At 59.8% G+C, this 57,671-nt stretch carries 41 protein-coding genes (2 of these 41 only partly in view); 11 read left to right on the plus strand and 30 right to left on the minus strand.

The features are described 5' to 3' along the window. The 4 genes in view from XH92_RS28430 to XH92_RS28445 are tightly spaced (at most 18 nt apart) and all read right to left on the minus strand, a layout consistent with a single transcriptional unit that may run on beyond the window. A protein-coding gene (locus tag XH92_RS28430; protein ID WP_194455069.1) for an ATP-dependent acyl-CoA ligase crosses the window boundary here: on the minus strand, positions 1-1,529 show its 5' portion. It extends 88 nt beyond the left edge of the window; 1,529 of the gene's 1,617 nt are visible here — the first part of the coding sequence; the start codon lies at positions 1,527-1,529; its stop codon lies off the left edge, out of view. Between the two features lie 7 nt (positions 1,530-1,536). Further along, positions 1,537-2,013, minus strand: coding sequence for an aromatic-ring-hydroxylating dioxygenase subunit beta (locus tag XH92_RS28435; RefSeq protein ID WP_194455070.1), 477 nt, complete (start codon positions 2,011-2,013; stop codon positions 1,537-1,539). Continuing rightward, complete coding sequence (locus tag XH92_RS28440) at positions 2,010-3,362, minus strand: aromatic ring-hydroxylating dioxygenase subunit alpha (protein WP_194455071.1); 1,353 nt, start codon at positions 3,360-3,362, stop codon at positions 2,010-2,012. The genes XH92_RS28435 and XH92_RS28440 overlap by 4 nt, the downstream gene beginning before the upstream one ends. Before the next feature lie 18 nt (positions 3,363-3,380). Beyond that, positions 3,381-4,331 (minus strand): PDR/VanB family oxidoreductase, encoded by a 951-nt coding sequence (locus tag XH92_RS28445; RefSeq protein ID WP_194455072.1) that lies wholly within the window; start codon positions 4,329-4,331, stop codon positions 3,381-3,383. A gap of 552 nt (positions 4,332-4,883) precedes the next feature. On the opposite strand from XH92_RS28445, the gene XH92_RS28450 reads away from it, so the two are divergent. Then, entirely contained in the window at positions 4,884-5,117 is a 234-nt protein-coding gene (locus XH92_RS28450; protein WP_194455073.1) for a hypothetical protein, read from the plus strand. A 151-nt stretch (positions 5,118-5,268) separates the two neighbouring features. Here XH92_RS28450 and XH92_RS28455 read toward each other — a convergent pair whose 3' ends face one another. The 5 genes from XH92_RS28455 to XH92_RS28475 all read right to left on the minus strand — a co-directional run bounded on the left by XH92_RS28455 (position 5,269) and on the right by XH92_RS28475 (position 11,685). Further along, positions 5,269-6,441, minus strand: a complete 1,173-nt coding sequence (locus XH92_RS28455; protein ID WP_246787685.1) for an acyl-CoA dehydrogenase family protein — start codon at positions 6,439-6,441, stop codon at positions 5,269-5,271. An 84-nt stretch (positions 6,442-6,525) separates the two neighbouring features. After that, the gene (locus XH92_RS28460; RefSeq protein ID WP_194455074.1) at positions 6,526-8,502 is read right to left on the minus strand and encodes an amino acid adenylation domain-containing protein; all 1,977 of its coding nucleotides are present in this window, start codon (positions 8,500-8,502) and stop codon (positions 6,526-6,528) included. Positions 8,503-8,544: 42 nt separating this feature from the next. After that, positions 8,545-9,546: a thioesterase domain-containing protein gene (locus XH92_RS28465; RefSeq protein WP_194455075.1), complete on the minus strand. Its 1,002-nt coding sequence runs from the start codon at positions 9,544-9,546 to the stop codon at positions 8,545-8,547. Positions 9,547-9,709: 163 nt separating this feature from the next. Then, a complete protein-coding gene (locus XH92_RS28470) occupies positions 9,710-10,549 on the minus strand; it encodes a 4'-phosphopantetheinyl transferase superfamily protein (protein WP_246787687.1) in 840 nt (279 codons plus the stop codon). A gap of 482 nt (positions 10,550-11,031) precedes the next feature. Next, positions 11,032-11,685 carry a response regulator transcription factor gene (locus XH92_RS28475; RefSeq protein WP_246787689.1) on the minus strand — a complete coding sequence of 218 codons (654 nt, stop codon included), beginning with the start codon at positions 11,683-11,685 and terminating at the stop codon, positions 11,032-11,034. Positions 11,686-12,153: 468 nt separating this feature from the next. Here XH92_RS28475 and XH92_RS28480 point away from each other — a divergent pair, with 468 nt between their 5' ends. Both XH92_RS28480 and galE read left to right on the plus strand, forming a co-directional pair. Next, a complete protein-coding gene (locus XH92_RS28480) occupies positions 12,154-13,074 on the plus strand; it encodes a response regulator transcription factor (protein WP_194455076.1) in 921 nt (306 codons plus the stop codon). 285 nt (positions 13,075-13,359) lie between these two features. Next, a complete protein-coding gene (gene galE / locus XH92_RS28485) occupies positions 13,360-14,370 on the plus strand; it encodes a UDP-glucose 4-epimerase GalE (protein WP_194455077.1) in 1,011 nt (336 codons plus the stop codon). Between the two features lie 1,036 nt (positions 14,371-15,406). Here galE and XH92_RS28490 read toward each other — a convergent pair. Continuing rightward, the gene (locus XH92_RS28490; protein ID WP_194455078.1) at positions 15,407-16,618 is read right to left on the minus strand and encodes a heparin lyase I family protein; all 1,212 of its coding nucleotides are present in this window, start codon (positions 16,616-16,618) and stop codon (positions 15,407-15,409) included. Positions 16,619-18,965: 2,347 nt separating this feature from the next. Here XH92_RS28490 and XH92_RS28495 point away from each other — a divergent pair. Together XH92_RS28495 and XH92_RS28500 are read left to right on the plus strand one after the other, a co-directional pair. Further along, positions 18,966-19,403: a hypothetical protein gene (locus XH92_RS28495; protein WP_194455079.1), complete on the plus strand. Its 438-nt coding sequence runs from the start codon at positions 18,966-18,968 to the stop codon at positions 19,401-19,403. A gap of 365 nt (positions 19,404-19,768) precedes the next feature. Further along, complete coding sequence (locus tag XH92_RS28500) at positions 19,769-20,929, plus strand: GNAT family N-acetyltransferase (protein ID WP_246787690.1); 1,161 nt, start codon at positions 19,769-19,771, stop codon at positions 20,927-20,929. Between the two features lie 14 nt (positions 20,930-20,943). Here the strand turns inward: XH92_RS28500 and asnB (XH92_RS28505) are convergent, their stop codons facing one another. The 3 genes from asnB (XH92_RS28505) to XH92_RS28515 form a co-directional block, all read right to left on the minus strand. Further along, positions 20,944-22,611, minus strand: coding sequence for an asparagine synthase B (asnB, locus tag XH92_RS28505; RefSeq protein ID WP_194455080.1), 1,668 nt, complete (start codon positions 22,609-22,611; stop codon positions 20,944-20,946). A gap of 520 nt (positions 22,612-23,131) precedes the next feature. Continuing rightward, positions 23,132-24,043 (minus strand): complex I NDUFA9 subunit family protein, encoded by a 912-nt coding sequence (locus XH92_RS28510; RefSeq protein ID WP_194455081.1) that lies wholly within the window; start codon positions 24,041-24,043, stop codon positions 23,132-23,134. A 122-nt stretch (positions 24,044-24,165) separates the two neighbouring features. After that, the gene (locus tag XH92_RS28515; RefSeq protein WP_194455082.1) at positions 24,166-24,534 is read right to left on the minus strand and encodes a VOC family protein; all 369 of its coding nucleotides are present in this window, start codon (positions 24,532-24,534) and stop codon (positions 24,166-24,168) included. A gap of 262 nt (positions 24,535-24,796) precedes the next feature. Between XH92_RS28515 and bfr the strand changes: the two genes are divergently transcribed. Then, positions 24,797-25,279: a bacterioferritin gene (bfr, locus tag XH92_RS28520; protein WP_194455083.1), complete on the plus strand. Its 483-nt coding sequence runs from the start codon at positions 24,797-24,799 to the stop codon at positions 25,277-25,279. A gap of 367 nt (positions 25,280-25,646) precedes the next feature. Here bfr and XH92_RS28525 read toward each other — a convergent pair whose 3' ends face one another. The 3 genes from XH92_RS28525 to XH92_RS28535 all read right to left on the minus strand — a co-directional run bounded on the left by XH92_RS28525 (position 25,647) and on the right by XH92_RS28535 (position 32,066). Continuing rightward, positions 25,647-27,071 carry an HlyD family type I secretion periplasmic adaptor subunit gene (locus tag XH92_RS28525; protein ID WP_194455084.1) on the minus strand — a complete coding sequence of 475 codons (1,425 nt, stop codon included), beginning with the start codon at positions 27,069-27,071 and terminating at the stop codon, positions 25,647-25,649. Then, a complete protein-coding gene (locus XH92_RS28530; protein ID WP_246788590.1) occupies positions 27,058-29,721 on the minus strand; it encodes a type I secretion system permease/ATPase in 2,664 nt (887 codons plus the stop codon). The genes XH92_RS28525 and XH92_RS28530 overlap by 14 nt, the downstream gene beginning before the upstream one ends. 581 nt (positions 29,722-30,302) lie before the next feature. Then, positions 30,303-32,066, minus strand: a complete 1,764-nt coding sequence (locus tag XH92_RS28535; RefSeq protein WP_194455086.1) for a heparin lyase I family protein — start codon at positions 32,064-32,066, stop codon at positions 30,303-30,305. A gap of 825 nt (positions 32,067-32,891) precedes the next feature. Between XH92_RS28535 and asnB (XH92_RS28540) the strand changes: the two genes are divergently transcribed. Then, positions 32,892-34,847, plus strand: a complete 1,956-nt coding sequence (gene asnB / locus XH92_RS28540) for an asparagine synthase (glutamine-hydrolyzing) (RefSeq protein WP_246787692.1) — start codon at positions 32,892-32,894, stop codon at positions 34,845-34,847. Positions 34,848-35,005: 158 nt separating this feature from the next. Here the strand turns inward: asnB (XH92_RS28540) and XH92_RS28545 are convergent, their stop codons facing one another. The 7 genes from XH92_RS28545 to XH92_RS28575 form a co-directional block, all read right to left on the minus strand. Further along, positions 35,006-36,157: a glycosyltransferase gene (locus XH92_RS28545; protein ID WP_194455087.1), complete on the minus strand. Its 1,152-nt coding sequence runs from the start codon at positions 36,155-36,157 to the stop codon at positions 35,006-35,008. 62 nt (positions 36,158-36,219) lie between these two features. Beyond that, positions 36,220-37,236, minus strand: a complete 1,017-nt coding sequence (locus XH92_RS28550) for a polysaccharide deacetylase family protein (RefSeq protein ID WP_246787694.1) — start codon at positions 37,234-37,236, stop codon at positions 36,220-36,222. Between the two features lie 91 nt (positions 37,237-37,327). After that, positions 37,328-38,305: a glycosyltransferase gene (locus tag XH92_RS28555; protein ID WP_194455088.1), complete on the minus strand. Its 978-nt coding sequence runs from the start codon at positions 38,303-38,305 to the stop codon at positions 37,328-37,330. Positions 38,306-38,307: 2 nt separating this feature from the next. Beyond that, complete coding sequence (locus XH92_RS43755; RefSeq protein ID WP_210345482.1) at positions 38,308-39,045, minus strand: acyltransferase; 738 nt, start codon at positions 39,043-39,045, stop codon at positions 38,308-38,310. 26 nt (positions 39,046-39,071) lie between these two features. Continuing rightward, positions 39,072-40,235 carry a DegT/DnrJ/EryC1/StrS aminotransferase family protein gene (locus tag XH92_RS28565; protein WP_194455090.1) on the minus strand — a complete coding sequence of 388 codons (1,164 nt, stop codon included), beginning with the start codon at positions 40,233-40,235 and terminating at the stop codon, positions 39,072-39,074. Between the two features lie 41 nt (positions 40,236-40,276). After that, positions 40,277-40,936 carry a sugar transferase gene (locus XH92_RS28570; RefSeq protein WP_194455091.1) on the minus strand — a complete coding sequence of 220 codons (660 nt, stop codon included), beginning with the start codon at positions 40,934-40,936 and terminating at the stop codon, positions 40,277-40,279. Beyond that, positions 40,923-42,080, minus strand: a complete 1,158-nt coding sequence (locus XH92_RS28575; RefSeq protein ID WP_194455092.1) for a Gfo/Idh/MocA family protein — start codon at positions 42,078-42,080, stop codon at positions 40,923-40,925. Before XH92_RS28575 ends, XH92_RS28570 begins: the two co-directional genes overlap by 14 nt. 691 nt (positions 42,081-42,771) lie before the next feature. Between XH92_RS28575 and XH92_RS28580 the strand changes: the two genes are divergently transcribed. From XH92_RS28580 to XH92_RS28590, 3 genes are all read left to right on the plus strand, one after another. Beyond that, positions 42,772-44,514, plus strand: coding sequence for a hypothetical protein (locus XH92_RS28580; protein ID WP_194455093.1), 1,743 nt, complete (start codon positions 42,772-42,774; stop codon positions 44,512-44,514). A gap of 459 nt (positions 44,515-44,973) precedes the next feature. Next, positions 44,974-46,236 (plus strand): nucleotide sugar dehydrogenase, encoded by a 1,263-nt coding sequence (locus XH92_RS28585; RefSeq protein WP_194455094.1) that lies wholly within the window; start codon positions 44,974-44,976, stop codon positions 46,234-46,236. Beyond that, positions 46,217-47,476: a glycosyltransferase family 4 protein gene (locus tag XH92_RS28590; protein WP_194455095.1), complete on the plus strand. Its 1,260-nt coding sequence runs from the start codon at positions 46,217-46,219 to the stop codon at positions 47,474-47,476. The genes XH92_RS28585 and XH92_RS28590 overlap by 20 nt, the downstream gene beginning before the upstream one ends. A gap of 243 nt (positions 47,477-47,719) precedes the next feature. On the opposite strand, the gene XH92_RS28595 is transcribed toward XH92_RS28590, so the two are convergent. The 3 genes from XH92_RS28595 to XH92_RS28605 all read right to left on the minus strand — a co-directional run bounded on the left by XH92_RS28595 (position 47,720) and on the right by XH92_RS28605 (position 51,171). Next, complete coding sequence (locus XH92_RS28595) at positions 47,720-48,586, minus strand: heparin lyase I family protein (protein WP_194455096.1); 867 nt, start codon at positions 48,584-48,586, stop codon at positions 47,720-47,722. Between the two features lie 398 nt (positions 48,587-48,984). Further along, positions 48,985-50,142 carry a glycosyltransferase family 4 protein gene (locus tag XH92_RS28600; RefSeq protein ID WP_194455097.1) on the minus strand — a complete coding sequence of 386 codons (1,158 nt, stop codon included), beginning with the start codon at positions 50,140-50,142 and terminating at the stop codon, positions 48,985-48,987. Positions 50,143-50,283: 141 nt separating this feature from the next. Continuing rightward, complete coding sequence (locus XH92_RS28605; protein ID WP_194455098.1) at positions 50,284-51,171, minus strand: hypothetical protein; 888 nt, start codon at positions 51,169-51,171, stop codon at positions 50,284-50,286. Positions 51,172-51,551: 380 nt separating this feature from the next. On the opposite strand from XH92_RS28605, the gene XH92_RS28610 reads away from it, so the two are divergent. Further along, positions 51,552-52,844: a serine hydrolase gene (locus XH92_RS28610; protein ID WP_194455099.1), complete on the plus strand. Its 1,293-nt coding sequence runs from the start codon at positions 51,552-51,554 to the stop codon at positions 52,842-52,844. A gap of 67 nt (positions 52,845-52,911) precedes the next feature. Here the strand turns inward: XH92_RS28610 and XH92_RS28615 are convergent, their stop codons facing one another. The 4 genes from XH92_RS28615 to XH92_RS28630 form a co-directional block, all read right to left on the minus strand. Further along, positions 52,912-54,366 carry a lipopolysaccharide biosynthesis protein gene (locus tag XH92_RS28615; RefSeq protein WP_194455100.1) on the minus strand — a complete coding sequence of 485 codons (1,455 nt, stop codon included), beginning with the start codon at positions 54,364-54,366 and terminating at the stop codon, positions 52,912-52,914. A gap of 279 nt (positions 54,367-54,645) precedes the next feature. Then, the gene (locus XH92_RS28620) at positions 54,646-55,920 is read right to left on the minus strand and encodes a glycosyltransferase family 4 protein (RefSeq protein WP_194455101.1); all 1,275 of its coding nucleotides are present in this window, start codon (positions 55,918-55,920) and stop codon (positions 54,646-54,648) included. A 243-nt stretch (positions 55,921-56,163) separates the two neighbouring features. After that, positions 56,164-56,928, minus strand: a complete 765-nt coding sequence (locus tag XH92_RS28625) for an FkbM family methyltransferase (RefSeq protein ID WP_194455102.1) — start codon at positions 56,926-56,928, stop codon at positions 56,164-56,166. A gap of 350 nt (positions 56,929-57,278) precedes the next feature. Next, positions 57,279-57,671, minus strand: the end of a protein-coding gene (locus tag XH92_RS28630) for an O-antigen ligase family protein (protein ID WP_194455103.1). The gene runs 1,011 nt beyond the window's last position; 393 of the gene's 1,404 nt are visible here — the last part of the coding sequence; its start codon lies off the right edge, out of view; its stop codon occupies positions 57,279-57,281.

The following is a 57,671-nucleotide window of genomic DNA, read 5'->3' on the forward strand; positions in this document are numbered from 1 at the left end:
TGGATCTTCTCGGTCGCGGTCAGCGGCAGTTTTTCGACGAAGCAGATCCAGCCTGGCGCCTTGTAATAGGCCATCTGCTCAAGACTCCAGCGCACGATGTCCTCGGCGAGCGCGCGGTCCGCCCCCGGCGTCTCGGCGATGATGACCGCCGCGACCTCGTCGCCGCGCAGCTGATCGGGCGTTGCCGCGACCGCGGCCTGCCGGATCGCGCCATGGCGGTTGAGGACGGATTCGACCTCGACCGCGGCGATGTTCTCGCCGGAGCGGCGAATCACGTTCTTCTTGCGATCGACAAAATGAAGGTCGCCATCGGCATCGCGCGACACGATATCGCCGGTATGGAGCCATCCGTCCTTCCAGGCCTCGGCAGTCGCTTCAGGGTTCTTCAGGTACTCGCTGAAGAAGCCGAAGCGGGGATCATCCCCTGCCCGCCGCACCAACAGCTCGCCCGGCGTTCCCACCGGCGCATCGTTGCCGCCATCGCCAATGATCCGAACCTCGACCTCGGGTGCCGGACGGCCGAAACAGCTGGTGCCGATCTTGCGCGGCTCGACATTGGCGGCGATCACGCCGCCGCTTCCGGTCTCGGTCATCGCCCAGGCCTCGAGCAGCGGAAAGCCGAAGCGCTGCTCGAACGGCGCGTGCAGCAGCCTGTCGACGCCGGCGCCGAAGCCGAACCGCACGGTGTGCGCGCGGTCTTCTTCCGTCGGCGGCGCGCCCATCAGCATCGAGGGCATGACGCCGAGATAATGCAGGCAGGTCGCCCGGCTGTCGCGCACCGATTGCCACCAGCTGCGCGGATGGAAGCGATCGAGCATCGTCAGGCTGCCGCCGACCGACAGCATCGCCATCAGCGACACCGCCATCGCGTTCATGTGAAACAGCGGCAGCGGCGTGATCATGCGCTCGCCGTCTTTCCGGAGATCGATCAACCCGCCGACGTCGCGATACCAGTCTCCGGAATACAGGAAGTAGGTGTTGGTCAGCACGCAGCCCTTGGGCTGGCCTGTCGTCCCCGAGGTGTAGAGCAGCGCGCATTCGCTGGCGCCGTCGCCGGGGTTCGCCGGCCGCGTGCCGCCGAACGGGGCTGGAATCTCGTCGTTCTCGGTCACCACGGGAATCGGCCGGCCGGCCTGCCGCGCCGCGGTCTCGACCTCGTCGCGTCGCTTGGCGAGCACGAACGCGGCATTCATCTCGGAATGCGCGATGATGTATTCGAGCTCGCTGACCCGCAAGTCCGGGTTGATCGGCACCACGGACACACCGAGCGCGTTCAGCGCGAACCACAGCTCGACGAACACCGGCCTGTTCTGCAGCAGCAGCCCGACCCGATGGCCACGGCCGTAACCGCGGTCTGCGAATGCCGTGCGCCAGCGCTCGACGCGTTCGCGCATGGCACGGTACGAGATCTCCCCGGCCGCGATGCCGTAGATGTCGGCCGTCTCGGGCAGCACATTGAGAAAGCCGGCTTCGCCCCGGTCGAGGGCAGTCTCGCGGAAGCGGGCGTAGACGGTGGTCGCTGTGGTCAAGGCGCACTCACATGAAGAGCTGGATATTGCCGAACGGCGCGTCGAAATTCACGAGATCGATGCGCTTGAGCTTGATCTTGAGGTCGTCGCCGATTTGAACCAGATCGTGCGACGCCCATCCCGAAAAGCGTTCCAGCGTGTCGCCGCGCGTCTCGGTGTAGATAAAGGAGGTCCGCGCCTTGAATGCGCCGGCTGCCGGATCGCAGGCCAGGATCTGCGGCGCCTGAAGCAAATGATGGCAGCGGCTCTTCGGCTTCTGGCTGAAGGTGCGTTCGCCGGCCAGCCGCTCGATGCGCACTTTCATCAAGAGCAGATCCTCGTACATCAGCGACGGCTGGAGCACCGGATCCTGCTGCTGCCATTCCAGCGGCATCCAGTAGCGCCCTTCGGGGTGGAACAGGTCGAGCCACGCCTGCCATTGCATCGTGTCGAGCAGATCGGCTTCCCGATAGACGAAATCGGTGATGGTCTTTTCGCTGATCATTCCGCGGCCTCGCCGGGCTGGTCCATGTCCTGATCCATGTCCATGGTCATGTATTTGGCCCAGGCATGAAACTGGTTGCGCATCTGGCGCTCCGACGTGCCGTTGATGACCGCGGTGACGTCATGCTCTTCGTTGCTCTCGTAGAGCCGGCGCAGGTTGACCCACTGATTGCCGTTCGTCTTCAGACCTTCCTGGGCCCGCTCATACATTTCGAGATCGTCGTGCCCGACGATCGAGGTCGGCGCGTTGATGAAGCGATTGTACATCAGCGCCCGCTCGTAGAGCTTGTCGGGCGCGCCGACCAGACGATAGACCCAGCTTTCGACCAGCGTCCGGTCGACCGCGATCGGGATGAAATTGCGCAGGATCTGCACCGCGCCCTTCACCATGATGTTCGGGAAATAGACCGTGTTGTGCCGGACTTCTCCCAGTATCTCGTGAGCCCGCTTCTCGCCATAGGCTGCGACCATCCGGCCAAGATAGCCCTCGACGTCCGAATAGTTCGAGTGGATGGAATTGGCGACGCCGGTGTGGCCATGGCCGTTCGGCCAGATCCGGATGCCGCTCTGCTCGTAGAACTCGTACGGGCTCATGAAGGGACCATAGAGCTGCACCGCCATCGGCGTCTCCTTGGAGTCGCCCTGTTCGCGTTGCCAGACCTTGATGGCGGTGCCGGCCGAGCTCTCGTGCGCCACCATGGGATGGCAGGTGTCGGTCTGGTTCTCGACCAGCATCTTCCAGTTGCAGGTGTGCATGTAGCGGATCGGCGCGGCCTCGACGGCGAGCTTCCCCTCGGGCGAGCGGTCGGCCATGTTGTCGATGGTCGAGAGGCTTTCGCCGAAATAGTCCTCGAAGCCGACGCCGGTTTCGCTGAGGCGCGCGAAGATGAAATCGCGGTAGACGACGACATTCCTGATCCGCGACAGCCCGTCGCTCGCCTGGGTGTCGGTGAATCCGGTGCCCTCGTAGCCCTTCTTCAGCGGGATCGCGAGCAGCGAGCCGTCGGTCTTGAACGACCAGGCGTGATAGGGGCAGCGGAAGAACTTTCCGGTATTGCCGCACGGCTCGGAGGCGATCTTGACGCCCTTGTGCGGACAGCGGTTGTAGAACAGGTGGATCGAGCCGTCGCTATGGCGGCTCGCCACCACCGGCTGCCGGCCGATATTGGCGGTGATGAAATCGCCTGGTTTCGACAACTGGCTGGCATGCCCGACATAGATCCAGCTGTTGGGAAACAGATGCTGCATCTCGAGCTCGAAGATCTCGGGATCGACATAGACGTCGCGATGCACCTCCGCGTCGCGCACAAGGGCGCCGATCGCGCGGGGATTCTTTCCGTATTTCGCCATGGCGCCTCTTGCCTCCTCTCAGAGATCCAACACCAGCCGGTCCGACTTCGCACGCGACACGCAGATCTGCATGACCTTGTTGGACGCCCTCTCGTCGTCGCTGAGAATGACGTCACGATGATCGGGCACGCCGGCGATCACGCCGCACTGACAGATGCCGCAATCACCGCGCTGGCAGTCATAGAGCACATCGAGCCCCGCCGCTTCCAGCGCCTGGATGATGCTCTGATCGGTCGCGACCGTGATGACCTGCCCGGTCGATCTGAGCTCGACCTCGAACGGCTGGTTCGGGGAGCCGGCCGGCTCTGCCTTGAACAGCTCGAAATGGATGCGGTCCGCCGGGATGCCCCTGGCGAGCGCCCCGGCCTTCACCGCGTCGATCATGCCGGCAGGCCCGCAGACATAGACGTGGGCGCCCGCGGGCGCCGCGCCAAGCGCCGCCGCGATATCGAGGCGGGACTCATCGCTGTCGTAGTGAACCGTCAAACCTTCCGAACAGATTGCCTGCAACTGCGGCAGGAACGCCAGCAGCCCGGGCATTCGTCCGGCATAGTGCAGGCGAAACGGCGTGCCCTGCGCCTTCAGCACCGCCGCCATCGACAGGATCGGCGTGACGCCGATGCCGCCGGCAAACAGCACCGCCGGCGCGGCACCGGCATGAAGGCCGAAATTGTTGACCGGCGCGGTCGCGCTGACGACGTCGCCGACCTGAAGGGCGTGCATGAACTGCGAGCCCCCGGCTGACGCCTCCTCGCGCAGCACCCCCAACGCCACGGCGCCCTCGGGCAGATCCGGCAACGCCATCAGGGAATACGGCCGGTCGCCTCCGCCCGGCAGCAGCACGCGAACATGCGCACCCGCTTGCCATTCCGGCACGGCACCGCCCTCCACGCCGAACACGACGCTGCGAATGACCGATGTCTCCGCAACGATCGACTGCACCTTGAGCTTGAGCGGATGCGCGTCCATTCGGGCATCTCATATTATATGAATTTGCATATTTTTATACATGTAATAATTGCCTGTCAATCGTGAGTCTGGGCGGTTGCGGATCCCGATCCTGCCGCCACGGCGCGCGGCTTGAAAAGCCGATCCGCGACCGGCGCCACGCCAGCGGCCGAGCATTGCCACCGCCATCGTCAACCCGAGCGAATTAGAGATCATCGAGGCCGAGGCGTGCGCCGCCTTTTTTCGCCGAGTGCATCGCCGGCAAGACGCCTCGCAACATCGCGATAGACCTTGCGTGCCGACGCCTCGCGGCACGTCGTGGACGGCCGCCGGCCTTGTGGTCTGGAGAATGAAAAAGGGCCATCAACGTGGAGGCCGGAGTCAATCACACCTCAAATCATCTTAAACCGGGCAGCCTGAAACCTGCTGCTCAGAAGAATTACTTAGAAAGACCCTAGGGACACCTTGAACGGAAGCCGTATTTTCCTTCCTTATCCGTGAACCCGGCCACCAACTCGCTTAGGTTGGCAGAGCCCTGTTTTCGCACCAGGGTCCAATCTCGGAGGTCGCCACATGATGCAAAACCACATCTGGTACGTCTCCTTCGTTGATCAACGCGACGCTCCACCCGATAGGCATGCGCGAAGGACAGCGACCTTCAAATCCGAACAGGAAGCAAAGCAGTTCACCAGGACGCTGGCGCAGGACCGGAGAGTCAAGAGCCTGTCGGCCGGAACAATCAACCCGCATCAGCCAAAACGGGTCGTCGGATCGAGAGAAATCGGCCAGTGGCTCGGCAACATTTAGGACCCCATGCCGCGGACGCCGCCTCGGATATCAAGGCCGAGCAATCGGCCAGACGCCCGCCGGATCTGAAGCCAAATCGTAGGCAGTGCGATCGTCGTCAATTACGGAAACCCAGCCGTCGGTCTAGATTTGTCAATCTTGTGCAGCAGGCTCACGACATCGACGCGACCACGTCCAGCATCACTTCCGTCGCGCCGCCGGCAATGGAGAGCACGCGGGCGTCGCGCGCTATCCGCTCGATCGGGCTCTCCCGCATGACGCCCATGGCGCCGTGGAACTGCACGCACGCATACGCCACCTCGTTGACGAGTTCGCCACAGATAGCCTTCAACATCGAGATCTCGCGCATGCAGTCGTCGTCCGCTGTCATGCGCCAAGCGGTGGCATACAGAAACGAGCGATTTGCTTCCACCTTCGCAGAAAGCATCGCAAGACGTTGACGGATCGCCTGCATGTCCCAAAGGACGCCCCCGAATGCGCGGCGCGTCTTCACGTAAGTGAGGGTCATATCGATCGCCGCCTCGGCCATCCCTATCGCCATGGCGGCGAGAATAAGGCGCTCGTTCTGCAAGTTGCGCATGATGGAGTAGAAGCCTTGTCCCTCCGCGCCGAGCACGTTCTCGGCAGGAATGCGGCAACCGTCGAAGACAAGTTCGGCCGTATCGGAAGAGCGCCAGCCGAGCTTGTCCAGTTCGCGAGCCACGCCGAAGCCTGGCGTGCCCTTCTCGACGAGGAACATCGTGATCCCGTTGCTCCCTGCCGCAGGATCAGTCTTGGCCGCAACACAGTAGAGATCTGCGCAGACGCCGTTAGTGATGTATAGTTTCGTACCATCGAGCACGTAGGAGTCGCCGTCTCTGCGCGCGCGCGTGCGGATAGCCTTCACGTCCGAGCCCGCATCCGGCTCCGTGATGGCGATCGCGGTGATCACTTCGCCGCTCACAATACCAGGCATCCATCGATCGCGTTGGGATTTGGTCCCGTCGTGGAAGATATAGCTGGAAGCCATCTCGGCGTGGACCAGCATTGCATCTGCGGCGCCGCCATAGGTGGAGCGCCCGAGTTCCTCTGCGAAGACCGTCGATGCGACCGCGTCCATCTCGGCGCCACCGTACTCGGCCGGATAGCGGATGCCGAAGAAGCCAAGTTCGCCCATGCGACGCAGAACCGAACGCGGAACGCTCCCCTCCTCTTCCCAGCGATCTGCACAGGGCTTGATTTCCTCCTCGACAAAGCGGCGGACCTGGTCCCGTAAGAGCTCATATTCCGCCGCAGCCCAAGGCAGCTCCGCCCCTTCTGACGCCGCCCAAGCATTGTCCATCATTCTCATCCGCTCCGCTATGAGTTCAACACTCAAGATCCAGATCGTGTCGGCGCCCTTGAGACAATTGCGGCCCCTTCCGATAGACTAAAGTTCGATTTCCTCTCGCGGTCCGCCCGAGAGCGAAGCAGTTTTGGAATCGGCCACCCAGCGCATCCCGTCGATCACTTCCGCCAGTTCGGCCACGGTCGGCCGCTCGAACAGGTTGCGAAGCTGCACGTCGACGCCGAAGACCTTTCGCATGCGCGCCACCGCTCTCACGACCAGGAGCGACTCCCCGCCCAGGTCGAAGAAGTTGTCGTGACGTCCGATCGACTTGAGCTTGAGGAGATTGCACCACAAGGCAGCCAAGGTCTTCTCGGTCTCTGTCGACGGGGCGGCGAACTCGTGTGCCGGCTGAATGCTGCCCGCCGTCGGCTCGGGAAGCGAGGCTCGGTCGATCTTGCCGTTGGACGTGAGCGGCATCCGTTCGAGGCAGACGTAGTGCGCCGGAATCATGGACTCCAGGAGTTCTTCGGCGAGGTGGGCGCGTAGCTCCGCCACGCTCAGAGGTTTCGAGGAGACATAGTATGCGACGAGCCGCGTGATAGCGCCTTCTTCAGCATTTCCGAGCGGAATGGGAATGGCCACGACCGCGCATTCCTGAACGTGGGGCTGCTTGAGAAGCCGCGCTTCGATCTCGCCCAGCTCGACACGCGTGCCACCAACCTTCACCTGATGATCGGCGCGGCCGAGAAATTCCAAGCGCCCTTCCGAGTTCCAGCGGGCCAGATCGCCCGTCTTGTACAGCCGCAGCCTCGAAAAGCCATCTCGGGGATCCGTCGCCGTGCGGAACCGCTCCTCGGTCAGGTCGGGGCGATTGAAATAACCTCTCGCAAGCCCATCGCCTGCGATGAACATCTCACCGACGACATTGGGGCCGGTCGGCTGATATTCCTTGCTGAGGACGTAAATTCCCGCATTAGCGGCCGGAACGCCAATCGGCACCGATGCGGATTGATCTTGATCTACGTCAAATCGATGAATCATGCAGCCTACCGTGGCTTCGGTTGGTCCATACTCGTTGTAGATCTCGATAGGATGGAGGATGGCTTTCGTGATGTCGCGAGCCAGTTCGGTCTTGAAGTCCTCGCCGCCCACAATGAACTTACGCAGTCTCGTGGCCTCAAGATTGCGGTCGCGGATCATCGCGAGATGCGCCGGTGTCAGTTTGATGATATCGACGGCATTGTCGTCGACCACCTTGAGCACGACCATGTTCTTCACCCCCGGATCACCAAGATAGACCACGATCCGGCCGCCCGTGATGAGTGGCGCGAAGAGCGTCGTGACGGTCAGGTCGAAGGCAAGCGATGAGAAAAGTGGCCAAGCGAGAGGCTGGCCGGAACTGTACACCCGCGCGGCCCACCAGATGTAATTCACGAGGCTGCGGTGCTCGATCTCGACGCCCTTGGGGGTGCCGGTCGAGCCCGAAGTGAAGATGATGTAGGCGACGCCGTCCGGCTTGGCGGCGGACGGTCGCGCCGAAGTCGGCTGATTCAGAATCGAGCCGAAATCGGCATCGAGCACGAAAATGTCGGCAAGGTCCGGCGGGATGACGGATTGCAGACGCGCCTGAGTGATCGCCACCGGCAAGTGCCCACCGGTCCCGTTGGAAATGTCTTTCAGGATTGTCGCAATGCGCCCTTTCGGCGTCGCCGCATCAATCGGCACATAGGCTGCGCCGGTTTTGAGAACGCCCAGGATCGCGACAACGACTTCGATGGAGTGTTCCATGAAGACAACGATGATCCGACCCGGGCCCACGCCCTTTGAGCCCAGATGCGCGGCCATCTGGTTGGAACGCTCGTCGAGTTGCCGATACGTCAGCATTGCATCGCCAAAGCGGATCGCTTCAGCATCTGGACTGAGCATCACCTGATCGGCGAAAAGATCGATGATTGTCCTTTCCGAGGGGTAGCGCGCCGCCGTGGCGTTGTACTCAACGACGAGCGCCTGATGATCGGCATTTTTCAGCGGCGGCAGCGCCACGCTCTCTGCTACGATAGGTAGGACTTCATTCATCGAATGCGCTCCCGTCCGGGACGTTAGAAAAATTGGATCGTGTCAATCTCTGAGCTTCTGGGTCGCCTGGAGATAGAGTTCTGCGATGGCAGGTGCGTCAGGCTCTTCCAGCATGGAGACTTCGTCGCAGTCCTCGGGGCCGAAATAGAATTCGGCATCGGGCGCCACGAGCCGCCATCGATGAGGTGCTGCGCCCGATCGCAGCCAGGCCTTGTTCGGAAGGAATATACACACGCGGCCCGAGTACGGACTCGGAGTGTACCGCCGAAATGCCGCCATCGCCGTGGATTTGAGCAGAGCTCTGCTGACCAGCACCGGATCTGTCGTCACAGGTTCCTTGCGGCCGAGGGTCATGAAGGCGCGCTCGCGAAGGCGACTGACGAGATATCGGAGACGAGCGCCAAATGTCGGTAACTTCGCCATCGATCTCCGGACCGATCGGATCGTCCCCCAGGCCGTGAAGTACAGCAGACGCAGCAATTCCTGATGGGTAGCGGGGTGAAGAGGACCAAAGAGAGCGACGCATGGAACGTCCGCTCCTCGTCTTGTGAGGATTTTGGCCAGTTCGAAGGCTGTTGGACCGCCGGAGCAGTATCCAGCGATGATGTACGGACCGACCGGTTGAACCTGAACGATCTGGCCAGCGAAGTACTCGGCGATATCCTCGACCCGGTCCATCGGCTCGCTCTGCCCGTCGAAGCCAGGCGGTTGAAGTGCGTAGAACGGTTGATCGGCGCCCAGGTGCTTCGACAGGTCCGAGAATGAAAAAGGTGCTCCGACATGACCTGGCACGGCGAAAATGGGTGTGCGTGTCCCTCGCGACTGCAGGGGAATGATTGCAGGCTGTTGCGTGGCCGCGGCGGTGGCCATGTTCAGAAAGGCGATGATCTCACCCTTTCTCCCCTGCAATTGATCGCGAAGCTCCGCCGTCATTGCGCCGGCCGGTGCGCTGCACCGGAGCCGATCGCCCTCGACCCAGACCTTGATGTCCTTGACCGCGAGGTCTGCGAGCAGTTCCGAAAACTGCGTCACCTGCGCTTGCATAGGCTATTCCCGTGTTCTCGACTGCGACCGCGAGGTATCTCAAACAAGCGCGGCTCGGAATGAACTTGCGTGCCTTCTAACAGACCGGCTGACCTCTCCGCTCTCCTCGCGAGTGGTTACTCGCGAATGATTACATCGCGGTAGCTTCAGTCCGGACGACCATTCATTTCCGAATAACGACGCTCCCGAGATACCCCGTTTTAGGTACGAAACTTCGGGCAACCCAATCCTTGTCATCCGAAGAGCTGAGGTACCCCAAGCCGCATCCCAGGCCCTTGGAAATAGCCTCCAGCCGGGTCCAACGCCGGAAGAAGCCTTCCACCCGCTCGTCCGGACCGAGGGCAGCATAAGACTCGTAGTCGGAGGCGGAAAAGCACAGCGCGGCGATCTCGTCCGCTTCGGGCACGGGGAGGATCGCCTCGATGTCCACTCCGACCTCTTGCCCGGTCGAGAGGGCGACCACTGCCATGTCCCCGGATCGAGAGACGCTGAAGCGCAAATCGCGAGAAGGCATGCGGTGTGAGAGCCGGGGCTTGCCCAGCTTTCCATATTCCAGTTCGACATCGGACGGCGAGATTCCGAGCCTGCAAGCGAGGATCTGGCGCAGCTGTCCACGGGAAACAATAAAGCGGCGGCGATCCCGCTCCGACTTCAACCCATCAGCGCGCCTACGTTCCGCTTCGTTGAGGAAGGCGCCTATCGCACGAATGATGTCGTGCTTCACGTCGAGCATGCATGCGAGAACCTCCAAGCAATCATCCTCGAGAACCGGCACCATGATCCCGGCCCTCAGCTCAACTGCTTTATCAAGGAGGCTCGAAAAGGACGCTGCTGGCTCGACAAGAGTCTGACTGACGTCGCATTCGGCGAACTGCAATAATCGAGGCCCCGAGCAAGCCAAGGCAACATCAAAATTCTGGCTCGAAGCCAACGCGCCAAAACCATCGCCCCCACCCGCGCCAGAAAGTCGGGTAAGGTCGAGCTCAGGCCAGTCAAGCGTCATACCTGGATTCCGATCGCAGGAGCGCTCGTGCGCACCGCAGCATTCTTTCTGGAGCAGCAGCTCCCGTTCACGCGGATTTCTTCGATTGAACAAGCACGTAAGCGCGAAAACAAGCGGTCACGATGGCTATTTAGATGTAAGGACGGCTACATCAAAAGACTTAGGCCCCTGACGTTCGTACGCTTTGGCTTCCTGCCTAATTGCCGCGCTGACGGAGTTCGCGCGTTGCCTCAATGAATGTCTGTCTTGGGCTAGTCACTGCGGAAAGACTCTATCGATCTCGACATGGCCCATTTGGGGCATGCCCGGGACAAAGCGTGCCCGCGAGGGAGCAGTTGCGATGCGATGGACATTGAATGGCGCCATCGACAGTCGAGCGCGAACCAATGCGGCGAAACGATACTTCCCGTCCCCGCTCATCCAATACCTGCGCACTCGAGCGCCAGGTCGGTTGATATCGTACTAGGCAAAAAGCTTGCGTGCTAATCGGGAGGCAAGCCGCTTTGCCCTGCGTATGAGACCGCGAGCGTAGCAAGAGCTGTCCTGTTGCCGATCTCGAGCTTGCGAAAGATGTGGTGGAGATGCACCTTGATGGTGCCGTCAGTTACCTTCAAACGACGGCCGATCTCCTTGTTTGACAATCCTTCCGATACAAGACGCATGATCTGACGCTCCCGGTCCGTCAGCACGGCAAGATGCTTCTCCAAAATCGCGGACTGCCCCGAAGAGATAGCGACCTCGCTCGAAGGCGCAGGCAGCATCCTGTGGCCGTCCGCGACTTGCCGCAATGTCTGGAGAAGAGTTTCGGGCTCCTCGTCATTCAGGATAACGCCAAAGGCGCCCACTTCTGCCAACACGGTGAGGTCACGATCCTCGACGGAGGTTGCGAGGAACACGAGTCGAACAGCAGGAGTCCGGGAATTTGCGATATCGAGCAATGCCTGCCCAAAAATGTCAGGCATCGATATGTCCAAAATGGCGATATCGGGCACGAGAGCGCGAATTGCTTTGAAGCAGCTCGCACTATCGCTGCATCGAGCAGCAACCCTGAAATCACGTTCTGTTTCCAGCAGACAGTTCAGACCCAGTAAAACAACGGGATATCTGCTAGCAATAACCACACGACTGAAATGCATTTCCGGCCAATCCTCAGTCCCTCCGGTTCAAATCGGCACCCCAATATCTCCCCCAAGCTACTTCAATTTGAGGCATTCAAGTAAAATTTGTCATCGCAGCCCGGCCGAATTCCGGCAATTTTACAATCTTAAACTGCATCATAGCATCGACGCCGCCCTAAGCGAGCGCTGCTCGACAGGTTTCCGGAGATCCCGCCCGTCAAAACACGGCGGTGATATTACGGGCGACATCCCAAGGAATGTCTATAACCAACGGTATATAGGGATATTGGGGATTAGCATCTAATGTCAGTAAATCTTTAGACGCATGCTCAGGGCTTTTTTTGCCCCGAATTTCTGTCCAAGCGACCGGAATCTGAAGGAGCAATTTTCAATGCGTCGCTGTTTTGGCTTGGCAAGCCATCCAAGAAACGAGTCGGATTAAACCGATGAGCCTGTTTCATATTTTGTAGCGTCCAGGAGAGTTCCATGAGACGACAATATTCTTTTTCCATTGTGCTTGGTGGTGAAAACAGTCTTCGGAAAGAAGGTCTCGCCAGAATTCTAAATTCCGAAAATTTTCAAGTCTTTCCTTCAATGTCCGATGCAGACGATTTGCCTGGCAAGGCCAATGTCGGAAGCGCTTCAGTCTGTCCGGCACTGTTCCTGGTTGTTCACAGTGGCGATGATTTCGGCCCTACAATCGAGCAGATCGAGTGTTTCAAGCGCCATCACGCGGATGGACGCATTGCTGTCGTTGCAGATCACTATCGACTGAGCGAGTTGACTGCTGCGATCCGAGCTGGCGTCACCGGCTATTTCATCGACGTGATGAACTGCGATGCGTTCATCAAGTCCATCGAGCTCGTCATGATGGGCGGAACGGTATTTCCGACCGACTTCCTGACGTCCGCTCTTGATATCGAAAAGCGTGACGCGGACGGTGTCCCTCCACGCTTTGATGATAGTCATGCCATGGCGAACGCGGATAGTAGGCTCGCGCAGCAGCTTTCGCCGCGAGAAATCTCTATCCTCCAGTGCCTGATCGAAGGCGATTCCAACAAGTGCATCGCACGCAAGATCGATATCGCGGAAGCTACGGTGAAGGTTCACATCAAGGCGATCCTCCGCAAGATTCGTGTTCAGAACAGAACACAGGCGGCGATCTGGGGGCTGAACCATCGACCTGCAGCTCGGCCATCAAGCGGGACAGCGTACTCGGCCGCTGACGCAACCGAACGCCTCCTCCCACCGAAGAGAGAACTTCCCAAAATGGCGAGGACAGGCCGGCCCGCGCCACTCGGTGCAATCGACCATGCGGTAAACTACTTCGAAGTGCCTCTCACAACCGGCCACGCCCGCAAGGATATCGGTTCGAAGGCCGAGGGGGCAATCCGACTGCGGAAATAGCCGAAATTGGTTCGGCCACCCATCGGGAAGCTTTCGGCCGGATATCTCGAGCTGGAGTCCGCGCCAACATCGATGGATGCGGCACCCATCGATGTGGCGATCGGCACCATTGGTGCCGGCCGCCTTGGTGTTGGCGCAAACGCTTGACGCGGGCGTTGCCGGGGCAGCTACAAATACCCGGTGATCGTGCGCGCGTCGTCTTGATTTCAGTCAATCTCCGCGGGCTGGAGTCGCAGTCGCGATCCCAGATTTCGCGGGCAGACGCGAAATGGAAGTGGAATCAGAATGATCCTGCTGACCGGAGGCGCCGGCTATATCGGGTCACATATCGCGGTCGCCCTACTCGACTCCGGGCTAGATGTCGTTGCGGTCGACAATCTCTGCAACAGCAATCGCGCATCCCTCGATCGGGTACAGGCCATCTGCGGACGATCGCTGATATTCCGGCACATCGATATCTGCGATGAGGATGCGATTTACGAGATCCTGCGCGCTCACGGCGTGACCGCGGTAATTCACCTCGCCGGGCTGAAGGCGGTCGGCGAGTCCAGCAGTCAACCCATGACGTACTACGAGAACAACGTCGTGGGGACGATGCGGCTCGTGTCGGCCATGTCGCGTGCCAACGTGAAAACGCTGGTCTTTAGCTCATCCGCAACGGTTTATGGCACACCCTCATATCTGCCGCTGGACGAGAAACACCCCGTAGAACCAATCAATCCGTACGGCCGCACAAAGTATTTCATCGAGGAGATTCTAAAGGATCTCCATGGGTCCGACGGCAATTGGCGGATTGCCATCCTGCGCTACTTCAATCCGGTTGGCGCGCACGAAAGCGGGCTCATCGGAGAAGACCCTCTCGGCGTACCCAACAATTTGTTGCCACTTGTGGCGCAGGTAGCCGTCGGGCGACGCGAGAAGCTGCAGATCTGGGGAAATGACTACGATACTCGAGATGGCACCGGTGTCCGCGATTTCATTCATGTCGTCGATCTTGCATCCGGACATCTGAGCGCCTTGAGCGAGCTAAGACAGCCCGGCGTTCTGACGGTCAATCTCGGAACGGGAAGCGGCAGCAGCGTCCTGGAGGTGGTCAAGACGTTCGAGACGGTGAGTGGCCGGCCAGTCCCGTATGTGATTGACCAACGCAGGGCGGGTGACGTCGCAACCTGCTACGCGGATCCGACGCTCGCCAGAAATCTCTTGGGCTGGACCTCAACGCGGTCACTCACACAGATGTGCACAGATCATTGGCGCTGGCAGAAGCAGAACCCGAATGGCTATCGCGGCAGCTAGAGCCTGCGAGAAGCGCCGATTCACTGCCAGCCATGATCCGAGACAGCGGTTCGGTCGGATATCGGCAGGACTGCCCTAACCTGCTCCAGCCGCGGTACAGCGGGCCGGAAGGCCGTACCTTGCTTGAGGAAACGTCGTGGTCGGTCCCGTCGAGGGACTGGCTGATCGTGCCCTTACGGAGGCAGCCAATGGCCACAAACAACGTTTCCGGGGAATTGTCCGTCCGGTGACAAAAACGAGCCAGCGACCGCCGCAGGCGCGGCTATGCCATGTCCACCTAATTCGGTGAGGCATCCACGCCATGAGGCGCGGGCCCCAACCGTGATGCGCGTCACAACCGACGATGAGGTGTAGGTTCTCCGTATGAGCGAAATCAGTCCGGCGTGCCTCGCGCAGCAGGTCGTGCGCGCGTCGAGGCCAAATGGCTCATTTTGAATTCCGGCGTGTTTCGATGAGCTCGCAAACGACGCTGCACGACCAGGCTGCGCCGGTGAAGCGGTTGATGACTATTGCAGTGCTGAGGCCTGAACTCGACACTGAATAGACGCCGCCGCTCAGAAGCCCCGCGATTACGATCGCGAGTGCGATGATAGCCAGCCGATCCACAGTCCTCTCCAGGGATGCTCCAGGTCAACAGCGAGGTTTGACCGCTTTCGGGAAGTTTTGCTGACCTAATATGCGGTACTCATTTTGGTAATCGAAGATCCGCACTGAAGGACGCCGAACAACGAGGCAGGACGGCTCGGAAAAGCGCTTCACGCGCCGCGGGTCGCCGGACCGCGCGTGCCGGGACGAGCACCGGCTCAGGCGCAGCTACCTTTGTGGCATTGCGAGTGAACAGAACAGCCGCAATCGACCTGGTGGCTCGTAGAGCGAAAGCAAGGAGAAGGGCCGAAACCACACGGATGCCGCGGATGCCAAGAAGGGCGTTCGCAGGCTGATGGAGCCTGCTCTCGAACATTCGACCGATCTGCACGAGGTGCCAACGTAGGAGAACCGGGCCTGGCGCGGATGAACCGCGCGGCCCGGCAGTCCCTTAGCTCTGAGGCTTGGTCAGGAACGAGTTCTGTGTCCAGGCAGGGCCACTCATGGCTACGGCGATCATACCGCCATTGGCCCCACCCGAGCTACCCGCCAGATACTGGTTCAGCAGCGCATAGCTGTTGCTCTGCGGAGACGCGGCGGCCGTGCCTTGATCTCCCCACCAATCGGTCGTCTGCGGCGCGCCGGTTGCCAGCGTGCCGGTGTCAAATCCGAAACGCGAATAATCCAGGCTTGGCAGGCTAGCGGCGCTTGCGCCGGCCGCTGGCGCCGACCAACCGGACGCCGATGTCGGCGCCAGGCCCATCGCTCCCATGGCGCCCAGGACGCTGGGGTCGGCCGTCGTAGCAGCTGCCGCCGGGGCGGCTATCGCGGCCGCCGGCGAAGTGGTGTCCTGTGCTACAGCCGGCGTGACAATGGTGGTCGGGCTGGTGACAGTCGTTGGCGTGGTGGTCGTGGTTGGCTGTGTCGGAGTTGACGGCGACGTGACGGTCGCCGACGATCCCGTCAACAGTGTCATGTTTCGGTAATCGACGGCGACGGTCTCGGGCGCCGTCGATCGATAGACCCCGTATTCCCAATTGGTGGCCTGCCCATAGCCCAGGGGGCCGCTGTAATTCACGACCTGTGTCCCGTTGATCGAGACCTTCAGATACCCGCCGCCGGTGTTCGAAACGTCGGCCTGTATCTGAATGTTGTTGTACACACCCGTCTGGATCGGATTGGGGTCAGTCCAGAGCGTGAGCATCTGCACATTGCCGGCCCCGTTGCTCGGATCCTGACCCGGCTGGACATATCTGGCGACAACCTGCAGATGATCGCCGACAAGCTGGATCGCAAATGGCGGCGAGGTGCCGACGCCGCTCGCATTATCATCATTGTGCATCTGTCCGACGATGAACCAGCCATCTGCGGTATTCGTAAATGACCCGTTGGGGCCATTTGCCTCCACCATGAACTGATAGTTCAAGTTGAGCGGAGTGCCGCCGGGAATGTTGGTCGCGCCTGAAACCTCGGAGCGGTCGACAGACGAGTCGTCGTACCAGGCATGATCACCCTGCTGGACTTCGAAGCGCAGGGTTTGCGAGTCGGGATTGGTCAGGCTGTAACTCGTGCTCGCATCCTGCACTCCGTAGACGTCGCCCCCGATCGAAAACCTCGTCATCGGTGTGGAAGAAAATGATGTGATTGTCCCGGTCGTATCCAATTCAGGCCTCCGTGGGTCGCAGAGATTGTTCTCTTTTGACGCTTACAAGGGAATTCCACTGCCGCGCATCACGAAGGCGCGCGACATACCACGCGCTCGCAACGCCTTGCGCCACGAGCAGATTTCCAATGTATCGCGGTGACCGCCAACACATTCTGTTGCAGCGGGATTGCCCCCCGACTGCTAAGACTTGATTTGGTTAATTAGGGAGTATGGCAAAAAAAATGAACTAGCATGGCGACAATGAGAAGCGACGGCCCATGCCTGGTTGCTGCCAAAATTCTGCGAACAGCCGGAAGGGGCGAGCATTTCCCGCGGTGGCCGGTGCCAGCACTGAAGCAAGTTAGCCGGGGCCGAAGATCATATACAGCAACATCGTGCCTACAACGGCCGTCCAGCCAATCGAAGCGGCAACGGCCCACACCTGTATCGGCATTGGACGGTCCTTGCAATTCAATGAAGTAAAAGGAAGAGGCCGCTGGCGCTGGACAGCGACCTCTTGGACCCGCTCTCAAATGAACGTCTTGGAAATAAAAACGCCGCCGAAGGTCCGCCATTATTAGACGACGAATTGGCAACGACGTGAAGTCCAGCACGCCCGATACCCAGCGAAACTATTGAGACGTTGCGAGATCGACACACCATCTGCAACGAACTCCATCGCTCGACGCACGTAGACCAGGCAGGCGCAAGTGACGGCCAAGTCTCGGCATGAAAACGACAACTCCCTGCCCGCCGGGCCATAGGGCACGCTCGAGCACCGGAGCCTGTCGGGGAGCGAATCTCGACTTCCTTCCTGAGCCTTCTGCAGAATCTGCCCCTTGCCGAGCAATTCGCAATTTGTCCCATTTGGCGCCCTCTTCGCGCCGCCTTGGCGTCTCAGAATACCTCCCGGGGACTTTTACGCGCGGTTAAGGCTTGGAATCGTACGTTCCGGGTGGACCTGACGAGGGAAAGCGCATGGGACAATTTCGCCAACGCGTGGTGCAGAGGGATACTCTCGAAACACGGCTCGCGGAGCGAGCTAGAGAGCTACGGAACGAGGCCGCGGCTCTCGCCCCCTGTGCCGCCAAGGAAGCGCTGATCAAGCTCGCCCGATACGCAGAGACAACCGCACACCTGAGCCGAAGGCCGTCCTCGCCGGAACCAGTGCCCAATTGAATGACGGAAACCAATCCGAGGGCTGCATAGCCAGGCCGCCTCATTTGGCGGCCTTCTTCATTTCGTTCCGACCGGTAGTCTACGCCGAGGCTTCATAACCTGCGTTGGTCGCGTCCACCTCAGGCTCTGACTTGGCATGACTGCTTTTGCCGAGACGCGTAGCGCTGTCGCATTCGTGACGTCGCCGCCGGCAGATTCGATCACGACTTCACGACAGGCACTCGCGGTTGCCTCGTTTCATTCAGGAACGAACGCGACACCAACCCATGTGCCCCCTCGCCAAACGCGTTGCACGAGCAAGCCTTGCTCGGTGGAAAGATGAGCGTGAAGTGGTCGGGAGGAGGTGATGGCGGATCATCCACCTTGAGCGCCGCGCCGCTCTCTGTGATGTCGCCGACGATACAGCACGGTGAAAGCCGGCTTACGCAGTGGCGCACTTTTGTTGCGCTCCTGATGGGCGGGCTACCGCCGCTCCGCCGAAAAGAAACAGCCCCGATCTGGGCGATAGACCGGGGCCGTTACCGAGGCGAGGGCTTGGAGCCTGAACTCACCCCGTCGGGGTTACACAGGGTATTGTTGTTCCAATGATGGTGCACCAATGGCCTAATCCGCTCCCGCGGGTGGCCTTACTTGGACAGCACGAGTCCGTATTTCAGCCGACGCGTTGGGGTCGTTGAAGGCGCGGCAATGCAGGGGCACCTCACTTGGCGGCCTCTTCATTGCCGCCGGCCCCCGCAGGCGTCGCCAAGGTCAAACGCGCCCCAAGGTGGAGCGGGCAGCGACCTCCGTCGCGGGGGAGTGTAGCTCAGGAGAACTGGGCTATGGGGCTTCGGAGGTTGTAGCGGTCAACCTCGACCAATGACGCTAGGTCCGTCTCTTGGATTTCGTCACCAGGAATCGCGATTGTTGCAGCGCGCTAATACCTTTGAGCCAAGAGGCGACGGGCTGTAGTTAGGACTAGTTCAGAATGGCAATTTGCCGCAGGCATTTGCCGATTTACCGTGTCCCCAGTCGTGCGGATTGGCGGACAACCACACCCCGACCAAACATATCGTGCGATAAGGGGTCGCCGCTCCGGCCTAGGGAGCGACGGTCCCGCCCAATTGCAGAGCGATCAGCTCACTCGAAAACAGGTGAAATTCGGAATAGCAACGCCACAATCGCGAAAGCAAAATTGAGGCCCGCGTTGACCAATCGAGACGGCACGCTTGAGCGACAAACCATCAAAGGCTTTCTCGGGATTGAGAGCTCCGATGACGGGCTGGCATTTAGAGTTGATGTTGACGCCGATCATGGATCGGCAATTTGGACGATTCCCTACAAGCACGCGATCTGGTTGGCCCAGGCGATACTGGAGATTTCGCCCGTCGCTGTTGGCAGGCAGACTGCCGGCGGCGCTGTGGAAGGGACTAATCTCGTCGGTGAGCGTCTCAACGTGGAGAGAACCCGCGTGCTTGTGAAGGTGCGCTCCGATCATGCTGCGATCTCCGCTCAGGGCGCTTGGTCGTCCGACAAGACACCGGGCACCACAATTCTTATGGTCGACCAGTCGATCGCCGCGGATTTGGTCGAGCAACTCGGCGCGTTCCTGGCCTCGGCTCAGGCTCTCTCTCGACCATCGTAGTCGGTCTCACAATTGCGGAAACAGCGCGCTCGAAGCACGATGGCTGCCAGAGCGTCTCGCGCCGGAGCGCCGGCGGCAGCCGAAAGCTGGCCGGTCACAGCTCCCCTCGGCACAGTCGCGCCGAAGGCACAAGTCGCAGGAGTGGGTAACCAGAAAGGGTCCGCAGATAGGTCGAATTCCAGATATAGTACTGCCATCCGCCCGGCCGAGGCGACGGTCACAGACGCCCAATGGCGTGGCCGCCAGAAGGATACGTGTGTGACCAGGCCCGCCCGATCATGGGATTATGCGCGATCATTGCAGCAGGATCCTTGTTCTCTCATCAAAGCGCGCTTGCGGCCCCCTGGCGTTGAACAAGAATGAGCATGCCCGATGCCGTCACCGATGTGAGCCTGGAGGCCTTGAAGAGCATTGCCTGGCTTGAGACTGCGTGGAAGGAGCTCGAAGCTCGGGCCGCCCACTCGTTCTTCTTGTCTTGGCTCTGGATCGGCACTTGGCTACGGCATATTCCGGATGGCACGCAACCGCACGTCCTCGTAGCACGGTCGTCAGGCAAGATCGTCGGGTTGGCGATCATTGGCCGGCGGAGAGCCTGGAGTCTTGGGCCGCATGCGCGGGCACGTTGGCTGCTCAATGAATCGGGAGATGCCCGTTTCGACCGGCTGTTCATCGAGTGCAACAGCATTCTTGCCGAGCAACCGGACACCATTATCCCGGCAGGTCTCGACGCGCTGACGTCCCATTTGCGCCGGTCGGACCAGCTGGTACTTTCCGGAATTGATACGGACCTCGAGTTGGCCGCTTGCCGCGCGGCGGGCCAGGCTGGGCTCGTTAGCGAGGAGAAACACGCCGATACCGCCTTGTGGGTTGATTTCGCGAAAGTCCGTCAGCAAAAGAAGGATTATCGCGCCACACTGGGCCGCAGCACTCGCCAGGCCGTGAGCCGGGCCATGAGGCTGTACGCCGAACGAGGCCCCCTTGAATTCCGGATCATGGAAACGACGACGGAAGCCTTGGCTGCGTTCGATCTGCTGAGCGACTTTCATCGGTCGCGATGGGGACGCAAGGGGGCTTTCGCCAATCCGGGCTTCCGTCCGTTCCACGAGGATCTCATCGCGCGCGGAATACCCACAGGAGCGGTCCGCATCTCACGGACGCTGGTTGGCGGCCAGACGATTGGGGTCGTGTACAACTTCGTGCATGACGGCCGAGTCCTGAACTACCAAAGCGGCTTTCTCTATGAAAGCGATGGCCGGCTCAAGCCCGGGCTCGTCAGCCATGTGCTGGCTATCGAGGAGAGCATCGCGCGCGGGGAACGCGGCTACGACTTCCTGGCTGGTGGCGCGGGACACAAGGCCCATCTGGCAAATAGCGAGTATGCCATGAAGTGGATCGCGATCGGCAGAGACGGTCCAGAACGCCACATCGAGGCGAAGCTCCGCGAGGCCAAACGGACGCTACGAACGATCGCCACGAACCTGCCAAAGAAGAAGCTGCGGCTCTTCGGGTCAGCAAATGCAAATTGAGGCCACCCAACTGCTCAAACGTTGTCAATGGCCTCAATATGTACTCCTTTCACCGCCCTTCCAGATGGATCATCCATGCTCGCAAATTGCTGCGACCAGAGAAACGCGGTTGGCGTCGAACACGCGATCGAGGGACCGACCGGGACGGTTAGGCAGGCTGTCGGATTCCTGAAAATGCTGTCAAAGATGGTCCTGTAGAAGTATCCCTCCTTCGAGGTCGGCGTCTGCTTCGGAAAGCGTTTGTCCGCCTCTGCGAGCATCTGCTCCGAGACTTTACCTTCGGCGTGATTCCTCAAGCACTCGATCCAGCTGTACCCCACTCCGTCTGAAAACTGTTCCTTTTGACGCCATAGGATCTCCTGCGGCAACAGGTCGGTAAAAGCTTCCCGCAATATGCCCTTCTCGATCTTCGCACCGGGGCACATTTTTTCGGCAGGGTTTATCGACATCGCGTAGTCCAGGAATTCCTTGTCCAGGAACGGTACACGCGCTTCGACCCCCCAAGCAGCGGTTGCCTTGTTCGCGCGACAGCAGTCGTACCTGCTCAGCGCAAAGAGCTTCCGAACAGTCTCCTCATGGAATTCTTCTGCTGATGGCGCCATGTGGAAGTAGAGATAGCCGCCAAATACCTCGTCAGCGCCTTCTCCAGACAGCACCATCTTGATGCCCATTGCCTTGATCTTGCGCGCCATAAGATACATCGGCGTACCGGCACGAATGGTGGTGACATCGAAGGTTTCCAGGTGCCGGATCACATCGGGCAATGCGTCCAACCCGTCTTGCACGGTGAATACAACTTCATGATGGACCGTGCCGATGTGAGCCGCCACCTTGCGCGCGTACTTCATGTCGGGCGAATTTTCCAAGCCCACGGAGAACGAGTGCAGCCTTGGCCACCAAGCCTCCTCGGTCTCCCCCGACTCGATCCGCTTGAAGCGGTGCCGTGCCGCAAGCGCTGCGATGAGCGAGGAATCGAGCCCACCAGAAATAAGTACCCCGTAAGGTACGTCGCACATCATTTGCTGTTTGACTGCGGTTTCGAGTGAAGTCCGTAGCTCGTGCAACGACGCCTTCTTGGTTGGAAACGCATGCGCCCACTCCGGATCATACCACCGGACAAATTCGCGGGCTTTGCCGCTATAGTAATGTCCCGGCGGAAACTCCTGGATCGTCTCGCACACCGGATCGAGAGCTTTCATTTCGCTGGCGACATATGTTGCGCCGTCCCCGCTCCATCCGATATAAAGCGGCACTATGCCGATGTGGTCCCGGGCGACGAAGAAATCGCCGGTACGTTCATCGAAGAGGGCAAACGCAAAAATGCCGCTCAGCATCTTGCACAGAGCTGGTCCGTACTCGTCGTAGAGATACAGGATAATTTCGCAGTCTGATTTCGTTTTCCAGTCGTGCGGCCGCTTCAGCGCGTCGCGCAGAGCGACATGGTTGTAGATCTCTCCATTCACAGCCAACGCCCGCCCCGCGACAACGTCGAGAAGGGGCTGAGCTCCGTGCTCCACATCGACGATGGAAAGGCGCTCATGCGCGAGCATCGCGCGTTCGCTGGAATAAATGCCACTCCAGTCCGGTCCACGGTGCCTGACCGTCTTCGCCATCTCCAGCGCCAGGCTGCGCGCCGATTCAAACGATTCCCTATATTCGAATATGCCGACGAATCCGCACAAGGTGTTTAGCCCCTCCGATGCCGGCTGATATGCCTCACTACAATCAGCGCTTGCCCTGAACTGAAATGCCCAAGAGTGGCATTGAATTCGCTGGCCGAACAGCGCACCATCCGAAGTAACCAAAATGCGTTGAGAGGCCGTCTGGGGCAGATGCCGTGCTGTGCCCTCAGGCCAACCGGCAGAACCGGTGTGCGACGGACGATGCGGACGGACGCCCTGGTCGAGCGAGACGATCCTTGCGTGACGGTGAGGTTGTCGGCGGCACCCCCTACCGCGGGCCGTCTCCTCATTGAGGGCCCAACTAGGGCATGGACTCGTAACGCGCGATGTTTGGTCCGCACACCACATGCTATAACCGGATATAGAGGTATGCTCCAAGGTCAGTCGACCCAGAACTACCTGCTGCTGCCTACGGCGCACAGCAATATTGCCGCCGTCGAACGGCGGATACGCCATCGCGTCCTGTAGCAGTAGGGAGCGAACCCGCCATCTGAAGCGGATTTAAAACCGACGAGCCCTCTCATCCGCACTTTGACAGCATCTTTTGGAGTATTGCCTCAACCGGCTGCGGCGAAATCCCAAGTTCGACAAGGCCAGGCGACGACACTGTATCGATCTGCATCAGCTCCACCTGATTGCGCGTGAGAATCGGGTTCGGGAGTACTTCGGAAGCCCATGCCAGGGCGTGCCAAACGGCCAGCGGGATCGGGACCAGGATGGGCGCAAGGCCAGCCTGACGCGCGACGATTGCGACCAATTCTTCGTAGGAATAAACGCGAGGGCCGCCACACTCGAAGATCGTCGGTTGCGTCTCGGCTCGCTGGATGATCCGGACAGTCGCCTCAGCCACATCTTCCACGTAGGCTGGCTGCAGTTTCATCGAGCCGCGGCCGAACATCGGATAGATCGGCAGCCGGCGGAGAAGGTTGAGGATTGTCGTAAGAAAGGCATCGTCCGGTCCGAACATGACGGCTGGTCGGATGATATGTGCGCCGGCAAACGTAGCCCTGACCACCAGTTCACCTTCGCCGCGCGCTCGGATGTACCGCGATCGAGACGCGGCATCGGCGCCGATGCCTGACAAGTGAACGAGTCTTTTGACTCCGGCCCGGTGCGCTTGGGCCGCTACCCGTTGGGCGGACTCTACATGAACGGAATGAAACGTCTCACGTCCGTGCTCGACGTAAAGGCTGACGGTGTTGACAGCGGCATAAGCGCCGGCAAGCGCATTTGCGACAGACCGTTCGTCCTGAATATCGGCCCGGACGAACAGAAGTTGGGAATCATGCGGGCCAAACTGACTGCGCCCGCGATCTGGATGCCTTGACGCGATCCGGACGGGAAACTCGTGATCGCGCAGATGCTGAACGATGCGGCGGCCGAGAAAGCCGGTTCCGCCGAATACGGTGACGGTGCGACCGTTCGTTGTCATCCTTTGATCTTGCTCGAGAGACCGCGCCATAGGCCGAGCCGAAGCTGACGTCAGGGCGATGGCCGTCTGTCGGAACAATACCCTCTGGCAGCGACGGTTGGAATGCAGGCCGCTTCGATCCGCTATTGGACGGAAGCCGGAAGTAAAGGTCGAGCGAAGCTGAGTTCGTGCCCGTCGGGGTCAGCTAGGTGGAAAAAGCGCTCACCCCATTCGGCATCGCGGGGCACAGTCGCCGGCTGGTACCCCGCCGCGAGCGCGCGTTCGTAAAGTGCGTCAACATCGGTGACGTAGAAGATGACCCGACCCCACCAGGACCAGCGTCGTTCGGCAGGTTGGTCGATGAGGTTGAGGTAGCTCAAACCTGCTCGAAAGCTGGTGAGCGGTGACCATTCGCCGCCATGCAGGACCTCAAATCCCAGGGCTCGGTAGAATGAGACAGCTCGTGGCATGTCATGGGTGCCCAGCGTGAGCGCGCTGATCCCCTCGATCATGGCCAAAACTCCCCTGTTCTATCTCCCTACGCCATTTGTAGTCGTGGCCCAGAGATTAACCTCTCATGTGTGTCGAACGGCGAGCAAGTCAACGCCGAACGCCCCTTTCCTTGCGTCGCCGCTCTAGACGAGCGGTAGATGCCCAAACTGCTCGAACCGAAAGCGCTGACGCTCTAAACTCTCCATCGCGCCGGCCAAACATCAAGTCCAGGCGCCCACACAACCAATCGATCCCAGTGGCACCCGCGAGAAGGAGCGGAGCATGAAGGGCGATAAAGACGTTATCGAATACCTCAACAAAGCGCTGCGCCACGAGCTCACCGCGGTGAACCAGTACTGGCTGCACTACCGCCTGCTCGACAATTGGGGCTACAAGGTGCTGGCCAAGGCGTGGCGCGAGGAATCGATTGAAGAGATGCAGCATGCAGACAAGCTCATCGAACGCATCATCTTCCTCGATGGATCTCCCAATATGCAGACGCTGGAATCCCTTCATATCGGGAAGACCGTGAAGGCCGTGCTCGATAGCGACTTGCAAGCCGAATTGTCGGCGCGCTCCCTCTACGCTGAAGCTGCGACCCATTGCCATCAGGTCAAAGACTACGTGACACGGGATCTGTTTGAGCAACTCATGCACGATGAGGAAGAGCATATCGATTTTCTGGAAACCCAGATCGAACTCGTCGCGAGGATCGGCCTCGAGCTATATGCCCAGCGTCATATCGGAGAGCTCGACAAGGACTAAAGTACCAACGACTGCTTTTGGCCCATCGCGACATATCGCGCTGCGGCTCCAACTTGGTCGCTATTGGAGCAAAGCGGGGGTAGTCACCAGTCACATGACGCCGCCGGGTTTATAGGTACACGGCCTAATTCAGTCATCTCGTAGATGCGACCTTGGCTCGATCGTTCGCGGACGAGAACGCCTGGTACACCGGTCCGTTCAACGGCGACCCACCCTGTTGCCTTAGGGCCGTACCACATCTGGGCGGCGATGCCCCGACCCGGATTGCGACACGATCGATCCGGGCCTTTCCAACATCCGCTCTTGGACTTGCCTGGCCGCGGCTTCGCTCCGGCGGGACGATGGCCCGCCGGAGCAAAACGACTTCTCACCGTTCCCGCAACGCTTCCTGCTTGTACCTCGCCAGCGGCGAGAGCAGGTAGCTGATGATCCTGCGCGTACCGGTCTTGATCTCGACCGTCACCGCCATGCCCGGGCCGAGCTTGACGAGCTTGTCCTCCACCTGCATGTGCGTCCGGTCGAGCGACACGCGCGCGGCATATTCCAGCTCCTGACCTTTCGGCTCGCTGCTGCTCTGCGTGGCGCCCGACGGGTGGTCATTCGCGCCCTGCATCCTGTCGCGCGTAATGGCATCCGTCGACACGCTGAGCACGTCGCCGTGAAGCAGTCCGTAGCGCGTGAAGTTGAAGGTATCGATCTTGATCTCCGCCGCCTGCCCCGGATGGACGAATCCGATATCGCGGTTGGAGAGCATGGCCTCGATCTCGAGCTGGCTCTCGCTGGGGACCACCACCGCGAGCGCCTGAGCCGGGGTCACTACGCCGCCCACCGTATGAACGGCAAGTTGCTGCACGACCCCGTCGACTGGCGCGGTCAGACGCTGGAGCTTCGTGCGCCGATCCGCCTTGATCACCTCCTGCGCCGCGCTGGCAGCCTTCTGCTCGGCCTTCGCAAGTGCGTCATAGGTCGCGCGGCGATACTCCGCGGCAGCCTTTTCCTTGGTCTCCTTCAGGAGCGCGATCGCCGCATCGGCTTCGCGCAGCCGGCTCTTCTGCAGCACAAGATCCTGCTGCATGGCGACCAGCTCCTGATACTCGGATAGATAGACGACCTTGGAAGCCAGCGCCTTGTCGACGAGGCCCTTGCGGATATCGACCCTCTCCTGCAGCACGGGAATGGTTGCTTCCAGCTTGGCAACACTCGCCGATGTCGTCTCTCGCTCCGCCTCCTTCTGCCCTTGCTGCCGCTCGATTTCAGAAAGCTTGGCATTCTGCTCGGCGCGCTCGCTGATCAGGAACTGGCGATGCATCTCGATCTCGGCGGCGCTTGCGTTTTGCGGTGCATGGAAAGCGGTGAGCGGATCGGCTGCGAGGGCCGCCCGCAAACGCGCTGCGTCGAGTTCGGCCGCCAGCAGATCGCTCTTCTGGCGCTCCTGGTCGGCTTCCGTCATCGTCGGGTCGAGCTCGATCAGAACGTCCCCGGCCTTCACGCTCTGGCCGTCGCGGACCTTGATGGCACGGACCACACCCGTCTCGAACGGCTGGATCAGCTTGGTGCGGCCGCCGGGCACGATCTTGCCGGTCGCCGTGGCGACGATATCAACACTGCCGAGCGTCGCCCATAGCAGCGCGATGCAGAACATTGCGATGATGCTCGCTCCGATCGCACGCCCGATCGGTGACGGTGGCGATTCGGCGATTTCGAGCGCCGCCGGCAGAAATGCAAGCTCATGCTCCCGGCGCCGAAGTTCGCGTCTCGGAAACGGGACGATGTTGCGACTAGCGGACGTCATGGATACCGGCCTGCAGGTAATGAAGATTGGCGTAACGGCCATTGGTCTGGATCAGCTCATCATGGCTGCCGTCCTCGACGATGCGGCCATGCTCGAGCGTGATGATCCGGTTGGCATTACGTACGGTCGACAATCGGTGAGCGATGACGATCACGGTCCGTCCGGCGGAAATCCGCCTCATGTTCTGCTGGATCGCACGCTCGCTCTCGTAATCCAGCGCGCTGGTCGCCTCGTCGAAAATCAGGATGCGCGGGTCGGTGATCAGCGCACGCGCGATCGCGATACGCTGGCGCTGTCCGCCGGACAGGCTGCTGCCGCGCTCACCCACGACGGTATCGTAACCCTCGGGCAGTTCCAGGATGAAGTCGTGCGCGCCGGCCAGCATTGCCGCCTCGATGACGCGTTCCATCGACATGGTCGGATCGGTCAGTGCGATGTTGTCGCGGATCGTGCAATTGAACAGCACGTTTTCCTGCAACACGACGCCGATCTGGCGCCGCAACCAGCTCAGGTCGACCATTGCGAGATCGACGCCGTCGACCAGTACGCGTCCGCTCTCCGGAACATAGAGACGCTGGATCAGCTTGGTGATGGTGCTCTTGCCCGACCCCGACGAGCCAACGATGCCGATGACCTGGCCGGGCTCGATGCTGAAGGACACGTCGTGCAACACCTCGGGGCCGTCGATGCGATAGCGGAAAGTCGCGTGCTCGAACCTCACTTGGCCGCGGATCGGCGGCAAGGCGGCGCGGGACGGAGTGAAGCTCGGCTCCGGAATGGTGTTGAGGATGTCGCCGAGACGATCGATCGACAGACGGGCCTGGTGGAAGTCCTGCCAGACCTGCGCGAGCCGCAGCACCGGCGTGCTGACGCGCGCGGCCAGCATGTTGAACGCGACGAGTTCGCCGACGGTCAACTCTCCGCCAATCACCAGCCGCGCGCCGAAGTAAAGGGTCGCGGCGATGACCAGCTTGTTGATCATCTGGACTGCCTGGCTCGCCGTGTTGTTCAGGCTGAGCACACGGAAGCTGGCGGCGACATAGCCGGCGAGCTGTTCCTCCCAGCGGCGCTGCATCTGCGGCTCGACCGCCATGGCCTTCAAGGTCTCGACGCCGGTGACGCTTTCGACCAGGAAGGCTTGATTCTCGGAGCCGCGATTGAACTTTTCATCGAGGCGCGCGCGGAATAGCGGCGCGGCTCCCGCCGATATGCCGATGTAGAACGGGAAGGACGCGAGCACGATCCAGGTCAACGTCGTCGAGTAGTAGAACATCACGACAAGGAAGACGACCGTGAAAAGAAGGTCGATGACCAGCGTGAGCGCCGAACTCGTCAGGAACTGGCGGATATTCTCCAGCTCCCGGACGCGCGCCACCGAATCCCCGACGCGGCGAGTCTGGAAATAGGCGATCGGCAGTGCCATCAGGTGGCGAAACAGCCTGGCACCGAGCTCGACATCGATGCGGTTTGTCGTATGCGCGAACAGATAGACGCGCAGCGTCTCGAGAATGGCTTCGAACACAGTCAGCACGACAAGGCCGATGACCAGAACGTCGAGCGTGCTCATGCTTCGATGCACCAGCACCTTGTCGATCACCACCTGGAAGAACAACGGTGAGACGACGGCGAAGATCTGAAGGAAGAACGACGCCGCCAGCACCTCGCTGAGCAGGCGGCGATACTTTTGCATGGCGCCGACGAACCAGGCGATATCGAAGCGTCGCGCGAGATCGGTCAGGCTGGCGCGCCGGGCCATCAGAATGAGGCCGCCATCCCAGATGGCCTCGAGCTGGGCCTGGGTGAGTGTTTCGGGACGCGGAGACAGCGGGCGCTGCACGAGAAGCTTGCCGTCGATGAGCTTGCCGAGAATCAGGAAGCTGCCGTCACGCAGCAGTGCAATTCCCGGCAGCGGCGTGACCGCAAGTCTGTCCCAACTGGTCCGCTGCACCCTTGCCTTGAGCCCGAACTCCTTGGCGCAGCGCAGGATTTCAGTAACGCCGAGTCGCGCCGCGCCGACCCGGTGGTGGATTTGGCCGGGATCGGCAGCGATTCCGTGGCAACGCAGCAAGATCGCGAGCGCAATGAGCCCGGATTCGTCGGCGTCTTCGGGGTCGATGCTCGCGGCCGTGGATCCGGTATCCGCGGCCTCGTTCGCAACATCGCCGGAAGCGGCAAAACGCGCCCGCATGCCGGACGTCTTCGTCAACAAGGTATCGCGGGCCTTTGCCAAGCCGTCGCGGATACGCATCAGGAGACCACCGGCGTAGCGGATCGGGCCGGCACCCAGACCACCTGCGCGAGCGCGGATGTCGGCAATCGCATGACGTGCGCGGTGCGCGAAGCTCTGTGAGCCGGGCGAGATCAAGCCGCCATCCCAGATCGCTTCAAATTCCGCACGCGTCATCCGCCGCGGATGCGACGAGGTCGGGTGCAGCACAAGCGCCACCTGGTCCTCGATTTTTCCTAGAAGCAAAAATCCTCCGTCACGCAGCGACGCGATTCCAGGCAGCTGGATGTCCGCCAGCCGCGGCCAATCCATCGTCGTCGCACGGACTTTGACCCCGAATTCGTGCGCGCAACGAAGCATTGCGCGGATGCCTATCCCATCATCTCCGCAGCGATCGCGGAGCTGATCGGGTTCAGTGTTCACGCCATGAAGGCGCAGGAACAGAGCCAGCGCTCGAAACCCCAGATCTGATGGTACGTGGGCATTTCCGTTCTGGATCGCCATTTCGTTACTCTACTCCTCGCGGCTTCCGGCCGCGTTGGTGTTCCTTTTCATGCACATGGAATTCCAATGACGCCCATCCGAGGATACGCGTCACACGCCTGCTCGCAGCCAAAACGGCGCAAGCAATCATCAAAGCACTAGGGCCTCGAACCGCGAGGAGGTTTCAGCGCGACGGGATACTTGAAATTTGCCCCCCCGACTGGCTGAGCGCGCTGGTTAGCGAGCAAAAATGGCGAAAAAACTTTCGAATTGTGATTTATGCACACACAAGTTGTGCCTGAAAACTGACCAAAACTCGGACGTTTTACGCTCACAACGAAGTATCGAATCGGAAGCCGCACGGCGATATTCCGTCAAACGGCAGCCGTCGGCAATCCTCTGTTGTGGATTGGTTTTCACCGCGTCCCTTGCGGCTGCTGACCGACCATTTGTGCCGCGTGGCGTCCCAAAAATTGGACGGTGCCGCACCCGGGCGCAAAGTGCCCAGGTGCGGCAATACGTTAGTGGTGGGGCTTCGTCAGGAACGCGTTCTGCATCCAGGCGGCGCCGTTCGAAATGGCTGCCGCGATCTGCCCCCCGTCGACCCGACCAGAGCTACCCGCCAGATACTGGTTCAGCAGCGCGAAGCTGTGGCTCGCCTGGGACCCTGTGGCCGTATCGTAATTCGCCAAAGAGGTGGTCTGCGGCACGGTAGCTGCCAGCGTGCTGCTGCCCCACTGAAGGTGATGGTGCAGCCCATGGTCCTGGTTTGTCGTGCTCCCTGAGGTTGCGGACGGCCGAGGATCCGTGACGGTGATGGTCTGTGGCGTCGCCGATGCCACAGCGCCGGTAACCGGGTCGGTCGCGCTCGCGGTCAGGGTGAGAGTCGCGACCGGATGAGCATTGCCCTTGTAGTAGGATGTCAGGGTCAATCCGCTGGCGACCTGCGCAGAGCTCAGCGTGATGTCGCCTCCCCTGAACGTCGTGCCATCGCCGGTCGTGATCGTCTCATACTTCGGCAGGCCTTTGATGTTCAGGCTGACTTTATCGTTGGAATCGGTCGTGGACAGCGTTGTCCCCAGGTCGACCTGACCGCCTCTGCCGGCGACCCAGAGCGAGCTGTCCGCGACGGAGAGCACCGGCTGAGTCACCGTCGGTGTGGTTGGCTGCGTCGGCATGATGGGCGTGTTCGAGATCTGAAGACCGGAGAATGTCTTCACCGCGCCCGAGAGATTGGCGGCAAGCCCCCCGGAATCCGTGATGCTCGCGCCGTTCGCGAGACTGACGCCGGTGATGGCGAGCGCCGAGGTATTCGTGTCAGTCGACGCGACTGTCGTCCGGAACGTGAGCGTATTTGTCCCCGAGCCGCCGACATAGGTGGCACTGGCACCATCATTGAGCGACAGCGTCGGCGTACCGTTGACGGTCACAGCCTCGCTCAAGCCGAGCGTCAACGTGACGACATCGCCGACATGCTCGGTTCCGGTGCCCGGCGAAGCGGACACCTGCGTCACCGTCGGCGCGACGTTCGGCGTGGTCGGCTGCGTCGGTGTGGTCGGCTGCGTCGACGTCGCCGCCGCCCCCGTCAACAGTATCATATTTCGGTAATCGACGGCGACGGTCTCGGGCGCCGTCGACCGATAGACCCCGTACTCCCAATTGGTGGCCTGCCCATAGCCCAGGGGGCCGCTGTAGTTCACGACCTGCGTCCCGTTGATCGAGACCTTCAAATACCCACCGCCGGTGTTCGAAACGTCGGCCTGTATCTGAATGTTGTTGTACACACCCGTCTGGATCGGATTGGGGTCAGTCCAGAGCGTGAGCATCTGCACATTGCCGGCCCCGTTGCTCGGATCCTGACCCGGCTGGACATATCTGGCGACAACCTGCAGATGATCGCCGACAAGCTGGATCGCAAATGGCGGCGAGGTGCCGACGCCGCTCGCGTTATCATCATTGTGCATCTGTCCGACGATGAACCAGCCACTTGCCGTATTCACAAATGACCCGTTGGGGCCATTCGGCTCCACCATGAACTGATAGTTCAAGGCGATTGGAGTGCTGCCGGGAATGTTGGTCGCGCCTGAAACCTCGGAGCGATCAACAGATGAGTCATCGTACCAGGCATGATCACCCTGCTGGACTTCGAAGCGCAGGGTTTGCGAGTCAGGATTGGTCAGGCTGTAGCTCGTGCTCGCATCCTGCACTCCGTAGACGTCGCCACCGATCGAAAACCTCGTCATCGGTGTGGAAGAAAATGATGTGATTGTCCCAGTCGTATCCAATTCAGGCCTCCATGGGTCGAAGAGATGCTTCTCTTTGACGCTTACAAGGGAATTTACGGCCGCAGCGCGAAGGCGCGCGACATACCACGCACTCGCAACGCCTACGCCACGAGCGGATTTCCGATGCATCACAGGATCAACTGCGTGCACATTCCAATGCAGTGCGAATCGCCCATCCCCAACTGCTGGGTCGGCTGGTTAATGAGCGAGTATGGCAAAAAAATTTCTTAAAATGGCGATAGTTTGAAACTGCAAAACCGGCGGCGCCGGCGGCATGTACTTGTCGTTGCAGTCAAATTCCGCGTCATTGCAGTGAGGGAGCAAAAAAGTTCTCCACTGATCAAATCCATCTCGGCAAGCGCCATCGCGAATGCTGCAGGTCGCGTAACAAGCAGCGATCGAGCTCGCAAACACGACGGATAACGGAGCACTCGCGAACCGCGCCCACAGAGACAATCAGCTCGATCAGGCGCCATGGGCAGGTTCTTTTGCGTCGCGGTGATCCATGACGCGCGTCCGCGCCGCACCCGTAGCGGCGCGACCAGCCGCAGACGAGACAAGATGTTCGAGGCCTATCACTCAGACCATGTGCGGCCCGAATTCGGCTGCGCCGCATCCAGCTTGAGCGGTCCGCTCATCGCTGGATGAAATCCAGTTCACTTCTGCTGGCTGAGGCCGCGCCGGAAAAGATCCTCAGTCTCTACGCTGGGTTGAACACGAAACGTCGCGACGGAGCATGATGCGCACCGTCCTCGCGGATAAGTCGAGAGGACATGATGACGCAATCTCCCAGGATTACTCCGCCTTTCCCATTGAGGGTCATCCGTGGCCACAGCAATGTCCGGACACAAAGAGCTGGCAGGGATCATGTGCGGGATTTTTGGCTGGGCACTTCGGGGAAAGCACCGGCAAGATTACGACACTCTTGTCCGCCTCACCAACCTCATGAAGCACAGGGGCCCCGACGGCGCAGGCTGCTGGCAAGGCGACACTGCCGGCGGGTGCCATCAAATCAGCTTGGGGCATAGGCGTCTCGCGATCATCGACCTCGAGGGCGGAGCCCAGCCGATGTGGAGCGCTGATGGCTCGATCGGGCTCGTCTTCAACGGAGAGATCTATAACTACGTTGAATTGCGCGAGGAACTCGTCGCTCTCGGACATGCTTTTCGTACGTCCTCCGATACGGAAGTGCTGATCGAAGCCTACCGGGCTTGGGGACTGGACTCGATCAGGCGTTTCCGTGGCATGTTCGCATTCGGGCTATGGGATGCGAGGACCCAACAGCTTGTCCTGGTGCGCGACCCGTTCGGCAAGAAGCCGCTGTTCATAGCCGAGCACTCAGGTCTTTTGTTCGGCTCGGAAATCGAGCCCCTGCTCAAGTTCCCGGGCATGAATACGCGGATCGACCCGCATGCCGTCGGGCATTATCTCCTCAATCGATATGTCCCCGGTCCCAGGACATTCTTTCAAGCCGTGCGCAAGCTTCCTCCGGGCTGCTACCTGGTATGGCGCGAAGGACGCACCAGCATCGCCCGGTACTTCGTACCGCCGTTGGCAACGGCAGAGCCCGACATCACGGACTTCGGCGAGGCGGTCCGGTTGTTCAAGGCGACATTCGATGACGCAGTGCGCATTCGCATGCGGAGTGACGTTGCGTTTGGAGCCTACCTGTCTGGCGGCATCGATTCGTCTGCGGTCGTGGCCGCTATGGTCCGCCATAGCTCTGAGCGCGTGCGCACCTTCTCAGTTGGCTTTCGTGAAGCCAGCTACTCCGAGCTTGATCACGCCCGCACCATAGCTCGTCAATTCGACACCAATCACGAAGAGATCGTACTCGAGCCGCACGACTTCTTGAAAAGCTGGCCGACCGCAGTGCTGCGTCGCGGCGCCCCTGCGGCCGAACCGGCCGATATACCAGTTATGATGTTGTCGCATATGGCAGCGAGCAAGGTGAAAATGGTCCTTACTGGAGAAGGAGCGGACGAACTGCTGGGCGGCTATCCCAAGCATCGAGCCGAGTTGTGGATCGAACTCTACCAGCGACTCGTTCCGCAGACCATTCATGATCGCATCATATCACCCGCAATGCGTGCACTCCCGTACGATATGCGTCGCGCCAAGATCGTGACCACTGCGGCGGGCGAGCGGGATTGGCCGAGCCGGATGCAACTCTGGTTTGGCGGAGTTTCCCTCAACGATCGGGATCGCCTTGTCGGACGCCCCCTACCTGCAACGCCGCCGGATTCCCATCCGTTCTCGATGGCCGCAGGATCGAATGTCCGACGCATGCTGTTCTTCGATCAGACGTCGTGGCTACCCGACAACCTTCTTGAACGTGCTGACCGAATGATGATGGCAGGTTCAATCGAGGGCAGGATGCCATTCATGGACACCAGTCTCGCCAAGCTTGTGGCGCGGTTTCCGGACAAGTTCCTGGTCGGTCGGAGCGGCGGCAAGTCAGTATTGCGAGCAGCGATGCAGCACACTCTTCCACCGGGGACCCTGACGCGCAAGAAAATCGGATTTCGCGTGCCAATCGAAGAATGGTTTCGCGGCCCTTATCGCGAATTTATCTCCGATTTGTTGGTTTGCGATGGTGCGCGTGTTGCATCCTTCTGCAACAGGGGCGTCTTGAGGGAGTTGGTCAACGAGCATCTCGCCCGCCGTCAAAACCACGAAAAGGTGCTCTGGTCCCTGGCCAACCTGGAGTTGTTCTTGCGAGCCTTCAGGCCGTCGAGCCTGGAGACCCTGGCGAGGCATTCCGTTCGGGAACCGATCTGAACGCTCAAGGCAAACACCGACGATATGGCGAGACCACGCGCAGCGATTTGACCAAGGTTTGGCGCCACACGGGCAAACAACGTGGGCAGCCTCACATGTCCGGTTCGGCGAAACTCCGATCGCACGTCGTGTTGCCGGGAATATAATCGAACCACCGATCAATCGACCATGTCGCTCGTGGTCGCGCCTTGCCATGTCGCGCGCGCTCTCTTGTCGGCCACTTTCCGATAAAGGCTGAGATATGCGTCGCACATCGCATCCAGTGAGAATGCCGTTTCAACGCGCCGACGCCCTGCGGCGCCAAACCGATCAGCGAGTTCAGCGTTGTCGATGAGCTTAAGCACGCGGTCGGTCAAAGCACTGACGTCATGGCTCGGCACAAGAAATCCGGTCTGCCCCTCCAGCACCAACTCAGAAGTGCCTCCATCGTTCGTCGCCACAACTGGCTTACCCAATACCATGCACTCGATTATCGCGTTGGAAATGCCCTCCCCGTGCAAATGACTATTGGTCGTGAGAACGCCAACGGTGAAGAGATTGGCAATGCTCTCTACATCGTTCCGCCGCCCCAAAAGCAATATGCGCTCCGAATGCGCGGGCGGAATGCTGTCGCGGATCCGTCGCAGCGTTTCGCCACTACCGATAGCCAGAAACGTGACATCGTCCCTTAGACGGCAGACTCGGCATGCCATCTGGACAAAGGTTTCATAGTCTTTTCTGGGCGTGAAATTGGCCACCATCCCGACAACGTAGGGTGTCACAATGCCTAGAATGCTGCGAAGTTGGGTCTTATCCTTCAGGTTGGATATCCTGCCAGGGCTGAACCCATTGTAGATGCAGAGACCTTTGCGCGCAGGAATACCATAGGCAGCCAGCCCCGCACGCGAATTGGCAACAACAACGTCCGAAAACGGAATAGTCAGCTTGCCTCTCACATAGCCTTCATTCCAAAGCCTCATATGCGAGGGAGCATCTCGCACGAACCCATTTACGAAGGCCGTACCGCACATTTTCGCTATTGGCGCCGCATAGATGGAGCACATCGAGCCCCACGAGTGAATGACATCTATTCTTAGATCGGCAACCAGGTCGTATAGCCTCTTGAAGAGACGCAGATCCTTCTTGCCCCTCCGATGAAGCTGAATAACCTGCGCATGTTCGCGGTCAATTTCGAGGCAAACCTCGTCCTTGTCCATAACAGCGACGAACGACCTGATGTCGCGGTGAATGGCAAGTCCTTTCAGCAATTCGACGACTTGTCTTTCCTTCCCTCCCGGGCCGAGACGTTCGATAAGGTGCAGTATGCGCATCTCAGCGCCCTCCCGAGTGAACTGATCCAGTCCACCCCGCAGCGCGTCGTTCAGCGCTACATTCAACGTTGTGACCCCAGCAGCATGTGAGCTGCCGATTGAATGCCGCTGATGCGCGCCTCGAATTTAGCTGTCGTATCGAATTGCCCCCCAACGCCGAGACGAGGAAGCGCAAAATGATCTGACTTGAGACCGGACAGTTGCCCATGCCGAGTTGTCACTGCGGTTGAAAAGCCGATCTCCCTTGCGAGGTCCGCTTCCCTGGGGCCGCACGCCTTGGAGTCACCGTAAGGATAAGCGAAGTGCTGAACCGGAAGCTGCAGCAATTGTTCCAGATAGCGGCGGTTATCTGCCATTTCGGCCCGTGCGGAGGCAGTATCGATGCACGATAAGGCGGCATGAGATTCGGTGTGCCCGCCGATTGACGCGAGAGGATGTCGCGCCAGATCTTGAAGCTCGCGCTCATCGAGGAAGTATGCCTCATTTTGGGCCGACAATGACAAACCTGCCTTTCTGAAGGTTGGATCAAGCGTTGCAATCCGGTGATAATCTTGATGAATCCACTCGGTTACCTCGTTCAGACCCGCCATCTTTTCGCGTAGCCGGGGACAATGGAATCGCCTGTCCATCGCCTCGATCGTTACCGTGTCTCCAGAGCGAAACATTTCACGCAAACCCAGCCACCACGCCTGCAACGTCCGTTTTGGTGCGCCGGTGGGAACGTAGATCGTGAACGGAGCGTTGAATCGCTCGAGGATTGGAAGCGCCGTCGTGACATTGTCCCGGTAGCCATCGTCAAAAGTAAGCGCCGCACAGCGGCGGCCCGTCCCGGCATCCGACGCCAATCGCTCGAGAGCTGTCGCCAGGCTTACAATCTCCCTGCCTTCCTGCTGCAGCCAATTGAGCGAATATTCAAAGAGACCGACTGAAGTCCCGGTCATCAATTCCGAGCGGCCATCCTGCTGGACCTCATGGAACATGAGAATAGCCACCGGGCCAGCAAAGATCTTGCGGAAGGCCGGCATCAGACCAGACCAACGGGCAATTCCGATTACGCTGTTCGTGACAAGCTGCTTCACTCTGGCTCACCGTAAGAACAACGACCGCTCGCCTCCGCCGGCCGACGCGACGATCCCGGCGACGACGCTTTTTCCGCGAAGCGCATCGCCGTCATCCACTCCGTAGCAAACGCCTGCCGACCGTTCTTGCCCTGAAGTTCGACAGAACGTCGGTATATACTCCGACGATTCTTTCCACGGTGTGCGCCTGGTCATATCTCGCCATCGCGGCCCGCCCCTGAAACTCGCCGCTCAGCGACCAGTCAAAGGCCTCCCGAAGGCTGCGCGCAATCGTGCCGGCGTCCGGCGGACATATCCACGTCCCCGCGATGCCATTTAGCTGTTCACGGACGTCGCCGACATTGGTCGACACCACCGGAAGATTGCAAGCGAGAGCTTCCTTGATGGAGGTCGGTGACCCCTCATAATCCGAACTAAGAAGCAGGGCGTTCGCCGCGCTGTAATACCAGGGCATCTCCTCGTTCGGCACATTGGTGATCGTCATCAACTGCGCGTCGACGCCCTCCTGCACCAGTCGGTCGAGCGACGCTCTTGCCAGATCGTAGCGCTTCTCAGGGCGTGTCGGATCAAACGGAAACAGGACGACGAATTTATCGTTGGACCAATGCAGCCGTGCTCGCGCCTCGTTGCGGTCGTACGGCTTGAATACGTCGAGGTTGACCCCACAGGGGATCACGGTTCCGGGAATCCACTTCCGCATCTCGTCCGACACGACGATGATGGCATCGGCGAAATGCGACACCAGTCGCGTAGACAGCCTTTCAAGGATATTCCCGAGTACATCAGTCCCGTGCAGCGTGATGACGAGTGGCGCCCGCAACCGAAACATTGCGGGATAGGCCGAAAATCCGTAGTGCGCATGGACGATGTCGTAAGTCGTCGCGCCGGTCATTCGCACGACATCGACGGTGCCCTTCAGATAGTTCAGCTTCGACTGGGACCCGACCATGTTGATGACGTCGACCGTATGGCCGAACCGCCGCAGCTGCTCTACCTGCTGGTAAACGAAGGCCCCGGAGCCTGGCCTCTCCGGGCTCGGATACATGGCGGTGACACAGAGTATCCTCACGATCACTCCCCTGAGGCTTTGGCAGTGCAGCCGGCCCCGTTGAGCTTGCGTCGGGCTTCCGCAGGGACGCCCGTCACGAGCGTGTTGTCAGGCACGTCCTTCGTCACCACCGCGCCGGCGCCGACGATAGCGCCGATACCAATTCTGACACCCGGCAGGAGGTTGGCGCCCACGCCGATCGCCGCGCCGCGCGCGATCGTGGGCCCGAGCATCGGCGAGCCGTCGTAGCCGTTCCGGCCGATCGCGTTGTCGTTCGACGTGCCGACACAGCCCGATATGAACACGTCGTCTTCGATCGTCATATTACCGGCCAGCCAGGTATGATCCTGCACACGGACGCGATCGCCGATACGCGTATTGTAGTTGACCGTAACGTACCGTCCGACAACCGTCTTCGAACCGATCCGCGATTGCTCACGGATCGAGGCGCCATCACCGATCAGGGTCCCCGCGCCGAGCGAGACGTCGTAGAAGATGACCGCATGCGGCCCAATTGAACAATCGGCACCGATATCGATCCATGCTTCAAAATGCGGCGCCCGCGACAACGCGCCGGCACCCTTGGGTACCTTCCCGATATAGGCTCCTGGGAAGATCTCGACATTGTCCGCTATTCTCACGCCACTCTCGATCACGACATGCGGGTGAATGACCACCCTGTTGCCGATCGTGACACCTGACCGCACCACGGCGAACTCAGCGATCGTCACGTCCGCACCGATCGCCTCGGTCTCGACCACGGCCTGTGCACTAATTCGATTCATCGTCACACCTTCCCGCCGCCGGCGTCCATCGCAACGGGCTCCCGCTGCAGTTCATGGTGCCTTTCGCGGCCCACAACCGCAAGCACAGTCGCAGCGACACGGCGCACCTGGTCGCGCGTGAGCTCCGGGAACATCGGCAGCGACAGTGATCGAGCCGCCATCGCTTCGCAGCACGGCAAATCGCCCTGCTTGTAGCCGAGATAGGCGAACGCAGGCTGGAGATGCAGCGGCAACGGATAGTGGATTCCGCTCGCCACGCCGACCTCGTCGAGCCGCTTGCGGATTGCGTCCCGCTCGTTCGCGATGATCACGTACAAATGGTAGACGTGCGTGGATCCCGTTCGAACGAAAGGCGTCTTGATGCCCGAGTGCCTCAACTCCGCGGTGTACCACTCAGCAGCACGCCGCCGATGGTCGTTCCACTCATCGAGGCGTCGGAGCTTGACTTGGAGAACTGCGGCCTGGAGAGCATCGAGCCGGCTGTTGAACCCGACCTCGGCGTGGTTGTAATGCGTGGTTCGACCGTGGTCACGCAACCGTTCGATCCGCTCTGCGATCGCCGCATTGTTGGTGGTGACCGCTCCTCCATCGCCATAAGCCCCGAGGTTCTTCCCCGGATAAAACGAAAAGCAGGCTATGTCACCAAGCGCCCCGGTTCGGATCCCCTGATACTCTGCTCCATGCGCTTGGGCTGCGTCCTCAATCACGAAGAGGCCGCGCCGCCGTGCGATGTCCTTGATCGGGCCCATGTCGGCCGGCTGGCCGAAGAGGTGAACTGCAACGATCGCCTTCGTGCGGCTTGTCAGGGCCCGTTCGATCAGCCTCGGATCGATCGTCTGGGTATCGGGATCGATATCGACGAATACCGGCTGCGCTCCTGTCGCTACGATCGCCGCAGCGGTGGCGATGAACGTATGGGCGGTCGTGATCACCTCGTCACCATGACCAACGCCCAACGCCCGGAGCGCCAGATGAATGGCGTCCGTGCCGCTCGCCACGCCGCGCGCATAGGGCACCCGGCAATAGGCGGCAAAATCTCTTTCGAACGAAGCCAGTGCTTCGCCGCCGATGAACTGCGTGGATTCGAGAACGCCTCGAATTGCCTCGGCGACCTCATCCTTTAGCGTCGCATATTGTGCCTTGAGATCTACGAACGGAATTTTCATTTTCCAGCCTCACCAGGATCCATCTCTATCGCTCGAGACTCTCATCGAGCACCGTGGCCCCGCAGCACCGCGGGAACCGTTAGGACAATCAGCTTCAGGTCGGTCCACAAGGTCCAGTTCATTGCATATTCGACGTCCATCTCGAGCATCGCGTCCGGGCACAGGCGACCACGGCCGCGAACCTGACAAAGTCCGGTGATGCCGGGCTTCACGATATGACGTCTATGATGCCAGTCGCGGAAGTACTCGAGTTCATAGGGGATCGCGGGCCGCGGGCCGACGATGCTCATTTCGCCTCGCAATACGTTGAGGAGTTGCGGCAATTCGTCGATACTGGTTCTCCGCAGCAACCGCCCCACGCGCGTCACGCGAGGATCATCTGTCAGCTTGTATGGGGCATCAGGGTCGTTCGAGAGAACCTCCTTCGCCCAAACCCGGCGAATGGCATCGCGATGGACGTTTTCGTCGGCCTTGTGATGGAGCGTTCGGAACTTGAAGCAATTGAATGGCTTCTCGTCTCGTCCGACCCGGCGCTGGCAAAAGATTGCCGGCCCGGGGCTGTCGAGGCGGATCGCTACCCACACCGCTACAAGGAACGGGGCCAGCAAAAGGATCGCGGTGACGCTGACAGCGATGTCGAACGCCCGCTTAACGACTTCCCGCGGGCTCGCCTTCCATCGCAAGGCTTCATCTAACGACAATTTCGGCAGCCCCCGCCGACGCGTTCCGCCGCAAAAACGCCGGGTGATGTGTTCCGTTGCCACGGTGCTCCTGGTTGAGCCGTAGACATTCCGATGCAGCTTCGAGCGCTTCGACGACGCGCAGGCCATGTGCTGCGTTCGCAACGGGCTGTCCCCCGGTCTTGATTGCGTTGACGAAGTCGATCAACTCGAGCTTCAACGGTTCGCTGCTGGATATCGCGGGGATATGAACATCGCCATGATGATAGGCTGACTGGAAGTCGGCGTAGGAGTCGCCGCTGATCCGCGGCCTGAAACGCTTCTGGTAGACGCGAACCTTCTCGGACGGCTCCACGTCGTCGAACACCAACATCGCATCGCTTCCGACGACCGTGATCTGGCGCACCTTGACGGGATCCAACCATGAAACATGCACATGTGCGGTCGGCCCGCTCTTGAAGCCCAACTTGGCGTAAACGACATCCTCGACATCCGGCAGAACGTGCGCGCAACCCCAAGCGCCGATGTTTTGCGCGACCTCCTCAAGCAGGAAGAAGATGATCGAGAGGTCATGCGGCGCCAAATCCCATAGGACATTGGCATCGGGCCGGTAAAGGCCGAGATTCAAGCGCCGCGAGTCGATGTAGTAGAGCTCGCCGAGAGAGCCGCTCCGAACCATCTGGCGCATGACACCCACCGCCGGATGGTACTCGAACGTGTGCCCGACCATCAGAACGCGCTTCCGTTCTTCGGCGATCGCAATCAGCTCGCGGCAATGCGCGCTCGTCATGGCCAACGGCTTCTCGACAAGCGCGTGCTTTCCGGCCTCGAGCGCTGCCCGCGCCAGCTCGAAGTGCGTCACGGCGGGCGTGGCGATAATCACCCCGTCGATGGAAGAGTTATTCAGGATCGCGTCGAAGTCACGCGAAACAGCGACGGAAGGATACTGCGATTTGACATATTCCAGTCTGTCAGATCGCATGTCGGCGGCCATCGATACCCTTGCGCCGATATCGTGGCCAACGCGGATGTGCTTTGCGCCCCAGTAGCCGCACCCGATGACGGCGAGCGATGGGCCGCCTTTTGCGGTCTCAACCGCGCCGTCGGTCTTGTTCTGGGCATCAACCAAGCCAGGAGCGAATTTGGAATATAATTGTTTCGACATGTTTGCCACGATCACGCCAGAGGAAATGCAAGGGTGAAAATCAGTATCCTCACGAGCACGGTTATCTCGCCATGTTGGCTCCCTGATTGAAGGCCTTAGCGTGCGTTCAGGCAGGATAGCCGGTTGGGCGCGCGCGCCGCTGTAGAACACGGATTATGGCTGACGCCCATCGGGGGTACCCCGCCGTTGGCGCGGTGAGCGCAGGAGCTTCGCACGCAGTGCGATGGCCGGACCCGGTGCGTCAGAGAGCCGCGCACCACATTGTAATCAATCACCTTTTTTGACTTGCAATAGCGGTCGGCACGCCCGGACCGACATCAACCGCCCGCGGTCATCGTCTCGTCACGTCTCCACCAATGTCGCACGTCGGCAATTCGTCTTGCGGCACCCCGCCCCCGAACACGTTTACGCGGAAGCTAGTCCGCCAGCCCAGGCTCACGCCGACTGCAGGATTCACAAATCCCCGACTGCGTGACTCCCAATCCGGTTTCGACAAGCCCGCCGTGCCGCATACCGCGGATTGGTTAGGCCGGGACCACCATTGCGCATCCGTCCACAGTGGAAACTTCGCCATCTTTCGTATAGGACTCCTCAAAAGAAGCGCACAAGCACGAGGTCACGAACAATCTGCAGGAGGCCTGGTGGCCTGACCAACAGATGCGGCACAACCCACGGATGAAACGCCGACGCTATGGCCAAAGGCACTTCGATCGCAGTCCTGCTCCGCGGTAGCGCTCCATCGACCAATGATTGCAGCCTGACGGAAATACTTGACCTCTTTGAAATTCCCTGGACGGCGCTGACAGTTGATGAAGCGCGCGGGGATAAGGTAGCCGCGCTAGCAGCAGGTCGTCAGCAATTCTCCATCCTGACCTCCGCAGCCTGTCTCGCCGAAGTCCTGCAGCGCAGCGAGACCGAGGCGCCTCCGACGTGGTTGGCGAGAGCCACTTCAGTTTTCGTCTATGGATTTCAAGTAACGGATCCCTGCAAGTCCATCCTGCGCCAGATCACCGGAGATCCCGAGGCTGAAATTCGCGGACCCGGTCAGAGCCCAACGACCGTATCAGTCACCGATTCTTTTCCCGAAATGTGCGGTCCAATGTCGGGACTGCAAATCCAACTGGAGCGGGCCGCCAATACCGCGCTCGTCGTCCGCAATAGCAACCTTCAGAGCATCGTCGGAATGCGCGAGGGACACCTGTTCGCGGAGTTCACTTATTCCGGTGTCCGCTTTTTTGCCGACTCTTCACTGGCGATCGTGGACATTCGCGAGCGGACCGCAACTTACTTCGATGTGAAGAAGTGCTTCGCCGGCGCGGTGCCAATCGTGATGTATCTGAAGTGGGCGTTCCGCGACGTTTGCTTGACGAGCGTTGAAACAAGCGCCTGCCTGATCATTGACGATCCACCCTTGTGGCCACGGTACGGTCTCCTCGATTTTGACGACCTACTGCGGCTCGCCGACAAGCTGACATTCGCAACGACCATTGCCTTCATCCCATGGAACTGGAGACGAACAAATCGCGACACCGTCGCGGCCTTTCGGGGAAGCGGCGGGAAATTGTCCATCTGCGTGCACGGCTGCGATCATACACGGGGGGAATTTGCAGCCCGCTCGCTTGAGCTGCTCGACAGAAAGCTGAGAACCGCCAGAATTCGGATGCAGGCGCTTCGCAAGAATACCGCGCTGAACCACGAAAACGTGATGGTTTTCCCGCAAGGGGCATTCTCGCCCGAGGCCGCCTCGGCGCTCAAGCGCAATGGCTTCACCGCGGCCGTGAACACCGAGGTCGCACCAACCGATGGTGCCTTGAACGAAACCACACTCGCCGATCTCTGGAGTGTCGCCATCGTCCGGTATGCAAGCTTCCCAATTTTTACCCGACGATACATCCACCACGGCATCGAAAACTTCGCGTTTGACGGACTCCTGGGCAAGCCGTGCTTCATAGCCGGACACCACGACCTTCTCCGTGGCCGGGGCAGCGAACTGGCGACATTCCTCCGGCTTCTCGCATCCTTGCAGTGGAAACTCTGCTGGCGACCGCTCGAGGACGCCGTTCGCCGCAGCTACGGCGTTCGATCCAACGGCGAAACAATCCTGGTAAAGATGCTTGCCGAGCGGCTTCTCTTCGAGAACGTCGGGGCCACGACGCGACGGATTTGCGTCATGAAGCGCGAACCACAGGTCGCTTCGCTAGAGGGCGTTGAAGTTAACCAAGACCTCATCGCGTACGAATACATCGACGGACATGTTAGAGTGATTGTCGACGTCCCGCCGGGCGGCTCGGCGGATATACGGTTCATCTATCGCGAACAGTTGCATGGTTCACCGGCCTCAGAATCGATCCGATACCGGTTCGGGGTGGCCGTTCGGCGATATCTATCTGAACTGCGTGACAATTGCGGTCACCGGCTGCGTTCTCGCGCGTAGCCGGATACGAACAAGGCGGCGTGATCAATCCTCTTCGATCCCGACACATTGCCTCTGTCAGGACGCTTTGTGCATCGGCGCCTCCCGCTCGCTCCGCCCAACTTGTCGGCTCTCGGCAGCGGCTACCACGCGCCGCCGCGGCGCGGACCGAACCGCGAGTTTCGGGCCAATCCATCATCGAATAGCTCAGCGGTTCTCGAGTTCGATCAACGGATCGGCAATCGCCGTTCCAGTCGGCCTTCCCTTGCCGAAAACCGGAATAGGTAGCCCGAAAAAGTTCAGGCTCCATAAGCCTGAACGAATACAATCGGGCTGCACTTTGGACGACGTTGCGGACGCGTAATGCTTTCTCAGAGTGCCTCCCGAAGACCATTTCTGAATGAAGCGTCGACCTTGAAGACACCCCCCTAAGCAGCCGCCAGTGTTGCCGGCGCAACCTGATGCACGTGATGGATCAAGATGAAAATAGCGGTGTTCGGACTCGGTTACGTAGGCATGACGGCAGCGGCTTGCCTCGCAAGGCAAGGGCACGAAGTCATCGGCGTCGACATCAGCGATGAGAAAGTCGCGATCGTCAACGCGGGTCAATCTCCGATTACGGAACCCGGCCTCGATCAACTCATAGAATCCGCCGTCCGAAAGCGCTTGCTGAGCGCAACCAAGGACGCGAGCGGGCATCTCGACGGCTGCACGTTGGCAATCGTGTGCGTGGGAACGCCCAGCGCGCCGGACGGATCTCACAACATGAGCTTCGTCGCTGAAGTTTCCCATCAGATCGCAGACCTGATCGGTGCCACTCGCACGACAGCCCTAACCGTCGTGTTTCGTTCCACGATGCGGCCCGGCACCATCGAGGATCTGGTTCTCCCGATTTTCGAAAGCGCATTGAACGGCAGGATGGAGTTCGTCGACGTCGTCTATAATCCCGAGTTCCTGCGCGAGTCGGTAGCGATCGAGGACTTCTTCAATCCGCCGAAGATCGTGGTCGGAACAAAGGACGGGGAACGGTGTCCGGTCCTTGACGAGTTGAACGCGGGCATCGCGGCGCCCGTCTTCTACACCACCTATCGCACGGCCGAGATGACGAAGTTCGTCGACAACTCGTTCCACGCAGTGAAGATTGCCTTTGCCAACGAGGTCGGTCGCGTCTGCGACAAGCTCGGCATCAGCGCGGCCACCGTTCACAAGATTTTCGTCTCCGACACCAAGCTCAATGTCTCACCGTACTATCTGAGGCCAGGTGGCGCATTCGGCGGCTCCTGCCTGCCCAAGGACGTTCGCGCGCTCCAATACATCGCAAGCGACGTCGGGGCGCACACCTGGCTCGTGGATTCAGTGCTCAGATCGAACGACGAGCACAAGAATTTCCTGTTTGAGAATTGCTTGAAAGCAGTCCCGCCCGGCGGACGCGTACTTATGCTGGGGCTTGCCTTCAAGGAGAACAGTGACGATCTTCGCGAAAGTCCGAATATCGACCTGGCTCGCAAATTCCTCCGCTTGCACATCGGCCTGTCGATCTACGATCCGCACGTCGAGCCGTCGAAACTGCTGGGGCAGAACCTCGGCTATGCGTTCGCCAATCTGCCCGCCCTCCGCAAGTTGCTGATCGCAAAATCCGCCGCCGAATCGGAGCTATTCGACCTTGTCATCGATACCCGAGGGTGGGCAAAGCAAATGGCGCTGAACGCAAAGCGGGTAATTGATGTCAACACTCTCTCATGACGACACCGTTGCGCGACAATCCGAACAAGCAGGCGTTGGCTTGGTTCGTGGCCGGGTCCTGATCATCGTCGAGAATCTTCCGGTCCCGTTCGACGGTCGGGTGTGGTCGGAGGCGACCACGTTGGCGCGGCATGGCTACGAGGTGTCTGTGATTTGCCCCAAGGGACAGGGCGCAACGGCCCCATTCGAGATGCTCGAGGGAGTAGCAGTCTATCGCCATTGGATGCCTGCGGAAGGTCGCGGGGTGCTGGGTTATGCGATCGAGTACAGCGTGGCGCTGTTCTGGGAATTCCTGCTGAGCGTAAAGGTTCTCGCGACACGCGGATTTGACGTCATCCACGCGTGCAATCCGCCCGACCTGATTTTCCTGGTCGGTGCATTTCATAAATTTCTGTTCGGGAAGTCTTTTGTTTTCGATCAGCACGACGTCAATCCGGAGCTCTACGAGGCGAAATTCGGACGTCGTGGCTTTCTTTGGCGCATTATGCTCCTGCTTGAACGCGTCACATTCGCGTTGTCGGACGTATCGATTGCCACCAACCAATCGTATCGCGCTATTGCGATTGAACGGGGCCGAATGAGCCCGGATCGTGTGTTCGTTGTGCGCTCCGCTCCGAACGTGTCCCGCGTTCGCTCACTTCCACCGGATCCCTCCTGGAAGAAGGGACGAAAGTATCTTGTCGGATATGTCGGCCTCATCGCGCGACAGGAGGGGCTCGACCTGTTGCTGGATTCGATCAAGCACATCCGCAGCACACGGAACCGCGAGGATATCCAGTTCGTGATCGTCGGAGGCGGACGGGAATTGGAGGATCTCAAGAAGCTTGCGATGGCGCTCGAACTGAATGACGTGGTCACATTTACCGGCCGCGTCGATGACGACACGCTATTCACCATCCTGTCGACGGCCGACGTCTGTGTGAATCCGGACCGCCCCAGCTCGATGAACGACATATCGACGATGCACAAGATCATGGAGTACATGACGCTGGGCAAGCCGATCGTCCAATTTGACCTCACGGAAGGCCGCTTTTCGGCGGGAGATGCATCGTTGTACGTGCCGAATGCGGACACCGCCGAGTTCGGCGATAAGATACTGGAGCTTCTGGAAGATCCGGCGAGGCGCGAAGCTATGGGCGCATTCGGTCAACAGAGAATCAACGACGAACTGGCCTGGCATCATGCATCGACGAAGCTTCTCGCGGCTTATGAAAAGGTATTCAAGCTAAGGGGCAGATGAAGACACGAGCCTCTTCCTTTGCCTTTCAGCAGATGCCTGGTCCCAAACCCCATCAGCGCAGACCACCAGACCTACGGCAGGCTGATCCCAGCAGCTCAACGCCGCATGCCCAATCCGCCAATCGACCGCGCCAGGCGGACAACCCCGCAGAACAAGAGTTCAGTCGCAGATCGTTTGCTTCACCGCGGCTGCCATCCATCGGGCCAGTGAAGCCATGCCGCCGGTGACGTTGCGCGCCGCGGATCAGGGTCGCTCTGACGATACGGGCGCTAACGATCCGGTCGTTATCACCAAATTTCGGTAATTGACGGCAGCGGTCTCCGGCGCCGACGACCGATAGATCCCGAATTCCCAATTGGTGCCGACCCCAAAGCCCAGCGGCCCGCTGTAATCCACGACCGGCGCCCCATCGATCCAGATTTTCAAGGAGCCGGTCGTGTCGTTGGAAAATTTGGCCTGCACTTTCACGTCGTGATACTTGCCGGTCAGGATCGGGTTGGGGTCGGTCCAGAGTGTCTTGGTGACGACGAAGCCTGCGCCGTTGCTCGGGTTCTTGCCCGGCGGGCAGTAGCGCACAAGCACCTGCAGGTGATCGCCCTGCATGTTCAGCGCGACCGGAGGCGAGGTTCCCACGCCCGAGGCGTCGTCGTCGTTGTGCCACTGTCCGACGATGAACCAGCCGGTTGCGCTGTTTACGAACGCCCCGTTGCTGCCGTTCGCCTCCACCATGAGCTGGTAGCTGAGCGTGATGGGCGTGCCGGCGGGATAGGTCACCGTGGAATTGATCTCGGAACGATCCACGGACGAGCTGTCGTACCAGGCATGGTCGCCCTTGCGGACCTCGAAGCGCAGGGTTTGGGGGCCGGGATTGGTCAGACTGTAGTCCTGGTCTGCGACGTGAACGCCGTAGCTGACGTCGCCAATCTGAAAGCGGGTTCGCGGCTTGCCGGAGAACGAGTTGATCGACGAAACAGCCGTTCTGCTGGTTGTCGTATTCCCGTCGCTGCCGGCAGCATTGTAGGCCTCGGCGGATGGGCCCTCGGCCAACAGCGTTCGCTGACCACCTGCATTGGCAACGCTCGATGTCGATCCATTGGAGGTTTCCGCCACGCTCCCTGCCAGAGCGAAGATGAGGGGTAAAACTACTCTCATTGCCATCCCGGTTCGGTCCCCGCGACCGTCGCGAAATGCGCGGTCCTATGCAAAGGGTAACTCATTCAAATCTCGATGCAATTTATCGAGGGGCTCGATCGAGGGAAAATAAGGACTACCGCCAGGCATCAGCTCCTGGATGCATCGTCGATGGCATCGCGATGCGGCGCCTTGCGGCCGGCGCGCCTGCCTCGCCGGCGATCCAACGCCGCCAGAGCGTCGATGGCGGTCGTGCCGACAGGACCCTTCTCGCTTGTTGACGCCGGATGCGAAATCAACCGCCGGATCCGGTCACGCACCTCACCGCGCGCGCCCTGCGTCGCTCATCCCTGCTCAATGGACAACGAGCAAGCGGCTCAGTTCACAACAGCAGCGCCCGGGTGCCCCGGCCTGGCGACGAGGGGCGTCAAAGCCGCCATCAACTCGTGAGTCTTCACCATCGGAGAGTGATTTGCTTTGACATAGATCTGGCATCGCCGACTGAGCGCGTTGTATTCATCCGCGTCCATGTTCCAAATCTCACTCACAGATCTCGCAAGCGCCAACTCGTCCTCGACCGAAGCGCCGAGAACATGACGCTCGACAATCGCGTCCGGATCGACATGCCGGCGGGTCGCGATGGGTGCGCCGACGGCCAGCGCTTCCAGGAATGCGTTTGAGAAGCCCTCGAAATCCGACGTACAGAGAAGCATGGTCGCTTCCGATAGAAATTTCTGAACGTCCGCCCGCCGCACATAGCCGACCAATTCCACGTTTGGCAGCTGACGCAAGCCATTCAAGGCGTCCAGCGTCGATTGATCGGTATTGGGCGACGTCATCCCCGCCACGCGAAACTTGACGTCCGGCAATGCCTGGGCAATCCGAAACAGCAAGGGCAGATTCTTCGGATAGCGGAAGACACCGAGCCAGGCAACGTAACCGCGCTTTGCACGCGGCAGGGGAGCGGCCGCGTCCTCTGCTATTCCAAACGGATTGTGCAGGACGTGGATCGGCTTGTCCGGAAAGAGCGCCGCCAACTTTCCGCGCTGATACTCATTCTGACAGAGAAACCCGGCGGTGCGATGCCGGGCCCACGAATAGGATATCCATTCATAGGACGGCATAAGGGCTTTGCACCGCTCATCGACATCTATGTCACTCACAACGCGATAAACGAATGGAATCTCCAGCCGATCAGCGACGAACGCCATGATGGCGGTGTGTATTCCACATACCCCCTGGATCAGGATATCCGGGCGATAGCTGCGGGCGGCGGCCAGTACTTTCGGAATATACGAATAGAAGTACTTCGCGACCCGAATACCACGCGTGGGATCGTAGGTCTCTATGAGTTTGATCTGCTGTGCCGAACCTACGTGCTCCAGCGCCCCCTTCCAGGTGAGAACAGCGGTTTCGTGACCGGCGTTCTCGAGCGCACGAAACCACACTGCGAGCTCGATCGCCCACCCGCCAATCGGGTAGTTCTCATCTTTCATCAGATAAGGGATGGAAAAATCCATCGAGAGAATACGCACCCGACACCTCGTGCTCAATGGGACCGCGTCATGAAGAGAAGCTCCGCTCGGCCTTGCCCGCGAACTCGGGGTGTACAGCTTCCCAGTTCGTGTAGCAAAGGAGCGAGCGCTGCCTTCATCGAGCAGCTCGATCGTCCCGTATCAAACCGACAATACGATACTCTCAATCTCACTTCCCTCCCGCAGCTTGGCTACCGTCTCAAATTTGTTTGCGCCGTTAAGCCGGAAGAGCGTGCCGTGATTGGTGCCATTGGCAAGGGTTCGATTCACGATGAGGAACGCACCGGCACCAACCAGGCGATCCCTCAGGTTGCCGACCGCGCCGCGCAACTGCGCCTCGTCGAAATAGCCATGATTGAGCAGATTTGACACGCGGATCGCGTTGAACCGGCCGCGCAGATGAGCAGGATTGGGCGCCAGAATGTCATCGTCGGCAAAGCTCAGCCGAGCGTGGTCGCGGGCATGCGGATTCACCAGAAGGACATCCCTCCCCCCTTCCCGCATGTTCGTCAGAGGCAGCAGCACGCCGGCAAGTGTGTTCAGCCCGGCGACCACGAATCCGGTACCCTTGAGAAAATCCCGGGGGCCATTCAGGTACCAGCGCACCGGACGGTTGGCAACGATGTGCTGAAGCACCTTGCCATCGCGATCGAGAAGGACCTCATATCCGGGTAACAGGCACACGAGACTCCCGCGCATGCACAGATCCGTCGCCAGAATCTTCGCCTCGATGCCAGCGCGCGTCAGGGCATCCGCCCATTCGGCTGAGGAAATCCCTGATGACACGCCGACGTCCATGATCTGGCTCGGCATGCTGTCAAGTTTCTTCCACTCATCGATGACCAGCATGTTGAGATCATCGAGGCGATGATGATCGGTGGTCTTGTAGGTGCCGTTCCGCAGTCGGATTGAAGCAAAGAACGCCGCTTCCTGTGTTTGCGTAAACGCATCACCTTCCGTCAAAAAATTCCTTGCATTCAACGCCACGCCGCCCCCAAAGCCTCCGGAGAAGCGCATCAAGACCGTCATACACTGCACCCTCTGCTCGGCTCGTTTCTCTCGGGATCCCTCGCACTCTATCGATTGAAGGCACACTGCTCCTGATGCGCCTCGTTTCCCTCGTGATCATAAGCTTTTGGACCGATACGCGGCTCGACCCTTTCGGATTACCCATTCTCGATCGCAGCAAAAGCGGGCTGGCCGGCTTGGAATGTGCGCCGACCGGGAGAGCCCTGCAGCCGTCTGGAAGGGGTTTGTCTCGCTCAAGATTGCAGACGCGTGCGGTGGCGGATTGCACCGGCAGAGGCCGCGGCTTCCACGGTTGATGGCTTCCCTACCGGAAGTGCCGCCTTCTTGCTAGAAATGCTCGCATGGTCCGATCCACTGGCCGCCTGCGGAGTTCCCTGTCGATGATTCTCAACGTCGGCCGTATCGCGTTGCTCGTCATACTGGGAAGCATCATAACGCTCCAGGCTCCGCTTGCGCAGGACGACGCGCGCGCAGGCAGCTACGGCGACTTCGAACAGCGCCTGCAACGTATCGTGAATGGACTGCGGGCTGACACCGCGGCCGCTCCTCCGATGAAACTTGCTGATCGGATGAACGAACTGCGCGTTCCTGGCGTCAGCATCGCGGTGGTTCATGGCGGCATAGTCGAAGCCCGGGGGTTCGGGTACGCTAGCATCGGTGGTCCGCCTGTAACGCCTGAAACATTATTCCAGGCAGCGTCGATCAGCAAACCGGTTACTGCTGTAGCGGCGCTCGCCTTGGTCCAGGCCGCAAAGCTCGATCTCGATGGCGACGTAAATCTATCCCTTAAGAGCTGGAAGCTCCCTGCAAACTCGTTCACCGATCAATCGAAGGTGACACTTCGAAGACTGCTGAATCATTCGGCTGGTATAACCGTTCCATATTTTCCGGGATATCCTGCAGGCGCACCCATTCCGTCACTCGGCGACGTTCTCAATGGCGCCTCGCTTTTATGTCGCGGCCTAACCCGGTTACAGCGGTCAGCGCACGATAGGTCTGCGCTATGCGGTTCAGCAAATACCGCGCCTGTCATTGTCGATCACGAGCCCGGCACACGGTTCGAGTATTCCAGCGGCGCCTATACGGTTGTGCAGCAGCTTCTCATCGACGTGACCGGCACACCGTTTCCAACATTGCTTGAAGACCTTGTCCTCAAGCCGTTCGGGATGACCCACAGCAGTTTCCTGCAGCCGCTGCCGAAAAATGACACTCCAATGGCTGCAACACCCTACCGAGCGACCGGGGAACCGGTACCGGGCGGTCCGCATATCTATCCCGAGTTGGCAGCCGCAGGATTATGGACGACACCGACTGACGTCGCACATTTTGCGCTAGGCGTGGTGCGCGCCTGGACCGGGCGAGACGCTTCCGTGCTGTCCCAGGCTACGGCTATCCAAATGCTCACGCCCGGCCTTGGCAACTACGGGCTTGGTCCGATTGTACTGGGCGTCGCCCCGCATCGACGAATTCTACATGCCGGCGTCAACGATGGCTTCGTCAGCTTGATGACGATGTTTGAAAATGGAGATGGCGCCGTCATCATGACGAACGGAGATCAAGGCGGGGAACTAGCCAACGAAATCATGCGCGGTATCGCAGTCGAATTCGATTGGCCGGATGGCCAGCCGAAGGCCACACTGACGAGTGGCCCCCCTGCCGTGGCTCGTCACTGAATTTCGTTGGCCGTCGCGCCCTCGCGCTGATACCCAGGCAAACCCACACAATGCGGATCACCTTCCATCACGCCCCGAGCACTCCCCATTCTCTTCGGACCTCGGCCAGTGTTCGATAGTACCCGCTCACAAACAACATCGCCACATAACAGACCAGAACCGCAACCGGACCACCCAGCGCAGCAACTGGAACCGGCGCTTGCAGCAGATCAAACGAAAGCCGCACCAGGATTGCCGCCAACACCGACGCGACCAGAATTAGTCCAAGGTTCTTCCAATCCTGCAACCTTGCGATCGGAATGCTCATGACCTTTGAAAGCCTTCTCAGAAACAAGACATACACAACGAAGGTTGTGAGTACCGACCCGATCGCCGCCCCTGGCAAGCCGTAGTACCAGACGCCAGCCAGGCTCGTTAGCACGGCAAACGGAAGGATCGCAGCTTCATAGCGCATGTTGGCCGAACCCTGTCCAAACACATTGAGCAGAGTGGTAATCTCCGTCGAGATCAATGTCTGAATCAGATAAATGCGCAACACCGGAGCGCCGCTCACGTACTCCTTCGTAAACAGAAACTGAATGACTTCTTCCGCAAAGACGAACAGTGCCGCGATGGCAGGGAACATGACCGCACTAATGATCACATTGCCCTGGTTGTTCAGCCGCAACAGCTCGTCGTGGCGACCCAATGAGTGGAAATGACTCATCCTCGGCAAGAGCAAATTGCCCAGCCCGCCTCTCAAGACCTCGAACGGCATGAGGAGCATGGTTGCAATCGAAAAAATGCCGAACATTCCCGACGAGAACATCGTCGCGACAATCCAAAGCTCCGCCTGCTTCCGTACACTCCACAGCAAGCCGGCCACACCGAACGGAAGGGCGTAGCGAAGCTGTGCGCGGAACTGCTCTTTCTCAATCGGGAACAGTCGAATGCCGCAATTGCGCGCAATGAAGACGGCAAGGAGTACCAAGCGCACGCCGGCCGCAATCAGAGCTGCGATGAGCACCTCTTCAAATCGATGAAAAACGACCGCTGCGGAAATTATGAGCGCAGCTCTCAGCACGGATGAAGCCAAGATAGCTTGCGCTTGCCACCGGATTTGCCCGACGGCGTTAGGTACAACGTCCAGCAATAAGCCCAAATTCCAGACGAACAGGAAGATCGCCAGCAACAATCCGTGGTCGCGCAGCAGATCTTTCATACCAGCTGGAAGGACATGACGAAAGGCAACGATGAGAAGCAGCGCAAACGTCGTTGTGGCGAGCAGGAACAGCACCGTCTGACCGACGTAAATCCGCCGTCCCTCCGCATCCAGCCGGACAAAGAAGAAAAGCAGGCTCCGGGGCATGTTGAAGGAAAACAATAGGGCCACCGTCGTTACGAGCAGCCAGAACAGCCGGTATTCACCAAACGCCGTGGGACCGATCGTTCGCACCAGAACGACCGGCGTCAGTAACATGATGACCTGCTCGGTGTATTGTGCAGCCGAGAGTAGAATTCCTTGACGCAATATGGATGCCATGGATCAACGTCCTCGCGACGGCGTCGACGACCAAAAGCGCGAATCGCAGTCTGCGCCCCCTCCAGGATGACGATCAGAACTCACTGGGTGACTGCCAGAAGCACAGGACAGCACGATGATCGCCCGAAGCGCACAACGATTTGACGGAAATCGGATCACTCTCGCCTCACCTTTCTCGAGCCACTCCTCGTCAATCTCGCATGACCAACTCGATGCATCATCCTATCGGACCACGGTCGTTGAACCGAAGGGCAATCACGACCACACCTCACGCGGTACTCACACCGAAGCCAACAGTGCATCCATGTCACAAGCGACCTTTTTCCAGGTGTAGTGCTCCAGGACGACTTTTCGAGCACTCTGGATCATGGAACACCGAAGGCCGTCGTCTTCGATGAGCAACTTGATCGCTGCCGCGATCTTCTCGGGCTCGTCGGCCCGCAGGTAATCGATACCCTCTCGCGCCATGCCAAGCGCTTCGATGCCTACTCCCGTTGAAACCACGGCCAGCCCCATGGCAAACGCTTCAAGTACCTTGTTCTTCAATCCACTGCCAATTCGCATCGGATTTATCATAATCGGATACTCGGCGAGCACCGAGCAGATATCCTCGACGAATCCGGTGAGGCGAATGCCGTCGTCTCGCTTTGCTTCGTCCAGAAGCCAGCTTTCCGCATCCTTGCCCACCACGCACCACTCAATTCCGGACGGAGCCAAGTACGGTCGATAAACATACTGGTAAAAGAACCGAACCGCATCGCTGTTCGGGTTGAAGGCAAGGTTACCCCAGAATGCCACTCCCCTCCGCTTTGCGACATGCGCATTTGCGTCGAATGTGTCCGCCAGGTCGGGTGAAACTCCGTTCGGTATCGTGCTAACGTTCGCAGTTCTACCAGACAGCCTGCAAACAGTATCAGAATCGGCATCATTGACGGTCGTCACGTGGTTGAACCAGACGGGCAAACACGCCTCCGCCCTTGCGCGGCGCGCCAGCATCAGGCGCGTGTCGAGACGCGATCTCAGGTGCGCGGGCCACGGCGGAAGGAACTGCATTTGTCTGGTCAGCGTTAAAACTTCACTGTCGATGAGATCAAAGAGTATTTTTTTATCGCTCGAAAACGGTCGGACGAATTCTGCAAGCACGAGGCAGAAGACGATCATGCGATCGATACTGTTCTCCTCGCAGAAGCCGGCTATCGCTTTGGTAACGGTTAAAAAGTGATCCGGATAAGAGAGCGAGAAGTAGTCTGAATCATTTCGACGGAAATGCCTCTTCAGTGAGGGCCTGTGAGTCGGAAATTTCGGCGTTTCCACAATCTTTTTGAAGACATCGGACAAACCAACCAAGTTGGTGCCCGGCTCGTCTGTCGAACCGAGATTTACCGTCAAAAGGTACAGTTCATGCCGCTTCGCCAATTCGCGGCACAGGTGCCACACGCGGAGGTCATGCCCGTTGGTCAGGCTTGCGAGCGGCTTGTGTGTTACAACCAGGATACGCGTCACGACAATTCGTTTATTTTCGGCTGCGGTAGAGCGCGGCATCAGGCACAGCATGATGCGACTAAATCCTTGGCCTCGGTCCCTTCATCTATCCAGTGGAGCCGAGCTTCCCAAGTCGATTTGAACTCATTTGGCTCTCCGGCGCAACGGGAGTTGGCGTTCCCATTGGAGCGCTGCGTGTCGCTGCGTCGCTCTTCGTGAGTAGTACTTTGGCTCCGAAGAGCTACGACTAGTGCCTGGCGTCTCCTCCCGCCCGCGCTGTGTCGCGCGACGGGATTCGTGACACCGGTGCGCCCTCTATTGGGGCAGCGGACATTCATCCGGAATAATGAAGAAGTTTCCTGTGAAGTTCTTGAGGCCGGATCCGGCGGGCTTGAGCACGCCATGCTCATAGCCGTACATGCGGTAGCGCTCGCGTTCGAACATTGCACGAATCTCGTTGCGGTTCTCCGGCTTCCATATCTCGCAGAAGATGAGCGGCCGGCAGCGGCGTATCAATTCCATACCTCCTTTGAGCACCTCGGCCTCGAACTCCTCGACATCGATCTTGATCGCGTGCACGTCAGTGCGCGTCTTCAGCTCCGGAACGTCGTCGAGCGTCTCTATCCTGATTTGGAAGCGGATACCCTCCTTGTATTCGCAGTGCCCGTCGTCGACCTGGCACAGCGCGTGTCGCTTGATGCCGCCTATCACGGGCATGATCATCGGAAGCGCCGCGGCCTGGCGCCCCAGCCCGCACTCGTGAACCGTCACGTTTGCAAGCGTGTGCTGGGCGACCACACGCGTGAGGCTCCGGAAGTTCTCGGGCCCCGGCTCGAACGCATGGACTCGGGAGCCGGGCTTCCTGGCCGCCAGGAAATAGGCCGTCACCCCGATATTAGCACCGATGTCGAGGATCACACCGTCGTTCGGCACCATGTTAAGAAAGTACAGAAAGTCGGCTTCATAGCGGAACGTCCTTATCGTGGCGATACGCGCTTGAGCGACGAAGAAGAGATAGTTGTCAAATCCGAGAACGCCGATGAGCAGGCGCTGCGTCAGACGCTTGAGCGGGCCTATCATTGGAACGGTCCCTGCGGAGCACAGCGGCAAATCGCGCCGGCTGGCTTGCGGCATATTCCGTACCGCTGGATCGTATGTGTCGACTGCACTGGGTATCCGGCCGTCACACAGCGGATCGCAATTGGCGTGAATCTGGAGTGTGCGAAGAAGCGGCTCTGCATGAGTTCATCGGCATTGCCACGCTGGCCCCAGATTTCGATCGGGCTGTTGTGAGCCAATATCTCCTGCCCGAACAGCGTCATGCCGGAATGTACCACAATTGGAACGATGCGAAGCGAAATGTCGCCATTAAGCGGGCTCGATTGCTCCGTTGCAAGAAGGTCACGTTGTTCAGAGACGGAGAACTGGAGTTACCTCCACTGGCTTGCCGCTGCGCTCGCGGCGCCCGTGTCACCCGCATCAGGCGGTGCGCGGCTCATGCTGACGTTTGGCGCACGCGAAGACAGGCGCGCCAGGTTGACCATCATCGCGATGAGAAGGAACAGGTACATGTTCTCGAACGATGGAAATACCTCTCGCTCCGTAAACATACTTATTCCATAGCCGACGATGCACGCAAACAAGGCCCAATACAGGTCGCTATGCAACCGTCGGCCGACACGCCAGGCGGTTGATATCCCGACGCACATAAGAACGAGAAGAATGCCGGTCGCGATCGCTCCACAGTCGAGAAAGAAATCGATGATTGCGTTGTGTGCATGAGTAGCTTGGATAAGCGCTCCCGAGTACCACGCCTCGCTGGT

The sequence above is a fragment of the Bradyrhizobium sp. CCBAU 53421 genome (assembly GCF_015291625.1).
Taxonomy (GTDB): Bacteria; Pseudomonadota; Alphaproteobacteria; order Rhizobiales; family Xanthobacteraceae; genus Bradyrhizobium.

Coding starts and splice junctions, on each gene's coding strand:
- XH92_RS28435 (WP_194455070.1), bottom strand. CDS start 2,013: ATGATCAGCGAAAAGACCATCACCGATTTCGTCTATCGGGAAGCCGAT.
- XH92_RS28440 (WP_194455071.1), bottom strand. CDS start 3,362: ATGGCGAAATACGGAAAGAATCCCCGCGCGATCGGCGCCCTTGTGCGC.
- XH92_RS28445 (WP_194455072.1), bottom strand. CDS start 4,331: ATGGACGCGCATCCGCTCAAGCTCAAGGTGCAGTCGATCGTTGCGGAG.
- XH92_RS28450 (WP_194455073.1), top strand. CDS start 4,884: ATGATGCAAAACCACATCTGGTACGTCTCCTTCGTTGATCAACGCGAC.
- XH92_RS28455 (WP_246787685.1), bottom strand. CDS start 6,441: ATGATGGACAATGCTTGGGCGGCGTCAGAAGGGGCGGAGCTGCCTTGG.
- XH92_RS28460 (WP_194455074.1), bottom strand. CDS start 8,502: ATGAATGAAGTCCTACCTATCGTAGCAGAGAGCGTGGCGCTGCCGCCG.
- XH92_RS28465 (WP_194455075.1), bottom strand. CDS start 9,546: ATGCAAGCGCAGGTGACGCAGTTTTCGGAACTGCTCGCAGACCTCGCG.
- XH92_RS28470 (WP_246787687.1), bottom strand. CDS start 10,549: ATGACGCTTGACTGGCCTGAGCTCGACCTTACCCGACTTTCTGGCGCG.
- XH92_RS28475 (WP_246787689.1), bottom strand. CDS start 11,685: ATGCATTTCAGTCGTGTGGTTATTGCTAGCAGATATCCCGTTGTTTTA.
- XH92_RS28480 (WP_194455076.1), top strand. CDS start 12,154: ATGAGACGACAATATTCTTTTTCCATTGTGCTTGGTGGTGAAAACAGT.
- galE (WP_194455077.1), top strand. CDS start 13,360: ATGATCCTGCTGACCGGAGGCGCCGGCTATATCGGGTCACATATCGCG.
- XH92_RS28500 (WP_246787690.1), top strand. CDS start 19,769: ATGCCCGATGCCGTCACCGATGTGAGCCTGGAGGCCTTGAAGAGCATT.
- XH92_RS28510 (WP_194455081.1), bottom strand. CDS start 24,043: ATGACAACGAACGGTCGCACCGTCACCGTATTCGGCGGAACCGGCTTT.
- XH92_RS28515 (WP_194455082.1), bottom strand. CDS start 24,534: ATGATCGAGGGGATCAGCGCGCTCACGCTGGGCACCCATGACATGCCA.
- bfr (WP_194455083.1), top strand. CDS start 24,797: ATGAAGGGCGATAAAGACGTTATCGAATACCTCAACAAAGCGCTGCGC.
- XH92_RS28525 (WP_194455084.1), bottom strand. CDS start 27,071: ATGACGTCCGCTAGTCGCAACATCGTCCCGTTTCCGAGACGCGAACTT.
- XH92_RS28545 (WP_194455087.1), bottom strand. CDS start 36,157: ATGCGCATACTGCACCTTATCGAACGTCTCGGCCCGGGAGGGAAGGAA.
- XH92_RS28565 (WP_194455090.1), bottom strand. CDS start 40,235: ATGAAAATTCCGTTCGTAGATCTCAAGGCACAATATGCGACGCTAAAG.
- XH92_RS28575 (WP_194455092.1), bottom strand. CDS start 42,080: ATGTCGAAACAATTATATTCCAAATTCGCTCCTGGCTTGGTTGATGCC.
- XH92_RS28580 (WP_194455093.1), top strand. CDS start 42,772: ATGGCCAAAGGCACTTCGATCGCAGTCCTGCTCCGCGGTAGCGCTCCA.
- XH92_RS28585 (WP_194455094.1), top strand. CDS start 44,974: ATGAAAATAGCGGTGTTCGGACTCGGTTACGTAGGCATGACGGCAGCG.
- XH92_RS28590 (WP_194455095.1), top strand. CDS start 46,217: ATGTCAACACTCTCTCATGACGACACCGTTGCGCGACAATCCGAACAA.
- XH92_RS28605 (WP_194455098.1), bottom strand. CDS start 51,171: ATGACGGTCTTGATGCGCTTCTCCGGAGGCTTTGGGGGCGGCGTGGCG.
- XH92_RS28610 (WP_194455099.1), top strand. CDS start 51,552: ATGATTCTCAACGTCGGCCGTATCGCGTTGCTCGTCATACTGGGAAGC.
- XH92_RS28615 (WP_194455100.1), bottom strand. CDS start 54,366: ATGGCATCCATATTGCGTCAAGGAATTCTACTCTCGGCTGCACAATAC.
- XH92_RS28620 (WP_194455101.1), bottom strand. CDS start 55,920: ATGCTGTGCCTGATGCCGCGCTCTACCGCAGCCGAAAATAAACGAATT.
- XH92_RS28625 (WP_194455102.1), bottom strand. CDS start 56,928: ATGATAGGCCCGCTCAAGCGTCTGACGCAGCGCCTGCTCATCGGCGTT.